The sequence below is a fragment of the Enterobacter cloacae complex sp. 370H10 genome (assembly GCF_050031535.1).
GTDB classification, from domain to species: domain Bacteria; phylum Pseudomonadota; class Gammaproteobacteria; order Enterobacterales; family Enterobacteriaceae; genus Enterobacter; species Enterobacter intestinihominis.
Window position 1 is genome coordinate 4,152,677 of the sequence record NZ_JBLGWG010000001.1, and the last position, 54,737, is coordinate 4,207,413.

General features: G+C 51.9%; 58 protein-coding genes and 9 pseudogenes (2 of these 67 running past the window's edge). 31 read left to right on the forward strand and 36 right to left on the reverse strand.

Annotation, left to right across the window (positions count from 1 at the left end; genetic code table 11):
* From ACQG2Q_RS20400 to ACQG2Q_RS20435, 8 genes are all read right to left on the reverse strand, one after another.
* On the reverse strand, nt 1-191 hold the 5' portion of the coding sequence (locus ACQG2Q_RS20400; protein WP_021243030.1) for a hypothetical protein. 181 nt of this gene lie to the left of the window's left edge; 191 of the gene's 372 nt are visible here — the first part of the coding sequence; the start codon lies at nt 189-191; its stop codon lies beyond the left edge, outside the window.
* The gene (locus ACQG2Q_RS20405) at nt 188-688 is read right to left on the reverse strand and encodes a hypothetical protein (RefSeq protein WP_003100856.1); all 501 of its coding nucleotides are present in this window, start codon (nt 686-688) and stop codon (nt 188-190) included. The genes ACQG2Q_RS20400 and ACQG2Q_RS20405 overlap by 4 nt, the downstream gene beginning before the upstream one ends.
* Nucleotides 685-1,011 carry a hypothetical protein gene (locus ACQG2Q_RS20410; protein ID WP_003100858.1) on the reverse strand — a complete coding sequence of 109 codons (327 nt, stop codon included), beginning with the start codon at nt 1,009-1,011 and terminating at the stop codon, nt 685-687. The genes ACQG2Q_RS20405 and ACQG2Q_RS20410 overlap by 4 nt, the downstream gene beginning before the upstream one ends.
* Before the next feature lie 254 nt (nt 1,012-1,265).
* Nucleotides 1,266-1,622, reverse strand: coding sequence for a cupin domain-containing protein (locus ACQG2Q_RS20415; protein WP_000215515.1), 357 nt, complete (start codon nt 1,620-1,622; stop codon nt 1,266-1,268).
* Nucleotides 1,612-2,013 carry a HepT-like ribonuclease domain-containing protein gene (locus ACQG2Q_RS20420; RefSeq protein WP_001293886.1) on the reverse strand — a complete coding sequence of 134 codons (402 nt, stop codon included), beginning with the start codon at nt 2,011-2,013 and terminating at the stop codon, nt 1,612-1,614. The genes ACQG2Q_RS20415 and ACQG2Q_RS20420 overlap by 11 nt, the downstream gene beginning before the upstream one ends.
* Nucleotides 2,010-2,300: a nucleotidyltransferase family protein gene (locus ACQG2Q_RS20425; protein ID WP_001247892.1), complete on the reverse strand. Its 291-nt coding sequence runs from the start codon at nt 2,298-2,300 to the stop codon at nt 2,010-2,012. The genes ACQG2Q_RS20420 and ACQG2Q_RS20425 overlap by 4 nt, the downstream gene beginning before the upstream one ends.
* 444 nt (nt 2,301-2,744) lie before the next feature.
* On the reverse strand, nt 2,745-3,749 hold the full coding sequence (locus tag ACQG2Q_RS20430; protein WP_000427614.1) for an IS110-like element IS5075 family transposase: 1,005 nt from the start codon (nt 3,747-3,749) through the stop codon (nt 2,745-2,747).
* A gap of 78 nt (nt 3,750-3,827) precedes the next feature.
* Nucleotides 3,828-4,262 carry a mercury resistance transcriptional regulator MerR gene (locus ACQG2Q_RS20435; protein WP_010981353.1) on the reverse strand — a complete coding sequence of 145 codons (435 nt, stop codon included), beginning with the start codon at nt 4,260-4,262 and terminating at the stop codon, nt 3,828-3,830.
* A gap of 67 nt (nt 4,263-4,329) precedes the next feature.
* Between ACQG2Q_RS20435 and ACQG2Q_RS20440 the strand changes: the two are divergent.
* From ACQG2Q_RS20440 to ACQG2Q_RS20460, 5 genes and pseudogenes are all read left to right on the forward strand, one after another.
* Nucleotides 4,330-4,545 (forward strand): annotated as a pseudogene (locus tag ACQG2Q_RS20440) (mercury(II) reductase); the annotation flags it as partial.
* 14 nt (nt 4,546-4,559) lie between these two features.
* Nucleotides 4,560-5,198 carry an organomercurial lyase MerB gene (gene merB / locus ACQG2Q_RS20445; RefSeq protein WP_000761850.1) on the forward strand — a complete coding sequence of 213 codons (639 nt, stop codon included), beginning with the start codon at nt 4,560-4,562 and terminating at the stop codon, nt 5,196-5,198.
* Nucleotides 5,199-5,309: 111 nt separating this feature from the next.
* Nucleotides 5,310-5,675, forward strand: a complete 366-nt coding sequence (gene merD / locus ACQG2Q_RS20450; protein WP_031942307.1) for a mercury resistance co-regulator MerD — start codon at nt 5,310-5,312, stop codon at nt 5,673-5,675.
* On the forward strand, nt 5,672-5,908 hold the full coding sequence (gene merE / locus ACQG2Q_RS20455; RefSeq protein ID WP_005413392.1) for a broad-spectrum mercury transporter MerE: 237 nt from the start codon (nt 5,672-5,674) through the stop codon (nt 5,906-5,908). Before merD ends, merE begins: the two co-directional genes overlap by 4 nt.
* Nucleotides 5,909-6,040: 132 nt before the next feature.
* Nucleotides 6,041-6,244 carry a DUF3330 domain-containing protein gene (locus tag ACQG2Q_RS20460; RefSeq protein WP_005413391.1) on the forward strand — a complete coding sequence of 68 codons (204 nt, stop codon included), beginning with the start codon at nt 6,041-6,043 and terminating at the stop codon, nt 6,242-6,244.
* A gap of 38 nt (nt 6,245-6,282) precedes the next feature.
* Here the strand turns inward: ACQG2Q_RS20460 and ACQG2Q_RS20465 are convergent, their stop codons facing one another.
* From ACQG2Q_RS20465 to ACQG2Q_RS20480, 4 genes are read right to left on the reverse strand one after another with little or no spacing between them, the layout of a single operon-like run.
* The gene (locus ACQG2Q_RS20465; RefSeq protein WP_010981357.1) at nt 6,283-6,897 is read right to left on the reverse strand and encodes a recombinase family protein; all 615 of its coding nucleotides are present in this window, start codon (nt 6,895-6,897) and stop codon (nt 6,283-6,285) included.
* Between the two features lie 60 nt (nt 6,898-6,957).
* On the reverse strand, nt 6,958-8,175 hold the full coding sequence (locus tag ACQG2Q_RS20470) for a TniQ family protein (RefSeq protein ID WP_011405615.1): 1,218 nt from the start codon (nt 8,173-8,175) through the stop codon (nt 6,958-6,960).
* Nucleotides 8,172-9,080 carry a TniB family NTP-binding protein gene (locus ACQG2Q_RS20475; RefSeq protein WP_000393453.1) on the reverse strand — a complete coding sequence of 303 codons (909 nt, stop codon included), beginning with the start codon at nt 9,078-9,080 and terminating at the stop codon, nt 8,172-8,174. Before ACQG2Q_RS20475 ends, ACQG2Q_RS20470 begins: the two co-directional genes overlap by 4 nt.
* A gap of 2 nt (nt 9,081-9,082) precedes the next feature.
* Nucleotides 9,083-10,765, reverse strand: coding sequence for a Mu transposase C-terminal domain-containing protein (locus ACQG2Q_RS20480; protein ID WP_010791757.1), 1,683 nt, complete (start codon nt 10,763-10,765; stop codon nt 9,083-9,085).
* A gap of 149 nt (nt 10,766-10,914) precedes the next feature.
* Between ACQG2Q_RS20480 and ACQG2Q_RS20485 the strand changes: the two genes are divergently transcribed.
* Nucleotides 10,915-11,919, forward strand: coding sequence for an IS110-like element IS4321 family transposase (locus ACQG2Q_RS20485; RefSeq protein ID WP_000427623.1), 1,005 nt, complete (start codon nt 10,915-10,917; stop codon nt 11,917-11,919).
* 181 nt (nt 11,920-12,100) lie between these two features.
* Here ACQG2Q_RS20485 and ACQG2Q_RS20490 read toward each other — a convergent pair whose 3' ends face one another.
* Together ACQG2Q_RS20490 and ACQG2Q_RS20495 are read right to left on the reverse strand one after the other, a co-directional pair.
* Nucleotides 12,101-13,861 (reverse strand): ATP-dependent helicase, encoded by a 1,761-nt coding sequence (locus ACQG2Q_RS20490; protein WP_031942310.1) that lies wholly within the window; start codon nt 13,859-13,861, stop codon nt 12,101-12,103.
* Nucleotides 13,858-14,844, reverse strand: a complete 987-nt coding sequence (locus ACQG2Q_RS20495) for a hypothetical protein (protein WP_000211823.1) — start codon at nt 14,842-14,844, stop codon at nt 13,858-13,860. The genes ACQG2Q_RS20490 and ACQG2Q_RS20495 overlap by 4 nt, the downstream gene beginning before the upstream one ends.
* A gap of 920 nt (nt 14,845-15,764) precedes the next feature.
* On the opposite strand from ACQG2Q_RS20495, the gene ACQG2Q_RS20500 reads away from it, so the two are divergent.
* From ACQG2Q_RS20500 to ACQG2Q_RS20555, 12 genes are all read left to right on the forward strand, one after another.
* Nucleotides 15,765-16,157, forward strand: a complete 393-nt coding sequence (locus tag ACQG2Q_RS20500) for a hypothetical protein (protein ID WP_000341066.1) — start codon at nt 15,765-15,767, stop codon at nt 16,155-16,157.
* A 658-nt stretch (nt 16,158-16,815) separates the two neighbouring features.
* Complete coding sequence (locus ACQG2Q_RS20505; RefSeq protein WP_426759262.1) at nt 16,816-17,472, forward strand: trypsin-like serine protease; 657 nt, start codon at nt 16,816-16,818, stop codon at nt 17,470-17,472.
* Nucleotides 17,473-17,674: 202 nt separating this feature from the next.
* On the forward strand, nt 17,675-18,172 hold the full coding sequence (locus ACQG2Q_RS20510) for a membrane protein (RefSeq protein WP_000340139.1): 498 nt from the start codon (nt 17,675-17,677) through the stop codon (nt 18,170-18,172).
* A gap of 4 nt (nt 18,173-18,176) precedes the next feature.
* Nucleotides 18,177-19,565, forward strand: a complete 1,389-nt coding sequence (locus tag ACQG2Q_RS20515) for a hypothetical protein (RefSeq protein ID WP_000083579.1) — start codon at nt 18,177-18,179, stop codon at nt 19,563-19,565.
* Between the two features lie 400 nt (nt 19,566-19,965).
* Nucleotides 19,966-20,259 (forward strand): helix-turn-helix transcriptional regulator, encoded by a 294-nt coding sequence (locus tag ACQG2Q_RS20520; RefSeq protein ID WP_012477377.1) that lies wholly within the window; start codon nt 19,966-19,968, stop codon nt 20,257-20,259.
* Nucleotides 20,260-20,263: 4 nt separating this feature from the next.
* On the forward strand, nt 20,264-21,589 hold the full coding sequence (locus ACQG2Q_RS20525) for a type II toxin-antitoxin system HipA family toxin (RefSeq protein WP_000088044.1): 1,326 nt from the start codon (nt 20,264-20,266) through the stop codon (nt 21,587-21,589).
* 60 nt (nt 21,590-21,649) lie between these two features.
* The gene (locus ACQG2Q_RS20530; RefSeq protein ID WP_000134171.1) at nt 21,650-21,856 is read left to right on the forward strand and encodes a hypothetical protein; all 207 of its coding nucleotides are present in this window, start codon (nt 21,650-21,652) and stop codon (nt 21,854-21,856) included.
* A 100-nt stretch (nt 21,857-21,956) separates the two neighbouring features.
* The gene (locus ACQG2Q_RS20535) at nt 21,957-22,367 is read left to right on the forward strand and encodes a hypothetical protein (protein ID WP_000985909.1); all 411 of its coding nucleotides are present in this window, start codon (nt 21,957-21,959) and stop codon (nt 22,365-22,367) included.
* Nucleotides 22,368-22,379: 12 nt separating this feature from the next.
* Nucleotides 22,380-23,195 carry an HNH endonuclease signature motif containing protein gene (locus ACQG2Q_RS20540; protein ID WP_001641519.1) on the forward strand — a complete coding sequence of 272 codons (816 nt, stop codon included), beginning with the start codon at nt 22,380-22,382 and terminating at the stop codon, nt 23,193-23,195.
* Nucleotides 23,196-23,447: 252 nt separating this feature from the next.
* Complete coding sequence (locus ACQG2Q_RS20545) at nt 23,448-23,873, forward strand: hypothetical protein (protein WP_000278471.1); 426 nt, start codon at nt 23,448-23,450, stop codon at nt 23,871-23,873.
* 548 nt (nt 23,874-24,421) lie between these two features.
* Nucleotides 24,422-24,730, forward strand: a complete 309-nt coding sequence (locus ACQG2Q_RS20550) for a hypothetical protein (RefSeq protein WP_001224686.1) — start codon at nt 24,422-24,424, stop codon at nt 24,728-24,730.
* Between the two features lie 15 nt (nt 24,731-24,745).
* Nucleotides 24,746-25,603 carry an HNH endonuclease signature motif containing protein gene (locus tag ACQG2Q_RS20555; RefSeq protein WP_000784387.1) on the forward strand — a complete coding sequence of 286 codons (858 nt, stop codon included), beginning with the start codon at nt 24,746-24,748 and terminating at the stop codon, nt 25,601-25,603.
* Between the two features lie 606 nt (nt 25,604-26,209).
* Here ACQG2Q_RS20555 and ACQG2Q_RS20560 read toward each other — a convergent pair.
* The 8 genes from ACQG2Q_RS20560 to ACQG2Q_RS20595 form a co-directional block, all read right to left on the reverse strand.
* Entirely contained in the window at nt 26,210-26,614 is a 405-nt protein-coding gene (locus tag ACQG2Q_RS20560; protein ID WP_001287391.1) for an H-NS family nucleoid-associated regulatory protein, read from the reverse strand.
* A 177-nt stretch (nt 26,615-26,791) separates the two neighbouring features.
* A complete protein-coding gene (locus tag ACQG2Q_RS20565) occupies nt 26,792-27,085 on the reverse strand; it encodes a hypothetical protein (RefSeq protein ID WP_001100635.1) in 294 nt (97 codons plus the stop codon).
* Nucleotides 27,086-27,110: 25 nt separating this feature from the next.
* On the reverse strand, nt 27,111-27,416 hold the full coding sequence (locus tag ACQG2Q_RS20570; RefSeq protein ID WP_223152485.1) for a hypothetical protein: 306 nt from the start codon (nt 27,414-27,416) through the stop codon (nt 27,111-27,113).
* Nucleotides 27,388-27,843: a hypothetical protein gene (locus ACQG2Q_RS20575; protein ID WP_000916941.1), complete on the reverse strand. Its 456-nt coding sequence runs from the start codon at nt 27,841-27,843 to the stop codon at nt 27,388-27,390. Before ACQG2Q_RS20575 ends, ACQG2Q_RS20570 begins: the two co-directional genes overlap by 29 nt.
* A 75-nt stretch (nt 27,844-27,918) precedes the next feature.
* Nucleotides 27,919-28,137 (reverse strand): hypothetical protein, encoded by a 219-nt coding sequence (locus tag ACQG2Q_RS20580; protein WP_306307795.1) that lies wholly within the window; start codon nt 28,135-28,137, stop codon nt 27,919-27,921.
* The gene (locus ACQG2Q_RS20585) at nt 28,119-29,099 is read right to left on the reverse strand and encodes an IS5-like element ISKpn26 family transposase (protein ID WP_000019450.1); all 981 of its coding nucleotides are present in this window, start codon (nt 29,097-29,099) and stop codon (nt 28,119-28,121) included. Before ACQG2Q_RS20585 ends, ACQG2Q_RS20580 begins: the two co-directional genes overlap by 19 nt.
* Nucleotides 29,100-29,144: 45 nt before the next feature.
* Nucleotides 29,145-29,768: a hypothetical protein gene (locus tag ACQG2Q_RS20590; RefSeq protein ID WP_000490639.1), complete on the reverse strand. Its 624-nt coding sequence runs from the start codon at nt 29,766-29,768 to the stop codon at nt 29,145-29,147.
* Between the two features lie 57 nt (nt 29,769-29,825).
* Nucleotides 29,826-30,206, reverse strand: coding sequence for a hypothetical protein (locus tag ACQG2Q_RS20595; RefSeq protein ID WP_001371925.1), 381 nt, complete (start codon nt 30,204-30,206; stop codon nt 29,826-29,828).
* 754 nt (nt 30,207-30,960) lie between these two features.
* Here ACQG2Q_RS20595 and ACQG2Q_RS20600 point away from each other — a divergent pair.
* A pseudogene (locus ACQG2Q_RS20600) lies at nt 30,961-31,131 on the forward strand (TnsA endonuclease N-terminal domain-containing protein); the annotation flags it as partial.
* 36 nt (nt 31,132-31,167) lie between these two features.
* On the opposite strand, the pseudogene ACQG2Q_RS20605 reads toward ACQG2Q_RS20600, so the two are convergent.
* Together ACQG2Q_RS20605 and ACQG2Q_RS20610 are read right to left on the reverse strand one after the other, a co-directional pair.
* Nucleotides 31,168-34,061, reverse strand: a pseudogene (locus ACQG2Q_RS20605) (Tn3 family transposase); the annotation flags it as partial.
* A gap of 54 nt (nt 34,062-34,115) precedes the next feature.
* The gene (locus ACQG2Q_RS20610) at nt 34,116-34,820 is read right to left on the reverse strand and encodes an IS6-like element IS26 family transposase (protein ID WP_001067855.1); all 705 of its coding nucleotides are present in this window, start codon (nt 34,818-34,820) and stop codon (nt 34,116-34,118) included.
* Between the two features lie 254 nt (nt 34,821-35,074).
* On the opposite strand from ACQG2Q_RS20610, the pseudogene ACQG2Q_RS20615 reads away from it, so the two are divergent.
* Nucleotides 35,075-35,278 (forward strand): annotated as a pseudogene (locus ACQG2Q_RS20615) (DDE-type integrase/transposase/recombinase); the annotation flags it as partial.
* 363 nt (nt 35,279-35,641) lie between these two features.
* Here the strand turns inward: ACQG2Q_RS20615 and tetR are convergent.
* A complete protein-coding gene (gene tetR, locus ACQG2Q_RS20620) occupies nt 35,642-36,283 on the reverse strand; it encodes a tetracycline resistance transcriptional repressor TetR (protein ID WP_013851373.1) in 642 nt (213 codons plus the stop codon).
* A gap of 127 nt (nt 36,284-36,410) precedes the next feature.
* Between tetR and tet(A) the strand changes: the two genes are divergently transcribed.
* The 5 genes from tet(A) (at nt 36,411) to ACQG2Q_RS20645 (ending at nt 40,106) form a co-directional block, all read left to right on the forward strand.
* Nucleotides 36,411-37,610 carry a tetracycline efflux MFS transporter Tet(A) gene (tet(A), locus tag ACQG2Q_RS20625; RefSeq protein WP_031942321.1) on the forward strand — a complete coding sequence of 400 codons (1,200 nt, stop codon included), beginning with the start codon at nt 36,411-36,413 and terminating at the stop codon, nt 37,608-37,610.
* Nucleotides 37,611-38,124: 514 nt separating this feature from the next.
* Nucleotides 38,125-38,628, forward strand: a complete 504-nt coding sequence (locus ACQG2Q_RS20630; RefSeq protein WP_013851371.1) for a shikimate dehydrogenase family protein — start codon at nt 38,125-38,127, stop codon at nt 38,626-38,628.
* A gap of 36 nt (nt 38,629-38,664) precedes the next feature.
* Nucleotides 38,665-39,369 carry an IS6-like element IS26 family transposase gene (locus tag ACQG2Q_RS20635; protein ID WP_001067855.1) on the forward strand — a complete coding sequence of 235 codons (705 nt, stop codon included), beginning with the start codon at nt 38,665-38,667 and terminating at the stop codon, nt 39,367-39,369.
* Between the two features lie 88 nt (nt 39,370-39,457).
* Entirely contained in the window at nt 39,458-39,895 is a 438-nt protein-coding gene (locus ACQG2Q_RS20640; RefSeq protein ID WP_020325134.1) for a restriction endonuclease, read from the forward strand.
* A 4-nt stretch (nt 39,896-39,899) separates the two neighbouring features.
* Nucleotides 39,900-40,106 carry a hypothetical protein gene (locus tag ACQG2Q_RS20645; RefSeq protein ID WP_001749967.1) on the forward strand — a complete coding sequence of 69 codons (207 nt, stop codon included), beginning with the start codon at nt 39,900-39,902 and terminating at the stop codon, nt 40,104-40,106.
* Between the two features lie 10 nt (nt 40,107-40,116).
* On the opposite strand, the pseudogene ACQG2Q_RS20650 reads toward ACQG2Q_RS20645, so the two are convergent.
* Nucleotides 40,117-40,389 (reverse strand): annotated as a pseudogene (locus ACQG2Q_RS20650) (IS1 family transposase); the annotation flags it as partial.
* A gap of 98 nt (nt 40,390-40,487) precedes the next feature.
* Between ACQG2Q_RS20650 and ACQG2Q_RS20655 the strand changes: the two are divergent.
* On the forward strand, nt 40,488-41,921 hold the full coding sequence (locus tag ACQG2Q_RS20655; protein ID WP_001288432.1) for a DNA cytosine methyltransferase: 1,434 nt from the start codon (nt 40,488-40,490) through the stop codon (nt 41,919-41,921).
* A 33-nt stretch (nt 41,922-41,954) separates the two neighbouring features.
* On the opposite strand, the gene ACQG2Q_RS20660 is transcribed toward ACQG2Q_RS20655, so the two are convergent.
* The 4 genes from ACQG2Q_RS20660 to dfrA14 form a co-directional block, all read right to left on the reverse strand.
* Nucleotides 41,955-43,163 (reverse strand): type II site-specific deoxyribonuclease, encoded by a 1,209-nt coding sequence (locus ACQG2Q_RS20660; RefSeq protein WP_001749969.1) that lies wholly within the window; start codon nt 43,161-43,163, stop codon nt 41,955-41,957.
* 266 nt (nt 43,164-43,429) lie between these two features.
* Nucleotides 43,430-44,194 (reverse strand): IS6-like element IS6100 family transposase, encoded by a 765-nt coding sequence (locus ACQG2Q_RS20665; protein WP_001389365.1) that lies wholly within the window; start codon nt 44,192-44,194, stop codon nt 43,430-43,432.
* 142 nt (nt 44,195-44,336) lie between these two features.
* Nucleotides 44,337-44,603, reverse strand: coding sequence for a plasmid mobilization relaxosome protein MobC (gene mobC, locus ACQG2Q_RS20670; protein ID WP_001144737.1), 267 nt, complete (start codon nt 44,601-44,603; stop codon nt 44,337-44,339).
* A 220-nt stretch (nt 44,604-44,823) separates the two neighbouring features.
* Entirely contained in the window at nt 44,824-45,297 is a 474-nt protein-coding gene (gene dfrA14 / locus ACQG2Q_RS20675) for a trimethoprim-resistant dihydrofolate reductase DfrA14 (protein ID WP_004201280.1), read from the reverse strand.
* A 155-nt stretch (nt 45,298-45,452) separates the two neighbouring features.
* On the opposite strand from dfrA14, the gene intI1 reads away from it, so the two are divergent.
* From intI1 to ACQG2Q_RS20690, 3 genes and pseudogenes are all read left to right on the forward strand, one after another.
* Complete coding sequence (gene intI1 / locus ACQG2Q_RS20680; protein ID WP_000845048.1) at nt 45,453-46,466, forward strand: class 1 integron integrase IntI1; 1,014 nt, start codon at nt 45,453-45,455, stop codon at nt 46,464-46,466.
* A gap of 545 nt (nt 46,467-47,011) precedes the next feature.
* Nucleotides 47,012-47,716: an IS6-like element IS26 family transposase gene (locus ACQG2Q_RS20685; RefSeq protein ID WP_001067855.1), complete on the forward strand. Its 705-nt coding sequence runs from the start codon at nt 47,012-47,014 to the stop codon at nt 47,714-47,716.
* A gap of 49 nt (nt 47,717-47,765) precedes the next feature.
* Nucleotides 47,766-48,443 (forward strand): annotated as a pseudogene (locus tag ACQG2Q_RS20690) (SDR family oxidoreductase); the annotation flags it as partial.
* Nucleotides 48,444-48,534: 91 nt separating this feature from the next.
* On the opposite strand, the gene ACQG2Q_RS20695 reads toward ACQG2Q_RS20690, so the two are convergent.
* The 4 genes and pseudogenes from ACQG2Q_RS20695 to ACQG2Q_RS20710 form a co-directional block, all read right to left on the reverse strand.
* On the reverse strand, nt 48,535-49,179 hold the full coding sequence (locus ACQG2Q_RS20695) for a quinolone resistance pentapeptide repeat protein QnrB1 (RefSeq protein WP_014386481.1): 645 nt from the start codon (nt 49,177-49,179) through the stop codon (nt 48,535-48,537).
* A gap of 95 nt (nt 49,180-49,274) precedes the next feature.
* Nucleotides 49,275-49,676: pseudogene (locus tag ACQG2Q_RS20700) on the reverse strand (helix-turn-helix domain-containing protein); the annotation flags it as partial.
* A gap of 75 nt (nt 49,677-49,751) precedes the next feature.
* On the reverse strand, nt 49,752-52,769 hold the full coding sequence (locus tag ACQG2Q_RS20705; RefSeq protein ID WP_004199413.1) for a Tn3-like element IS3000 family transposase: 3,018 nt from the start codon (nt 52,767-52,769) through the stop codon (nt 49,752-49,754).
* A 25-nt stretch (nt 52,770-52,794) separates the two neighbouring features.
* Nucleotides 52,795-53,148, reverse strand: coding sequence for a hypothetical protein (locus tag ACQG2Q_RS20710; RefSeq protein WP_022631167.1), 354 nt, complete (start codon nt 53,146-53,148; stop codon nt 52,795-52,797).
* Nucleotides 53,149-53,396: 248 nt separating this feature from the next.
* Between ACQG2Q_RS20710 and ACQG2Q_RS20715 the strand changes: the two are divergent.
* Together ACQG2Q_RS20715 and ACQG2Q_RS20720 are read left to right on the forward strand one after the other, a co-directional pair.
* Nucleotides 53,397-53,612, forward strand: a pseudogene (locus tag ACQG2Q_RS20715) (NAD(P)-dependent dehydrogenase); the annotation flags it as partial.
* 35 nt (nt 53,613-53,647) lie between these two features.
* The gene (locus tag ACQG2Q_RS20720; RefSeq protein WP_001067855.1) at nt 53,648-54,352 is read left to right on the forward strand and encodes an IS6-like element IS26 family transposase; all 705 of its coding nucleotides are present in this window, start codon (nt 53,648-53,650) and stop codon (nt 54,350-54,352) included.
* Here ACQG2Q_RS20720 and ACQG2Q_RS20725 read toward each other — a convergent pair.
* Both ACQG2Q_RS20725 and ACQG2Q_RS20730 read right to left on the reverse strand, forming a co-directional pair.
* On the reverse strand, nt 54,298-54,729 hold the full coding sequence (locus ACQG2Q_RS20725) for a class II aldolase/adducin family protein (RefSeq protein ID WP_011977770.1): 432 nt from the start codon (nt 54,727-54,729) through the stop codon (nt 54,298-54,300). The genes ACQG2Q_RS20720 and ACQG2Q_RS20725 overlap by 55 nt on opposite strands.
* Nucleotides 54,722-54,737: pseudogene (locus ACQG2Q_RS20730) on the reverse strand (nucleotide-binding domain containing protein) (its annotated part continues 209 nt past the right edge of the window); the annotation flags it as partial. The gene ACQG2Q_RS20725 and the pseudogene ACQG2Q_RS20730, both read right to left, overlap by 8 nt.

A 54,737-nucleotide genomic window follows, 5' to 3' on the forward strand; every position in this document is an offset into this window, starting at 1 on the left:
AGCAGGTGCAGCAGGCTGAACAGCCGCATGTCGTTGGTGGCGACGATGCGCTCCCGAATCTGCTCCTGAATAGCTTCGCTAGCCCGATGCGCTTGTGGTGTGGCAGTCCCCTCGTAGTCAGCGGGGAATTCCGCTTCCTCGGCAATCCTTGCCCAGGCGCTGGCCAGCGCCTCGATGGTTGACGTGCTCATTTCCGCCGCTCCTGTGCTCTTTGGCGAATCAACCGGCCAAGGGGCCTCGACGCGAAAACCAGCAGCATCACGCCTATCGGATACCAGGTCGAGAAGACCACCAAGGCATCGAAGGCTGGCCGTCCGGTGTTGGTAGGCAGTACGGCGGTCACAGCCATCAACCCGCCGACCGTCCAGATGATGCGCCACACGTAGGGCATCACGCGGGGCACGTAGCCGTCATCGAAAGCGGTCTGGTAGTAGCGGCGCAGGCCGCGCTCGGCAAGCGCCTGGCGCTGCCGCTCCGACAGCGCATCCGTCCGGCCATACCAGCGCCGGAATGGTGGACAGCGCAGCAGCAAAGGGGTGAAGAGGATCATCACCGCCACGATCGCGACACCCCACGCCATGACGGCGCCGGCATCGGGCCGCTTGGCGTTCTCGATCACGGGCGCGAAGACGCCCGGAGCACCGATCATCCAGAACAGCGCAATGTGCTGATGGAAGGAGAGCTTCATTTGCTCATCCACTTGCGCAGCAGGCGCTTTTTCAGGGAGGCGCGTTCTTGCGGGTTGCGTCCCTTGTGATTGGCGATGCGATCCGCCGTGGCGGCCTGGCGCTTGACGGGCCAGTAGGAGCGGCCATCCTTGCCCATCGACCAGACGCTGCTGGCCTGGTTTTCCAGCAGGGGCAGATGGGCGCTCAGGGCTTCGGGCGACGCGCTGGTCAGCGCCGTGCGCTCACGGGTGCGCCAGCGCTGATGCCAGAGCTTCTTGTCCTCGCGCTCGCTGCCGCAGGTCGTGTGCCCGACGATGGGTGTTTTGCGGCGGCTGCGGCTCATAACGTAGTGGTCTCCAAGAACATTCAGGACTGATCCCAGGCGTCGATGGTCAAGACCTGATCGGCAGGACAGGCGGCTACGCGGTCGGGAACTGGATGGTGTTCAGTCTCATGCCGACCCCATTCGATTGATCGCGTCGCTTGCGGCACGCTGCGACGCAAGGAGGTTTGCGACCTGGTTTAGCAGCCGTGTCCGCTGCATGTCTGTTACCTATCTCCCCGACCGCTCATTGGACCAACTCCAGAGATTGGGCTCTATCGCTCAGCCAATACGAAACCGGCATTGGCTGATGCCACAACCGAGACTAACACAAATGGCTCGGTACCTGTATTTCGCGCCCCGTGCACTTGGCCCGGTCTTGCCACGGCTATCTCACCTTCCCTGAGGGCACGAACAATCCCATTGCCCTGAAAGTAATCAGCCATTCCCGACAAAACAGTCCACGTGTCTTGGCCGTGAGGATGAATGTGAGCCGCAATTTCCTGCCCGGGATGGACATGCCAAACCACGATAATTGAGTCTCGGGTTTCAAGCACAACGGAACGAATAGGCTCGCCTTCGGACGGCTGAACATACTCGGCTACAGAAAATATTCTCGATTCAACAGTCATCGGAGATCCCTCTTTCACAGTTGTCGTTACGGTCTTCATCGTCGGCATCCTGACGCACGGCGGGCAATTGCTGGAGCAACGCCGGCAGCCATTCCTGTACCGTCTCCCACACCACATCGAGGTTGATGTCGAAATAGCCGTGAGCCATGCGATTACGCATATTGCGCATGCTGCGCCACGGCACGTCGGCATGCGCCTGGGTGAACTCGACGTAGCCATCCATCACCTTTGTGGCCGCCTCGCCGATGACGATCAGGCTCATGATGACGGCCTGCTGGGTGCGCTTGTCGGCCAAGAAGTCGTCCTTGGCCATCCCTTCCACGAAGCTGCGCGCATCGGTTGCGGCCTGCTGAATGTGGTCGAGGTAATCGGGCAGGCGGTTCTCGCTCATATCGGTTGCGCCTCCGCGAGCACCTTGGCCCGGAACTTCGGCGGCAGGTCGCCGGGAGTCAGCAGATCGACGTCAACGCCGAGCAGCGATTTCAGTTCTTCTTCCAAATCGCCCAAGTCCAACAACGTGGCACCGGGCAGCGCATCGACCAACAGGTCGAGGTCGCTGCCATCCCGGTCGGTGCCATGCAGCACCGAGCCGAAGACGCGCGGGTTCGCGGCGCGAAAGCGGCCTACCGCTTCACGCACTGCGCTTCGCTTCATGTCAAGCACAACAGACGGTCGCATGCGCATCCTTTCTTATCGAAACTCGTTGAGATGATATGCAATCAAGAATAGAATTTCAAGAACTATTTTCGAGAATCGCAATGCCTTGATTCCCGTGCCGCGCCTGTCATTTTCAGAAGGTGACTGCACGGAATATCAAGAGTCGGCTGCACAGTCTTTTCTGATCTGTGGTCGTCTCAGAAAACGGAATCTATGGTCACTCCCGTTTTTGCAACACCGATTTTGACGATAAGTTGGCTTGCTTGAATCTATCCGGCGTCTGAATGGGATTTTATTCCCGCGCCTCGATGAGTTCCGCGCCTGATGAACCTCCAGAAAATATACGGCTTCAGCGAGCCTTTCCGTTTTACAGGTTCCTCAACAGGCCGGTGGGCCGTTTGTATCATCAATATCAGTATTCGCAAAACCAGATGAATGATTGTTTAAACTGGTGTATTTCTGCCTTTATGCTTCGTAAGTTTGCTGTCGCGCCGTCAGTGCCCAGGCTATTCTGGCCAGCTTGTTTGCCAGAGCACAGGTGACGACAAAGTTGCTTTTCCGACACAACAACTCCCTGACCCAGTCGGCCAACTTGCCAGACTGGTGTTCCAGTTTTTGTATGAATACCCTGGCACACTGAACCAACAAAGTTCGGATCTTTTTGTTGCCCCGCTTGCTAATCCCTAACAATGTCGTCCGACCTCCCGTGCTGTACTGTCGGGGTACCAGCCCTGTTGCCGCCGCAAAGTCACGGCTGCTGGCGTACTGCTTCCCGTCGCCAATCTCAGTTGAAATAGTACTGGCAGTCAGCGTTCCAACGCAGGGAATACTCAGCAAGCGCTGTCCAACCTCATCTTCGTCCAACTTTCGTTTCAACTGAGATTCCAGATCTTTAATCTGCTCAACAAGATAGTGATAATGCTGTTGTAATTTCAGCAGTAACTGGCTGAGATAAAGAGGCAAACTACTGTCCTCAAGAAGGGTACTCAGTCGACTAATAACGGCAGCACCTCGCGGAACGCTGATACCAAATTCCAGCAGAAAAGCATGCATCTGATTAGTTGTTTTCACCTTATCCTGAACCAGGGATTCACGGACACGATGCAGAGCTCGCATTGCCTGCTGAGATTCGGTTCTGGGCTGCACGAAACGCATAGATGGACGTGATGCTGCTTCACAGATAGCTTCAGCATCAACGAAGTCATTTTTGTTGCTTTTAACGAATGGGCGGACAAATTGCGGTGATATCAGCTTTGGAAAATGCCCTAACTCTGCCAGCTTGCGTGCCATAAAGTGAGAACCGCCACAGGCTTCCATCGCGATGGTTGTTGCCGGGCATGTCGCCAGAAATTCGATTAGCTTTGGTCGGGTGAATTTTTTACGGTAAACGGCCTTCCCACGATGATCCTGACAATGAATATGGAAAGAGTTCTTACCCAGATCGATACCAATAAGCGCAATGTTTTCCATGATGGTTCTCCGAATGAAAGCCTGTCCTCAGCATAGTACTGGGAAGGAGGGAGTGACCATCTCATTAAATAAAGCACGCTAAGCTGTGGAAGCCCCTGCCAAGCTCGTTCCACCTTGCAACGACGCAATCAGCGGACACGAAACATTCCCCTGCCGCGAATGGCAGGCGCACACCAGGTCAGACAGCACAGCCTCCATGCGCGCCAAATCGGCCATCTTCTCGCGCACGTCTTGGAGCTTGTGCTCGGCCAGGCTGCTGGCCTCCTCGCAGTGGGTGCCATCGTCGAGCCGCAGCAACTCGGCGATTTCATCCAGGCTGAAGCCCAACCGCTGGGCCGATTTCACGAATCGCACCCGTGTCACGTCCGCCGCGCCATAGCGGCGAATGCTGCCATAGGGCTTGTCCGGCTCGGGCAACAAGCCCTTGCGCTGATAGAACCGGATGGTCTCCACGTTGACGCCGGCTGCCTTGGCAAAAACGCCAATGGTCAGGTTCTCCAAATTATTTTCCATACCGCTTGACTCCGTACATGAGTACGGAAGTAAGGTTACGCTATCCAATTCAAATTCGAAAGGACAAGCCGAGGAAGGTAGCGGACGACTCATTGGGGTACAGGCAGTGGCCCCGGAAGCGGGCGAGCTGATCCAGACGGCGGTGCTCGCGATCCGTAACCGCATGACCGTACAGGAACTGGCTGACCAGTTGTTCCCCTACCTGACGATGGTCGAGGGGCTGAAGCTCGCGGCGCAGACCTTCACCAAGGATGTCAAACAATTGTCCTGCTGCGCAGGATGAAAGGAGATGGAACCATGAAGCTCGCCCCATATATTTTAGAACGTCTCACTTCGGTCAATCGTACCAATGGTACTGCGGATCTCTTGGTCCCGCTACTGCGGGAACTCGCCAAGGGGCGTCCGGTTTCACGAACGACACTTGCCGGGATTCTCGACTGGCCCGCTGAGCGAGTGGCCGCCGTACTCGAACAGGCCACCAGTACCGAATATGACAAAGATGGGAACATCATCGGCTACGGCCTCACCTTGCGCGAGACTTCGTATGTCTTTGAAATTGACGACCGCCGTCTGTATGCCTGGTGCGCGCTGGACACCTTGATATTTCCGGCGCTGATCGGCCGTACAGCTCGCGTCTCATCGCATTGCGCTGCAACCGGAGCACCCGTTTCACTCACGGTTTCACCCAGCGAGATACAGGCTGTCGAACCTGCCGGCATGGCGGTGTCCTTGGTATTGCCGCAGGAAGCAGCCGACGTTCGTCAGTCCTTCTGTTGCCATGTACATTTCTTTGCATCTGTCCCGACGGCGGAAGACTGGGCCTCCAAGCATCAAGGATTGGAAGGATTGGCGATCGTCAGTGTCCACGAGGCTTTCGGCTTGGGCCAGGAGTTTAATCGACATCTGTTGCAGACCATGTCATCTAGGACACCGTGATCGGATATCGACCCAATGTTCTACGGCACCGGCATCGGATTCGCAGCGCGCGGATTGAACTCGGCGAAACGGTATATGCATTGCCGTGAACCGACCAAAAGGAGGTGTTCGATGAACGCCTACACGGTGTCCCGGCTGGCCCTTGATGCCGGGGTGAGCGTGCATATCGTGCGCGACTACCTGCTGCGCGGATTGCTGCGGCCAGTCGCCTGCACCACGGGTGGCTACGGCCTGTTCGATGACGCCGCCTTGCAGCGACTGTGCTTCGTGTGGGCCGCCTTCGAGGCGGGCATCGGCCTCGGCGCATTGGCGCGGCTGTGCCGGGCGCTGGATGCGGCGAACTGCGATGAAACTGCCGCGCAGCTTGCTGTGCTGCGTCAGTTCGTCGAACGCCGGCGCGAAGCGTTGGCCAATCTGGAAGTGCAGTTGGCCGCCATGCCGACCGCGCCGGCACAGCATGCGGAGAGTTTGCCATGAACAGCCCCGAGCGCATGCCGGCCGAGACGCACAAACCGTTCACCGGCTACCTGTGGGGCACGCTGGCCGTGCTGACTTGCCCCTGCCACCTGTCCATCCTCGCTGCCGTGCTGGCCGGCACAACCGCCGGTGCATTCCTTGTCGAGTATTGGGTCATCACGGCGCTCGGTTTGACCGGCCTGTTTCTTCTGTCACTGGCGCGGGCGTTGCGGGCATTCAGGGAAAGATCATGAGCGCTTCCCGGCCGGATGGATGGACTACGGCGGAGGGCCCAAGCGTTCGAGCGCGGGCAAGGCTTTCTGTTCGCAAAGCCGATGCCGGCGGCGGCATTCGCCGTCTTCGTCAGTCAATGGAGGGGTGCCACCATGAATGCAAATGATCCGACCGCCACCAGTTGCTGCGTGTGCTGCAAGGAAATTCCGCTCGATGCCGCCTTCACACCGGAAGGCGCGGAGTACGTCGAGCACTTCTGCGGGCTGGAGTGTTATCAACGTTTCCAGGCGCGGGCCAGCACTGCGACCGAAACGAGCGGCGAACCGAACGCTTGCGGTTCGCCGCCGTCAAATTGAGACAAACCACGCTTTCGCTACGTCGCCTCATGTCGGCATCAAATTCGGCTGAGTAGCTTCTCGCCATCTGGACGTAGCTCGCCCTTGGGTGAAATATGCCGATACAGGGTCTGCCGCGTGATGCCAAGTTCCTGGCACAGGTCGCCGACCTTGGTCTCTGACTGCCCCATTGCCGCCATCGCCAGCCGCAGCTTGGCGGCGGTCATCTTGAACGGCCGGCCGCCTTTCCGGCCGCGTGCCCGTGCTGAGGCCAGGCCCGCCACGGTGCGCTCGGCGATCAACTCGCGCTCGAACTCGGCCAGCGCGGCGAAGATACCGAAGACCAGCTTGCCGGCGGCGGTCGTGGTGTCAATGGCCGCGCCGTGCCCGGTCAGCACCTTGAGGCCGATGCCGCGTCCGGTCAGGTCATGGACGGTATTGATCAGATGGCGCAGGTCGCGCCCGAGCCGATCCAGTTTCCAAACGACCAACGTGTCGCCTGGCCGTAGTGCCTTCAGACAGCTCGCCAGACCGGGACGATCCTCGCGTTTTCCGGACGCTTGGTCTTCATAGAGATGCGCCGGATCAACACCGGCCGCGACCAGCGCATCGCGCTGCAAGTCCGTCGCCTGGGAGCCATCCGCCTTCGATACTCGCATGTAGCCAATCAGCATCTTGTACCTGTCACATATACGTTCGATTATGTGACAGTTTGCATCGGGAAGCTCTGCACGTCAAAATTTGTCACTTAACCCGTCATTCTGTCTAAGGCATGCAAAGGGTAGGCTAGGCTCATAATGTGACAGAAATTCCGGGGGGATGCCTTCCTTCGCGAAGGTGGCGCGCAACTGTTCCAAGGAAGCGGGGTCGCGCCGACCATAGGAAGCCAACGCGAACAGCGAGCGTGCCGTCTCGGGGTTGTGTCGTGCTTCAATGATGGCCTCATCAATGGCCTGGATTGCACGCTGCCAGTGATCGACGGGTTCGGGCTTCGGCGCTTTCGCCGGCAGGCCACTGGTGAACCCGGTTTGGGGCTCGGACCAGAATAGCTTTGCGTGCTCGCCTGGCGGGCTTATATCCCTCACCTCAATCAAGCTGATTGCCGTTGCCGCCGCCTCCAGCATCTGCAACCGTACTGCCGGGTTCAGGGTTTCATACGGTCGCCACAGACTTTGCCCAGCACGCAGCGGATGCCCGCAGCATTCCCAGATTTGGCGGAGATACCCCGCGTAGGTGCCGCACGTCGAAAGCGGGGTGTTCAGCTCATCGAGCAGCGTGCGTAGCAGCCTAAACCACAATCCGGCGTGGATGCGTCGGCGCGGCAACTCCACGTGGCCGGTCGTCAGTGCCTGCCAGGTACGCTGGTCCATCGCCGCAATCGCGTCGCTGGCAGTGCGCGGTTCGGCGTCGGCGTTCTCCCAGCCGAGAAACCGCCCTGGCACGCCCCAATAGGATTCCAGCCAGCAGCCATGCAGTGGGCAGCTCAGCATCAGGGGCAGCTTCCACGCGAGCAGTACGGCTTGGTTCTCCGGATCGTTCAGACAGAGCGGGCAGGCGCGATGTATCGGCTGGCTGGGCAGCCAGGCACGCCAGCTCGTGATGGATCGCGTCCTACGGCGGAGTTTCGGCAGCAGCACCGAGAGCTGGAACGCATAGGTTTCCAATGCATCTGGAATCTGATCATCAAGGCTGTCCAGTAGCCAAGGCACCCAGCCGGCGAAACTCATGCAACGCAGCCGGTCCGGCTCGATGCCGCTCCGCTGGGAGAGCATCGCCAGCAGCGCCAGTGGTGGCGCGGTGTCCAGGTCATCAACCTGGCCGTGACCAAGATCGTGCTCCAGCAGCTCGGACACCTCCATGTGATAGCAAAGGGCCACGCGGTTGAGCCACGAAGACAAGGCTTCGCCTTCCCTGGGAGCCGGATGCAGTGGCCAGTGTGGCGCTGGCTTCACATCAGTTCCCGCTCGAATTGCCGCCGCCGCTCGCTGGGACCGGTGTAATCGGCCATGCTGAGCGTGCGATGGTTGATCGCTTCCTCACCGCTCTCCACGGCAGCGACGGCCGCCGCCATCAACAGGTGCGCCAGCTCGCCGATGGTGCCCTCGCTGCGCGTGAGCAGGTAGCGGGCCATATCCAGCGTGGCAATCGACGAGGGTCGCCGCAGCGGGAGCGAAGCCGCGAAGCTGGCCAGCAGTGAGCAGCAATCGTCGTTGGCCTCCCACACCGGCAGCATCATCGGCTCGAAGCGGTTTTCCAACTGGTCGTCCGAGCGGATCGCCAAGTAGGCATCGCGTGTGCCGACCCCGACCAGCGGGATGCGCAGCTCGTTGCCGAGGAAACGCAGCAGGTTGAGGAATTCCCGGCGGTTGACGCTGTTGCCGGCCAGGACGTTGTGCAATTCGTCGATCACCAGCATGCGCACGCCGACCTTGCGTAGCAGTGCCAGCGCCAATTGCTCCATTTCCGGCAGCCGTGGGCGCGGGCGCAATGGCGCGCCCATCGCGGCAAGTAGCGCGACGTAGAAGCGGATTACCGACGGTTCGGATGGCATCTGCACGACCAGTACCGGAATGTGCTCCTGGTCGGCGTCGGAGCTGGCCGGGTGGGTGCGGCGGAATTTCTCGACGATCATCGACTTGCCGTTGTTGGTTGGACCGACCAACAGCAGGTTGGGCATGCGTTGTTTGTTCGGCCACGCATACAGGGCTTCCAGCCGATTCAGCGCCTCGACTGCTCGCGGATAGCCGATCCAGCGGTCAGCGCGAAGGCGATGGATGCGTTCGTCCGCCGGAAGACGGGCCAAGCCCTGGGCCACCGGCATCAGGTGGGACAAGTCGATGATGGGATATTCTTCCACGGCTACCACTCCTCAATCTGGTCGAACGGTTTGGCAGGTGGCTGGTTGTCTGCCTGCGGGTCAGCCATGTCCGCGTCCGGTGGTGGCGTGGTTTTGAAAAGAACTGCCGTTGCCTTGAGATGCTGGCGTCGATCCGCGTCGCGCCGCGCCTTGCGCGTAGCTTTCTGCGCGGTGGACACGATTTCGCGCATCTGGCCGATCATGCGAAACAGCGCCGACTCATCCACCTGTTCGCGCCCTTGCTGCCGCAATTTCGCCAGCGCCTGTCGTTGTTCCCAGAGGGTGACAGCCGGGTGCGACAAGGTGCGGTATGGAATTTCCAGATAGTGCTGCCCCTCCGGCTCCAGCACCCAAATGCGGCTGATGTCGCGCGGGTCGCGCCGGATCAGGAACGCAGGCAAGCGGTCGCGCCGAGCTATCCACGGCTTGAGCGCATCGGCGTAGTAATGGATGTGGTCGATGACGAAGCCGGTGCGGGTCAGCGTGCGGCGGATGATGGGCAGAAAATCGACCAGAAAAGCCGTGGTGCGAGTGATGACGGTTGGCACGCCGGTCCGCGCGATAGCTTCGGCCCAGCGCGCTGCCGGCGGCTGGAGCAGGCCGTTGTGCACGGAGCCGTGGTAGGTGCCGACCGCCAATGTGAGCCAGCGCTCCAGCTCACGCAGCGTCAGGGCGGCCTTGTTTTCGGAATCGTAGTCGCCGCGCTGGTCAGGGTTGGAGAAGGTCGTCCCTGGCAATTCGTCGTGGATCATCTGCATCGCCGTGCCGATGATCCGTTCCACGATGCCGCCGTAGTGCGGCTGCCCGAGCGGGCGATAGTCAAGCCGGATGCCATGCTGCTCGCAGCCTCGGCGTAGCGCTTCGCTCTTGAACTCGGCCGCGTTGTCCAGGTAGAGCAGCCTGGGCTTGCCGCTCATCGGCCACTCCATTTCTATGTTCAGACCCTCCAGCCAGGGACGCTTGTCGCAGGCGACATGCACAAGGCACAGGCCGACCGAAACAGATGACGGCGCTTCCAGCGTGACGACCATGCCGAGCACGCAGCGGGTAAACACGTCGATGGCGATGGTCAGATACGGACGGCCAATCGGTTGCCGGTCGCGCTCGTCCACCACGATCAGGTCGATGACCGTGTGATCAATCTGCACTTGTTCCAGTGGCGCGGTCACGGCGGGAGGCTCACCACCGACACCTTGCAGGCTGCGGGACGCATCCTGACCTTCCCGGCGGCGAGTGGCCTTGAGCGGATCGAGGCCGGCGATCCGCAGAGCCACGGTGTTGCGCGCCGGCGCCCGCAGCTTTTGCGCTTTGCAAGCCTGCGCGACCTCGCGGTGGAACGCTGCCAGGCTACGCTTCTGCTTGGTCAGGAAGCGCTTTTGCAGCAACTCGCGGATGATGCGCTCAACTGATTCCGGCAAGCGTCCCTTGCCTTTTCCGCCGCCGGATCGGCTGCGAGCCAGGTCCGTCACAAGCCCAGCACCTTGCCGGGCACGGCGGATTAGGACATACACCTGCCGCCTGGACAGGCCAAGCGCGTGAGCAGCGGCATCGGCGGCTTCATGCCCGACCACATCAAGCGCTGCCAGCGGCCCGATGATTTCCGCCCGTTGCCGGGCCTGCGCCCAAGCCGCATCGGGCAGGGTGGCCACGCCTTGCTCGGCAATCAATGATGTGTCTGACGCCATGCTCACACCTCGCTTTGGTGCACACGAGTATTGAGCATAGTCGAGATTGGTGCAGATGACTTCTGATATTGCGTTGTCAGGAGTCGCCTGCACATCTGGCGTTACGCCCCGTCAATTGGTGCAGTCGTCTTCTGAAAATGACAACTATCATGGAAAACATTGCGCTCATTGGTATCGATCTGGGTAAAAACTCTTTCCATATTCATTGCCAGGATCGTCGCGGGAAGGCTGTTTACCGTAAAAAATTTACCCGGCCAAAGTTGATCGAATTTTTGGCGACATGCCCCGCTACAACCATCGCAATGGAAGCCTGTGGCGGTTCTCACTTTATGGCACGCAAGTTGGAAGAGTTGGGGCATTCCCCAAAGCTGATATCACCACAATTTGTCCGCCCGTTCGTTAAAAGCAATAAAAACGACTTTGTCGACGCCGAAGCTATTTGTGAAGCTGCATCGCGTCCGTCTATGCGTTTTGTGCAGCCCAGAACGGAATCTCAGCAGGCAATGCGGGCTCTGCATCGTGTCCGTGAATCCCTGGTTCAGGATAAGGTAAAAACAACCAATCAAATGCATGCTTTTCTGCTGGAATTTGGCATTAGCGTTCCCCGAGGAGCTGCCGTTATTAGCCGACTGAGTACCATTCTTGAGGATAATAGTTTGCCTCTTTACCTCAGCCAGTTATTGCTGAAATTACAACAGCATTATCACTATCTTGTTGAGCAGATTAAAGATTTGGAATCCCAGTTGAAACGAAAGTTGGACGAAGATGAGGTTGGACAGCGCTTGCTGAGCATTCCCTGCGTCGGAACACTGACAGCGAGTACTATTTCAACTGAGATTGGCGACGGGAAGCAGTACGCCAGCAGCCGTGACTTTGCGGCGGCAACAGGGCTTGTACCTCGGCAGTACAGCACGGGAGGTAGGACGACATTGCTGGGAATTAGTAAGCGAGGTAATAAAAAGATCCGAACTTTGTTGGTTCAATGTGCCAGGGTATTCATACAAAAACTGGAACACCAGTCTGGCAAATTGGCCGATTGGGTCAGGGATTTACTGTGCCGGAAAAGCAACTTTGTCGTCACTTGTGCTCTGGCAAACAAGCTGGCCAGAATAGCCTGGGCCCTAACGGCACGACAGCAAACTTATGTAGCATAACGGCAGAAATACACCGGTTTAAAGAATTACTGATCTGGTTTTGCGAATACTGATATTGATGATACTAACGGCCCACCGGCCTGTTGAGGAACCTGTAAAACGGAAAGGCTCATTGAAGCCGTATATTTTCTGGAGGTTCATCAGGCGCGGAACTCATCAAGGCGCGGGAATAAAATCCCATTCAGACGCCGGATAGATTCAAGCAAGCCAACTTGTCGTCAAAATCGGTGTTGCAAAAACGGGAGTGACCATAGATTCCGTTTTCTGAGACGACCCCGATCAGTATTACGTTATCCCACTCCAGCCCCTTGGAACCATGCAGTGTGGAAAGGATGAAGGGATCGCAGTCAGTAGCAGCCTCGCCTGGATTCAAGATAAGGTTTAAAAACGTGCGGGAATCGATCTTACTGGAGTCAAGTAGCTCCCCGATCCTCACGACCCCTCGTTGCTGGTCGTTCGATCCAGTGCGAGTTACACCCTCAGAGCCAACACTATCAATGAAACCCTCCATACTCAGGCGTCGTAACACATCGATAGCAGGCGTTTCCTCTCCGTCTTTCTGGCAGATAGTGGCGAGCCTGCCCAGCCGATCTTTTTGGTATTGTGCGCCCTCGAATAACTGACCTAGAGCAGACCATAGGTCGGCGTGCGGAGCCATCAATCCACTGAGCGCCGCTTTGAATTGCCCTTTCTGCCATCTAAAACCAGCCTCCTTCAGAAAGCCGTAAACAATCGCTTGTTTGTTGGGATGGTTTTCCAGTAGCCGCAGATCGCCGTACACAGACAGCAAGACGCCAACTACCAGTATCCCGATTTCGGTGCGGGTGTGTAATGCGCTTGAACCATTGAGGTAGCGATAAGGTAGCCCACACAGGCGTAAAGCAATTTCCGCCTCAGCAAGGTTCGCCTTAGTGCGGGACAATATGGCTTGTGTTCCACTGCTCACCGAGAGGTTTGATAGCACCTTGGATAGGCAGTTATCAAAGTGCAATCTGACCTCTGTTTTGGGGGTGCTAGGATGACTGACACAAAGCTTGGTCAGCTTTGTAGAGTTGCGCCGAATTACCGAGTTAGCCATCAAGGAAAGCTCATGGCCAAATCTGAACGTGCATGACAGTTGAAACACCTTCGTATTCGGGTAGTGCCTTTCAAACAGTCCGCCGATAAAGTCTGGTCGAGCACCACGCCACTCATAAATACACTGGTTAACATCACCAACAGCCATAACCGACGTATCCGACTTAGATAGCAAGCGGGTCATGTCATGCTGTATCAGGTTAACGTCCTGATATTCATCAACAATGATGTGCTTGAAGTGGGCACCAAGGCTGCTGTCATTACGCAACAGTGCGACAGCCTCAATCAAACAGTCATCAAAGGTTCGCAGACTGTTTTCCTCCAGCAGCTCACAATAGCGGCCATAGGCGTGAATAAACTCCCGTTTGATGTTGCTGAACGTTGGATCATTGGCAGCATCAACAGGAGTTACGGCCGCCGCCCGGCAGCGAGCAATAAACAGCTCGAAGTTTTCAATTTCATTGGGGTCAATATAATTCGCCTCATGGTCAAAGCCATAGCGGTAGGCTTGCTTTACCAGTTGCTCATAGCGGTAGTCGCTTGGAGTAATGAGGTCTTTCTTCTTGATTATCTGTTGGCGTTCTCCGTAACCAACAATCTTTAAGGCCAAGCTGTGGAACGTGCGGATTTCTGGAATCACGCTCGACATCAGTGCCGTCTTCAAGTTCTCCGTGAAGCTCACCTGCGCCGACTTGTTGTACATCAGGATCAGAATGGAGCGAGGATCAGTTCCCGTCTTGACCAGCCGCTCAACGCGCTTTACAAGTGTGGTTGTTTTCCCGCTACCAGGTACGGCTTTTACCAACGCATGTCCGGTGTCATGGCTGACAATACTTTTCTGCTCCCAAGTCAGTCTTTTGGTCATGCCTTAACCTTGTAATTGGCGCACTGACGGGCCTCGGTGTAGGGAACGATCTTTGCCTTACTGTGACATTGCAGATAGCCATCCTCCCATCGGCCTGCTTGCTCGCACATAATGCAGTTGGGAAATAGTGAATGAGGATCGGCGTGACGGATAAAAGCTCGTAAGTTATCAGCCAGCTCAGCGGCCCCTAACGATCTAGGCCATGTGTTCACGTCAGAATTGATTGTTAAATCCACTTCAGCGAGCGGCATCGTTTGTTCGTTGAGTCGGCCGGAACCACTTAAACTCCAGACAGACATATCCACGTTACCTACTGAGCAGACGCCGCTACAGGTGTCCACAGATTGAAACGGGGGAAGCCAGTTGAATACTCTCAGGATCTTCTCCTTGATCGAGTAGGCCCCGGTAAGCAACATCTGAATATCAGAGGCAGATTGGACCTTAAACTCAAGAATCGGGATACCGGCTTCGATCTTGTCTTGAGAGCAGGGGTGTGTGACACAAATCTCTACGTAGCAACGCCTTTCGCCAGTCGTATCATACAACATCACGTCTGGTCGCAGCCCTGTGACCTTATCGTGTTTTTCCAGCTCTGCCTGATCGAAAAATTGAGTCAAGTTGTAGCGTGCAGGCACGGATTTTACGCACTGACGTGCTTCGTCTCTAACCAAGGCTAAACGAGAACCATTACAGGCAACCCGGCGCTCCAGCTCAAGGCTAATAGGCATTTCACGGCTGAGAGCTTGTTGGTAGCGATAGAAGAATGCTTCTTTGCCGCACTTGTGAAGATAGGTTTCAAGGGCACAGCATTCTTCCGAATGGCGAAAGTGCTTAGCGTTGAACTCGCCCATTACCGGGGTCAGGGGGCTCTTACAACCTGGGCAGGTGTAAGTATGTGAGCGCAGGGCAGCGCCAATGTGCGTGAGGGTGCCCTCGCCGTCTAGCGCGTAAGCGTATTGTATTGAGCTGGATTGAGTTGTCATGACTGCGTATCCTCCCAAAAAAATCCAGCTAAGAACAGACCTTACGGCAGGCAAATGGTAAGTAGTGCTTCTTGAAGCAGTCGAGTGTACAGCGGCTCAGTGAAAAAGCTAATCGCCCGCTCAACAACCTAGTGATACTGGTGCAGATTCGACAATGAGTTAATGCCCGGAGAGCATCTGCAAGACTTCTAGCTGGAAGGCATTCCAACCAGCCCTCGCTTCTGAAAAGCCGTCAGGAAACGGTAAAATCCAACCAAGTGAGCAACTTCACTTGATCAAAGATCTAAGGCTAGAATGATGGAATTCCAACCTTAGTTTGCAAATAGCCTAAACATATAACTTCCTCTGAGGATTTAAAAGAATTCTCAGATGTCTTGAAAGCTACTTTTTAAACTTTCTCATTCTGAGAAGCATATTTAATTTTGCTGCGTCTGCTCGTGCTGCTGCTACAGAAAGGGCTTTATGCAGTGAAACTACCACGACAAACAAACAGAACATCGACCAGAATCCATCCATTTCGTTTACCTAATCGTTGAGGTTTTTATTCGGGATATCTGGCTAAATAGGACTACACAGATACCCAGTTAAACCCCCCGCTTACATAACACTCCGGTTCCTCACCAGACGTTTTATTCTATCGCGGTCTGTGGTTATCAGAAGCTGCATAAACCGGTTATTTAGTCCGTTACGCGAAAATTATTGAGGATCCGGGCTGTTAAACTGTTCTTCCTCTTTCGCTTCCGGAGAAAAGGGGAGGTGTCACCCTGCGGCCGGGTAGTGAAAGGGATTTGACGTAATTCAGGCGAAGGGCGAACAAGACCGCAAAGGACGCCCGGGCGACCGGATACCTGCCGGGTTGTGCGAAGTAAAAACCGGAAGCAGTGATAACACAAACAGGCCCCTACAGCGTAAGGATTGTGATGGACGATAAAGAGCAATTTACGAATCTTGTGGCAAAGCATGCCTCCGGACTCACCGAAGAGCAGCTGGCCGGTTACGATGCCTGTTCCCTGGATGGTGAATGCGTCACGCCTTCATACGAGGTTTTCCGGGGGTATCGTACCCGCCATACCCTGGATGAATTTCTGGAGATGGCCATATCGCTGAATGCCATCCACCCGGATGAATATTTAACGGATATGCTGCTTAAGCCTCATGAGGTGATCGGCGCTCTGGCCGATGAAGGCGACCAGCTGAACAACGCCACCCCGGTTTATTTCTTCCCGGATACCGGCGTCTATGCAGCGGCCGTCAGTGAAACCCGGGTGCTCGATGCCTGGCTTTGCTGGCCATGCTACCCGGCGAACTGGTAACGCGGCCGTTGGAATTGCACCGGCAGGATACGAATTTAACCGACCCCGTGGCGGGAAGGTTATCACAATTGCATGTCCTCATCCCTCAAGCCCCCTGCCAGGCCCTAACGTGCTGTCAGGCTTCGCCTGATTCCCGATCTGCGCCGGTACTTCAGCCGATAACTTTTTGTTTTCTTTTTATTTTCTCCCCATTTCCTCAAAGTTCGCGGGCGGCGTGGACAGGGCACCATTGCCGCATGTGGGGTCTTAATAAGGGCAGGGTGGTCAGGTTTGCTCGATGCCGGGGGTAGGCCCTACCCTTTATGGGATGAGGACATGCAATTCACTAAATTAATCGACAGCACCGGTGGTGACTTATCTGTAACGGGTCAGTTTTGATACGGGGAATGTTTCAGGGTTAAGATCTGGAATCATAAAAATATACGCTCCCGTTCAGGACATACGACTTGAAATGGATAATGCCATTAAAGGAATTCCAGCCTTTCGTCGATAACAGTTTCTGACCATCGCCATAACCATGTCATGGAGGAGACTAACCGTGTTTCAGAGGTGAGCTGGTGCCTGGCAAAACATACAAACTCAAATATCAGGAAGCGAGTTTAGTTGTTTATAACATGCAGCCGTGTAACTGATTAGGTACCGGCAAAAGGAGGAAATAATGTTTGAAAACTACGTTTGTAAAATCTATGTAAGCAATGATCCTCATTTTAGTAGCCATCTCGAAGCAACTGCGTTTGGTTTCGATAATGGTCAGCAGCAAAAGATTCTCACCGCAGCCCATGTTGTTACCAATGCTCTTGGAAAAATTTATCCCGTCAGCAATACACTTAAACTTTACGTCAAATTTCTTAACCATCAAGGACTGGTGAACGAAGAGCCTGTTCTAGTCGATTTCATTCTCAATGAGGCTAATGACAGGGCAGACTTTAAAGACGGCATTCCGTTTGTTGACAGTGCAGAAATCGTATTACCAGCTGGAATACAACAGCCTGTAAGTAGTTACTTTAAGGTCCTGGCTCCCGCAGCTGGCATGGGTACATTGGGTGTCGGATATCCAATGAATGAGACAACAATTTCGACATTCCCTGGTGAAGTTTCAGGCATTTGGCCTTTAAATTGCTCAAATCATTCTCCCCAACATCTCACAACTCGCTTTGTAATAGCACATTTCAACACCGATGGTTGCTCTGGTGGACCCTATGTCGTCTCCGAGAATGACGAGCATTTTGTCATTGGAAGTCTGGTTGGAATAATGTCTGGAACCTGCCCAGATTCAAATCTACACATGTCTGTTCAGTCCGCTACTGATTTTTAGCAAAGTCAGTTCCAAAATGACGCTGGCACGATAGTTATTTTGGGTCTGCCCGATATGGCGTCTGCCCTTACTAACAGCAACAGCATTGAAACTGACAAACATGAACTCGAAAGTGCCACAATAGTAAGTCATGATTTCTTCATCACTTTTATGGTGCTCTTTTTCACCTATCACACAGCAAGTTATGAATACGAGGCCTGTAATGGACGCTACCGAAACTGAAGAGCTCGAAAAAATTCGCAAGAAGGCAATGGATGAAGTTACAAGTGCTCTTCAGGCGCTTGAAAATAAGTTCCCGGGTATTACTGAGGGCGCAGCAGCTTTGGCGGGGTCAGGCGTAGGCGCAGCGGCTTCCTTCGGTGCTCTCTATACGCTTGGTACAACGGGAGTGTCAGCAGCAGGCATAACCTCCGGGCTCGCTACAGCAGGGTCTATCGTCGGTGGCGGTATGGTTGCAGGCATTGCGGTATTGGCCGCACCTGTAGCTGTGTTAGGGATTGGCGGGTACGCGATAGTGAAACACAAAAAAAATGCGAAACTGACAGCCGCCCTTAGTCAGGCCATCCAAAAGCTCTACGAAGTTCAGGAAAGGTTGATGTCGAATGCGGAATATTTTAAGGCAGAAATTGCTGGCATCAAGGCAACAATCGACATGCTTACTAAGAAAGCTCCAAAAGGTAGCCTGGTCGCGGTGAGGTAAACACATGAGTCAGTCTCCTTATGATGATGAGTTCAGGGCCATCCGTTATATTCAGCTCCGTGGTCAGGATATCGCGAACGCTCACGAGACAATTAACAGTGATATAGAGAGCCTTAAGGCACAGTTGACCGGGCTAATCAGCGGCACTGAACTTGATGAAGCGGAGCATCTGGCGCTTAAAGAACATCATCTGCGAGAAATGACCCCTTCAGATACTGCCATGCATTCTACTGGTCTCAAGACTATATATAGCGAGGCTAACCAGCGTGTATGCGGTGATATTGGACTGGCCACAATACTCTCCACGGATGACTTGGCTGTTGTAGATGCCCGGATCCAGAATCATATTAAAGAATTTAATGATCGCTACGCACTCGACGCCTGGGATTATGCTATTGCCTGCGGATGCGGGCTCATAGCATCCATGCTGGATTTACTTTGCGTCAGAGCCCCGCCAAAACCTACGGTGAGCTTTACGGCAGAAGTGGATGGTATTTTCAATAAACAGGTGCAGAAAGCCTTCAATGCCATTTTGCCGGAGGACCTGAGTACAAAACTCTCAGATTTGTTCCCTATAGGGGCACCAGACAGTTCGATCAGCAGCGATTTAGTGGGTGCGGCCGGTGGCGTTTTGTCTCCCACAAATCACCGCTTAAGAGCTTTGTCACACGATCCCGTACTGGGCATTATTTTCGGTATAAAGGATATGCTGAACGGGACCTGTACGGTGGTTCAGAATGGACAGATCGTGGTTTATCCTTCCAGTAAAGGCGTTACAGACGAAACCAATATTTTCAGGCTCATCGCCAGAATGTTTGGACACCTGGCATCGGATGTTAATGCCCCCTCAGCAAAAGGAAACCGTGGCATGGGGTTACCGGCTCCTTTTATGGGGCTACTTCGTATGCTTGAGGGGATCCCTGTGGGGAGTTCTAACTTCGGCAAACAAATAGAGTACATGTATGTCAACGGGTATGACTTTCGTCAGTTTATCGTGACAAGTATTCCGATGAGCATAATGGAAGTTTTGATGCGGGTTTTCTATGTGGCGAAACAGGTATCGCTGGGAAAAGGAGCTTTTGGGGAGACCTTACTGGATACCATGCCGTTGCGGCTAAATCCACGCTTCCGGATGATGCTTGCCCTGGGTTATGGAACTTCCAGTGCTGTTAACGCAGGTAAAATGTATATCACCGGCAATATTCTCAATGCGAATTACGCCTCCTGGATGGGGTTGGCCTGGAATGGTTTTCACTCACTCAAGTGGTCCCTTTATCAGCGACACTTAAAGCTTTGGGCCGGTATTGAAAAGGCAGAACTGGAACGGCTTCAGAACAATATAGACAGCATCGAGGCATTGACCATCAGAGCAGGAAACTTGCCAGTCAAGTAACATTCACCGGAGCACCTCCGGAACCCCATAGCCCACCAGCTGCTAAAAATGTCTGCCTTTGCTTTTAATACTCTCTCTGCCTCCTCCCCGAGGCAGAGAGTAGCTCGTAGTTATTTATACAGCTCACAACAGGGCCATAAGATACTCCGCTTCTCGTTTACCGATGATCCTGATCTGTCAGCTCTCTTACCGGATGCTGTACGAGCGTAACGGCTTATTATTGATAGTTCTCTCATATCAAACCTCATAAAGATTTATGCTGCCACTTAGTAACAGCCTAAAGGTTGTACTCTCTATTTAACAGCTTTTAGGCTGTTAATTTGATATTACAGCTTTTAGGGTGTATGTTTAGAAAACAGCGTACAAGGTGTATCAGAGGAACTACTGAGGCCAGCTTATGATCAATAATGATTACCCGTTAAACACGCTCAACCAGTTGCGTCCCTTGCTCATTGGTTTTCGCAAGGCGAATGGCCTGACGCAAAAAGACCTGTCCGAAAGGTTAGGGGTCACTCAACAGACATACTCACGTCTGGAAGCCAACCCTGCCAGTGCGAGCATTGAACGGCTATTCAAGGTGTTTTCTATCCTGGGCGTAAAAATCAGCTTCTCCTCGACAACCGCCTCTTCAGAGGGGAAGCAGACGGAAGAAATGCTTAAATCAAACTCACCTGCACGACAGGAGAAATGGTAACGATATGAGCCGGAAACAGCAGCGTCTGGCAATCTGGATGAACGGAATCAAAGTCGGATACTGGGAAAAAAGTAAAGGGGTAGACAGCTTACAATACCTTCCTGACTGGAGTGCAGACGAACAGGGAAGGCCGCTGTCATTGTCCCTTCCTTTTACTCCCGGGAACCAGGTCTGGCGTGGAAATGTGGTACGTGACTATTTTGATAATTTACTCCCGGACAGCGAAGGCATACGCAGACGTCTGGCAATGCGTTACAAGGCCGATAGCCTGGAGCCTTTTGATCTTCTGACGGAGCTGGGAAAAGACTGCGTGGGCGCGATACAGCTGCTTCATGACGGAGATGAACCCACAGATTTATATTCCGTGAAGTATCACCCGCTTACTGAATCAGAAATTGCGGCAACTTTGCGTAATACCACGGAGACATTGCTACCGGGCAGGCCAGAAGATAACGACGACTTACGTTTATCTATTGCCGGTGCTCAGGAGAAAACAGCCCTACTGTGGCATGAAGATCGGTGGTGTATGCCGGAGGGTAATACACCAACGACGCATATATTCAAGCTACCGCTCGGACTTGTGGGGAACATGAAAGCCGACATGCGCTCGTCGGTTGAAAATGAATGGCTCTGCTCGGTACTTCTCGAACAGTACGGGCTCCCCGTGGCAAGAACGCAGATTGCTCACTTTGAAGATCAGAAAGCGCTGGTGGTAGAACGTTTTGACCGAAAATGGTCAGGAAACGGACAATGGATCATTCGTTTACCCCAGGAGGATATGTGTCAGGCCCTGGGCATTTCGCCATTACGAAAATATCAGGCGGACGGCGGGCCAGGTATATCGGAAATTATGGAAGTTCTGAGTAATTCAGACCGTGCTGAGCGTGACAAAGCGCAGTTTTTTATGACGCAGATAGTTTTCTGGATGATGGCCGCAACAGATGGCCACGCTAAAAATTTCAGTATTTCTATTGGGCCACAGGGACGTTATCACCTTACACCACTCTATGATGTGTTGTCGGCATGGCCGGTGATCGGTCATGGGAACAATCAGATATCCTGGCAGAAGTGCAAACTGGCGATGGCCGTACGTGGCAGTAGCAACTATTACCAGATATATCGAATACAACGACGCCACTGGATCAGGCATGGTGAGATAACCGGCCTGAGTAAACAGCAGACAGAGGCGATGATAGAGGAAATCATCGCCAGAACCCCGGGTGTCATTGAACGTGTTAGCGGGCTTCTTCCGGACCAGTTCCCCCAGCAGCTTGCGGAAAGTATTTTTGATGGAATGAGGCAGCAATGCAGGCGCCTGGCTGAGAAATGACAGCCGCAATTTATAGTGTGCATGTTTTCAGAATAGCTGATGTAAGCGTGAGGATTCAGTATGACTGAAGAACAAAAAAGAATAGAGCGGGCTATTGAGTTGGCTTGTCGTTACGGCGGAACCGATGAAATGCATCATCTGCAATGGGTCGTGGATCAGATGGTAAGAGAACTTGCTGGAGAACGTTATGCACAGATTGTAGCAGATGCCACCAGCGGAGAAGATGGGCCTGATACTTACAAATGGAGTGTTGGGATCGCGCCTTAGCATCTGTCAGTCTGGGGATGAAAACGTACTTAACATCCAGCGAATTCCCAGACTTCACATTAAGACTAGAGTAACGGCCGCAATCACGTGAGAGAAAAAAATGGCAATTTTAGCAATCATTGCAGTTATCGCCCTGGGTGGGTACGCCTGCGGGTTTATTAAAGCCCGTGAGCTGAGCGCTTTGCGTAAAGAAATGAAACTATACGTGGATCGCATGGAAGCGGCGGAGCTGGACTTACACGCAATCAGAAGTGTAGCGGAGCACCGGTTGCACGGTGCAGGTAAACAGTTTGCCGACCTTTACAGCCGTATCGACGGTGCAACTGTGACGCTGACACCCGAAGATCAGCTGTTACTGGCAACGATGCCATTTAATATTCAGGATGTAGAAGACATCGTAAACGAGCGCGGTCCAAAGACAATTAGCGGCCGTCCATTCTGGGAAGTTGAGCCAGGCCCGCATGACTATGAATATGGCCCGCAATATCCGTATTTCCCAGACCAGCGCTAGGAAGAGATCAAGATGAGAGAGCCAAGACCCCGCCATACCTTGCAGGTCATTCGAGTGCCTTCTCTGGAGGTTCAGGATCTGGGGCTGACCAGCTTTGATAGCTGGCTTGACGAGAACGGTTATGACAAAACGAATGCCAGAAATAACCGTACCATCTGGGCGAGAGAAGGCGGATGGCATCTGAAACGTTGCAGAAATCTGGAAACTGGCACGGACGATTTCTGGTTTATCGCTTTCGATGGTAAAGGCGGAAAGATATACCCGCTGAAAACCCAAAGAGACTACCGGGCTGCATATCGTAAGCTGGAAGCAGAAGGTTATGCACCTGCGGTCATCGAGCAAATGACCACAGGCGCAGCATATAACCTGGCCTATCCACGTTCCACCCTAAAACAAGCTGAGACGGCCACCAGCGAACCAAAGCGGAAACCTGACGTAGATATCCAGGGTGAGCACTGCGAGCGCGTAGTGACGCAACGTAGTGGCGTGGCACAGGGTAAATTTAAAGCTCTGCTCATCGAGAATTTCGCGGGCCGTTGTGCGGTAACCGGTTGGGTTAATGGCGGTGTCCTGGATGCGGCACACATTGAACATGGAACCCGGTACAATCCGTCTAATGGCATCCTGATGACTCCAACAATGCATGCTCTGTTTGATGCCGATCTTATGGGCATAGATCCGGCCACCCTGACCGTTCATTTTAAGCCAGGCATTGAGCTGGGCGAGCTGTTTGAAGGCCGTAAAATCACACCGCTGGTGTACGATCTGGACTTAGAGCGGCTGGCCGTACGCTGGGCAGGATACCAGGGCCTGGCTCATGAACAATGATGGGTTACAGCCGGGATGTGTGAAAACCCGTCAGTGAAACCTGCATGCGCCATACCTTTAAATTTAAACTCAAGAGCCAGGCTCAAGATAAAACCGAAATGAAAAGGTAAAATCCGGTGCACCAGATCTCTTAGGTTTAATACCTGAGCCGGTATACTGGCAGGCGCAGGCATGTGGGTATTATCCAGTCCATACATCTCCACACAGTGTTAACCGCAACATTTAAAGTTCAATAAGGACGGTTTCAATTTTATGTATAAAACAGCATTAGTGATGATTATCGGGATCCTCGGATGCAGTAAAGCATTTGCAGCCACTGAATTACAGCTCCAGCAAAAACGCGTTATGCAGTTCTGTGCCAACGCCAGTCTTCCATTGTTAGTTGCGGGTACAACGTACGCGAATACGTCTGACAACGGGCGACCAGAAAAAGAAAGATTGGCAATCCTGAAAAATTCAGTTGCAAGCTCGACAGCTTATAAAATGGCATCTCCCGGAGTTCAGATTGCCATGATGAGCGTGGTGGAAGATATTGCCGATCCGAAAGAATTAGCTCTACATCAAAAAGAAGTTAGACGTCTTGGGGCTAGTTATCTTTCCGACAGCGGTGTTTCATGGGCTTCAAAAACTGTTTCACCATTTACAGCCTGGTGTAACTTTAACCGTTTAGAAAGTTAAGGCTGGCAAGGCGGTTCCTGTTCAGGAAAGTTACTTTCCGTGCGGGGACCGTAAGATACAGATAAAGCTTAAGGCCTTTGAATTTCTGGAAAGCATTTGAAAATTTCATTGCGCTTGTCTGATATGAAACAGCCCCTGCATTTCTGCAAAGGCTGAAAGAGTGTGTACGGACTTTGGAAGGAGTGATGATATACGCCTGAGCCATCCCATCACCGCAGACAGGGTAATTAACCCTGACTAAAGCTTTCACCTATTCCGTCGCTCGCAAGCGGCTTTCGCACACTAACGAAGGTATGGCCTTTCGTCGGTGTTAAATTTTTCAAACTTTGCTTACTTTGTCAAGGAAGGTGACCGCAGTAGTAGGCACAACTACTTTAATCTGTATGAATAATAAGGTAGAACCGGCCAGTGAATGAATGCTTTCCCTGAAATCAGGCGGACAACCTTCAGGAATATTGATAGCAAGACTGAATCTCTCGCTGCGGCGATAAACATTTCGCCATAACCCTGAACGAGAGTGGTTCATCCATCATATACAGGAGCGTTACATGCGCAAATTTAAGTACATAATCTGTCACCAGTGCGAAGGCCACGGGACCATGGAAAACCCGGCCTTTGAAAATGGATTCACCCAATCAGAAATGGCTGAGTGGGAGCCAGAAATGCGTGAAAAGTATTTTGCCGGAGCATTTGATGTTCGCTGTGACGTTTGTGCCGGTGACGGTAAGCTCAGCGTACCAAACGTAGCGGCTATGTCTTTTTCAGAACGACGGGTTCTGGCAGCACGGCGGCGTGATGAGCGTCTTCAGGCTGCTGATGAACGGCTGTCCCGCCAGGAACGAGCAATGGGGTACTGAGGTGTTACAGCAAAGATGAAAATGACGAAGCCAAAACCGGTAAGCCGGATGAAAAGACCGTTTATTAGTGAGCTTGCAGAGCTGGGTTTATCGGGTGAAATTCTTTCAATTCGAACTGACGGCATGCAGGGGACGCTCATACCCGATCTTACCGCAGGGGTGAGTGAAGCAGGCCGTGTGAAAACCGGCAACTGGGTAATCTCTGACAAGAGAACCTTCGACCATGTCGTTCTGTGTGTTGAAAGACAAGATGAGAACCATGATGTGTACGTAGGTAAATTCATCCAGTTACATGTAGCCGCTAATAAGAGCCTTAAGATCGTCGAAATGGGCGATGTGAAACTGGTGGCCATAACCAGCTCGATTCCTACCACTTTTAATGGTGGGATAAAGAGATACAAAGGGGTTACGTATGTGTCACTTTCCCAAACAGCTCAAACCACTATCGACTTCCCGAAGCGTATCTACAAAGAGGGCCAGGAATGTACTTCTGTCACCAGTCCTGACCAAGGTCCTTTCGCCCGGGATGTTAGGTTGAATTGCTACGGGCGATGTGTTGTCACCGGCGTAAGGTCCCCCTGGCGTACTGAGGCCGCGCACTTAACGCCACGTCATGAAGAAGGCATTCCCGACGTAACGAACGGAATTTTACTTCGCCGTGATATCCATACACTGTTCGACAATGACCATTGCGCCATAAACCCTGACACTATGAAAATTTACTTCAGCCGGGAGGCCCGGGAGTTGGATGATGATCTCCTGAAATGGCATGGGAATGAGATAGAGACGACACGCATGCAGGTTCCGGTTAACATCGAAAACCTTCGGATACGATGGCAAAAATTTAAGGCTAAGGATCGTCAGCGTAAATAAAGCCATAAGCTGAACCACGGCGAGGATTAGTCTTGTTCACTAAATGACAGCGAGAGATTAAATGCAAACCCAAAAAGATATTACAGTTGGCCAGATCTGGGAAGAAGTGGATCCAAGACTGATCCGGAAAGTGCGAGTTGTTGAGGTGGCCTCGTTAGAAGGGCCCAAAGGCATCCTAATCGAAAACGTGGAGTCTGGTCGTAAGAACTGGGCGTCGTCATCCCGCTTTAATGGAAAGCGTGGAGGGTATCGTCTTATTTCCTGAAGGTTTTGCCAATATGGGAAACTGAAGAGGTTGAAACCATCCCGGTGAGGGAGCATATCTGGTAAAGAAGAGTCTTTAAAAAGGTTTTACGCGACCTGGGATAATAAACGGGAAAACGATACCCAAAAAAAGAATACAGCGATGATAACGATAAGGAATGGTAAGGGCTTCAATATTTTGAGAAATGACCTGGCTTCCTTTGCATCTGCATTTCTAATCAAACTGTCCACATAGGGATCACAGCTCTTAGGTTCTGAATTTTTCATATGTTCTGTACCTGAAATTGATTCCGTATGAGAAAAGGCCACCGAAGTGGCCTCTATCAAAACTGGTGGCAAAAGTTAGATCAGGAAATCATCAAGACTTTTACCGGCTGCAATTTGTTCTGCCAGAGCTTTGGGGGTACGGCCCTGTCCAGTCCACGTTTTTGTTTCGCCATTTTCATCAGTAAATGAGTATTTGGCCGGGCGTGGTTCACGGCTTTTCTTGGTAGCCGTAGATTTGGCCTGGAATGAGCCAAGCAGCTCTTCCGGGTTGATACCATCTTCTTCCATTAACTTACGCAGGGCGTCAAGTTTCTCCTGACGAGCTTGCAGTTCGGCAGCTTTGGATGATTCTTCCTGACGACGCTCATCAACAATGACATTAAGCTTTTCGAGGATTTCCTCAAGTACTTCTAAAGGCAGCTCGCGGCCCTGGGCGCGAAGAGTACGAATATTGTTTAACGATTTGAGTGCTTCAGACATACGACCTCACTTTCTAATTCTTTGATAAGGATTTACTTAATCATAATACACTCTATAAGGAAAAAGATGCCAGCTTTATGTCTTCAGGTACAAAGATATCTTGCTAAGAATACTCCTTATCTTCCTTGTGCAGACTGTTTCGTGCTTTCGATGTTGTTCATGAGTCTTAAAATCTGCTCACTGTTTAGGGTACTCATGCTGTAAATCATCAAGAAGGAAGCGCAGAACAACATAAGCAATCGGAAAAGGAAACCATGCCAGTGACAGGCCATATATGGCGGAGATAAACATAGGGTAATTTAACTCACTTACAAAATTCGCTTCATTGTATTGTTGAATCGAAATGGCAGAAGCAAAAATTATAATTAAAGTAAGAAAAATCCACTCTAGCCATCTCTTTTTATAACAAGCATAAGCGAAAGCTGTAGGGTAAAAAATAAAGCAAAAAATTCCAGCTGCAATTACGTTCATAAAAGTAACTTTCCTGATAGCGCAGTTATTTTTCGAATGCAGCATCATGAACAACTGCCATAACATTGATGATTGGCTTTCTTTTTCTGAAGAACCTTCCGCGCGGCAAAGTTTCTCCCGCTTTGAGACGATAAAGCCAGAAAACATAAGCCGGAGGAACATTGCTGTCAAAAATATCTGAACAAGTTTGAACTGTGATGCCTACTGTATTGTCTTTCCTCATCTCTTTAAAAGTGCCTTGCAATGCAGCGGATAACGTCATTTTTAAGAAACCTTTTTCTGTTTGAACGGATAGACTTGACTTAGCTGGCTTGACTGTAATGTTTGCCACTAAAGATCCCTCGTTCTGAGGATGCAGGCACTACAAAGTTACCGTCAGGTCTAATCATACGAGTTTGGATGAAATTTTTGCCGGATTTGGTTTTTTCAACCTGGTGCTCGATCTTCCATTCTTCTTTGACGGGACCGGATGACAAATGAACTAGAACCGGTACTTTTTTACGTGTTCTATCCAGAACAATACAATTTGATTTATCCGTATCAACGCTTCCCTGAAGAGTATTCAAAGAGCAATTATCATATCCCTCAACCGGAACTGCATTACCTTGGATATCAATTTTGAATCCTCCAGCTATTACAATTTCGGGTGCATTATCATTTAAAGTCTCGTCATAGGCAGCATCAACTACATCGCAAGCAGTAAGAGTAAGTGACGATGCCACAGCAAGACACAATAAAGAAAATCTGTTTTTGAGCATATTTGAGACCTTTTATAAAAATAAAATAACAGGAGAATTGTATCATTAACAGTCTAGTTCTAACGACTACCACTTTTAAGTATGTATTGAGCCAGTTTTATATTCAGGCACACCATATTGCACTCTAGGGAAGGTGCGAATAAGCAGGTCATTTCTTCCCAAGCTGACTCGCTGATTAAAATTTCGCGGATCTGGGCCGATTTTTTTCCCGCAAACACATCGAATCAGCCTATTTAGGCTATTTTTTCCACCATTTCTGGCGTTATTTCCGGTTTTTACTGAGATCTCTCCCACTGACGTATCATTTGGTCCACCCGAAACAGGTTGGCCAGGGTGAATAACATCGCCAGTTGGTTATCGTTTTTCAGCAGCCCCTTGTATCTGGCTTTCACGAAGCCGAACTGCCGCTTGATGATGCGAAACGGGTGCTCCACCCTGGCACGGATGCTGGCTTTCATGTATTCGATGTTGATGGCCGTTTTGTTCTTGCGCGGATGCTGCTTCAAGGTTTTTACCCTGCCGGGACGCTCGGCGATCAGCCAGTCCACATCCACCTCGGCCAGCTCCTCGCGCTGTGGCGCTCCTTGGTAGCCGGCATCGGCTGAGACAAATTGCTCCTCTCCATGAAGCAGATTACCCAGCTGATTGAGGTCATGCTCGTTGGCCGCGGTGGTGACCAGGCTGTGGGTCAGGCCACTCTTGGCATCGACACCAATGTGGGCCTTCATGCCAAAGTGCCACTGATTGCCTTTCTTGGTCTGATGCATCTCCGGATCGCGTTGCTGCTCTTTGTTCTTGGTAGAGCTGGGTGCCTCAATGATGGTGGCATCCACCAAAGTGCCTTGGGTCATCATGACGCCTGCTTCGGCCAGCCAGCGATTGATGGTCTTGAACAATTGACGGGCCAGTTGATGCTGCTCGAGCAGGTGGCGGAAATTCATGATGGTGGTGCGATCCGGCAGGGCGCTATCCAGGGATAATCGGGCAAACAGGCGCATGGAGGCGATTTCGTACAGGGCATCTTCCATGGCACCGTCGCTCAGGTTGTACCAATGCTGCATGCAGTGAATACGCAGCATGGTCTCCAGCGGATAGGGCCGTCGGCCATTGCCCGCCTTGGGATAAAACGGCTCGATGACAGCGGTCATATTCTGCCATGGCAGAATCTGCTCCATGCGGGAGAGGAAAATCTCTTTTCGGGTCTGACGGCGCTTAGTGCTGAATTCACTATCGGCGAAGGTGAGTTGATGGCTCATGATGTCCCTCTGGGATGCGCTCCGGATGAATATGATGATCTCATATCAGGAACTTGTTCGCACCTTCCCTAGCTCTTTCATCATCCTAGAAGAACTCTTAATTAAGTATTCTTCAAGTGGGCCAGCATATGCCCCTGATGTCACGATCGTTAGTTGCGTAAGAGGATGAGTCAAACTCTCAATGCCCTTCAGGATGTCATTCTGGACAGCAGCAATATAAACAGGCGAAGCCGCAATCAAATATTCATCATTCGGACTGGACTGCATTAACTGGCTTATAGTTGCGCAACGGTTATGCTTTCCTAGTGATTTTGTGATGGCTTTCCACCAGAGATCATGCCTGAATGGTACTTGATGAAATGTCGCCTCGTAAGAGGGCACCCGATCTCGACTATTTAAAAACCCCATCCCGGCAGAGATTATCCACAACTCCAGATTTCTGGTTGAGTTTAAAATTTCCTTTGCCGTAGACCAGTGATTACCTGAATACAAGGACAATGCCGGTACCGCCTGATTACTTCTGGCGTCGTCTACAATGTTACTCCAGGCATATGCTGCGTCGTCCGGGGTTTGTTTTGGATCTATGTCCAATGTCGGCCAGACGTGGCCCTGATGATTCTTGCCCTTTGTACAGGAAGTGATTAAGTGTACTGAGCGTTCAGAGAACATTATCTTCCTTACATACCCATAGAACAGCTTTCTAAGAACGGTGGGCTCGCCTGAAAATTACAAATCAGCCCCTTTCACGGCATCATTTTGATTCTTCGCGTCTGCCCCCAGTAAGATGACCGGTTTTCTGCATGACAGTGTTATTCCTAACAAACGCAACACAAAACCACGCCAGCCAGAGCAAATTTTTTCATTTGCTGCGTAAAGCCTATTGTTTTCTCTTTTAAGCTTCGCCCACTCGTTACAGAGGGTAACATCATCAAGCGCTGTTATATGCTTCGCCTCACCTTCGACGATAACGGTATGGATACCGTATGCTGTAAATCTCATACTATTTTCCAGAACCCAGTTGCGGTATTCGTTGAGTCCACCTTCGGAACCGGTAGCTCTGCGCCACATTTCAATTTGCTTGTGTGATGGGTCAAGTGTACTTGTCATTGAAGCCTCGTCTCAGCGATAACGCTTGAAATAGCCCGCTTTGGTCAAAATGAAATTAGCCATCTGACTGGCGATTTGATTGTATCTTACTCATAGTGCCCAACCTATAGGTTAAAAAGGGGCATTTTCGCTTTATAGCGTGTTCAACATCATCAATCATCCCAAGAAAGGCTGGCTTATTAAGCCGGTCCATCATTTTCTGTATATCTCTCATCAATTTTTATATCCGGCCTGAAGTGCACCGTTCAAGCACACCGATCAGGCAGTTAGTCACTAGTTAACTCTTTACTAGAGACTAAATTCCATTGATTTACGTGACAACGTCACGTCATTAAGGTTTGCAAATGCCTAATTTTCATACTATGGGATTTAATTAGGAGTAAATCCCACAGGTTTACATAAAGCTGACATTTAAAAGTGTTAAAAATCAATCAGATAGAAAGAAAAGGCTCTCCGGAAGAACTCTTCTCATTATTTCGCCGCCCGGGGTTATTGCTGACAGATCTGAAAGTGCTAATATGTTAGTCATTAGTAATTAGTAAAGCCTTTACTAAACGCGTTTCTACGTAAATTCTATTGGTTTTAGAGGGTCCTACTGTCCGAAGACAATAAAGTTGTACACAAAGCACTAAAGTTGTAACCATTCTCAAAAAACGACGCTAATGTTGTATGCTTACTGAATGTGTGGTTATAGGGTTGGAGACTATAAAATGCACATATAGGTACGTATCAATGTCGTTTTTTGGGTACGATCATGGGTAGGGGTAGGCGTCTCAAATCCTATTTGGATTATGAAAATGCGCTAGGTGACGGCATAGGAGTGGGCTATGGCCAAAGTTATCAGCCCTGGCTTAGAGCTCAGGACGTTAAATCCCGTGGAAACCGTTCGATAGTCTTTGGCCTTAAGACGTTTCGAAACCATCATCATGGGGTTTGAGGGCCAATGATGTAAAAAACCACGCTAAGGAGATAATTCATTGTTTAAATTGAGATTTAACGGCCTCAATTCCCCCTTCATAATATCCTCCGGTAGTGTGAACGTATAATGTCCCAGCATGTTGATATGACCGTGCATCAGAGGCGAAAGCCGCGCGATATGTTCATCCTCTGGCCCTTCCCCGATGCTGCGCAGGTGCGACAAGGCTTCCTGCATATAAAGCGTATTCCACAGCACCACTGCGTTTGTCACCAGACCCAGCGCACCCAACTGATCTTCCTGCCCCTCGCGGTAACGTTTTCTGATCTCGCCACGCTGACCGTAGCAGATGGCTCTTGCAACGGCATGGCGGCCTTCACCCCGGTTCAACTGTGTTAGGATCCGGCGACGATAGTCCTCATCATCAATATAGTTGAGAAGATACAGTGTCTTGTTAACTCTTCCGACCTCCATTATTGCCTGAGCAAGCCCTGACGGTCGGGTACTTCTCAATAGCGATCGAATGAGTTCTGACGCATGAATAGTGCCCAGCTTCAGCGAACCGGCAACCCGCATCATCTCATCCCAGTGGCTTTCGATTTTAGAAAGGTCAACACAACCCCGCGCCAGTTTGTCCAACGCCCCGTAATTCGCTGCTTTGTCGGCCCGCCAGAACACAGCCTCACCCGCATCCGCCAGACGAGGTGAAAATTGGTATCCCAGTAGCCAGAACAGGCCAAAGATAATGTCACTGGTACCTGCTGTGTCCGTCATGATTTCAACCGGGTTTAGTCCCGTTTGTTGCTCAAGTAGCCCTTCCAGCACAAAGATGGAATCCCGCAGTGTTCCAGGAATCACTATGCCATGAAAACCCGAATATTGGTCAGAGACAAAGTTGTACCAGGTGATGCCGCGCCCTGAACCAAAGTATTTTCTGTTGGGGCCAGAATTCACCGTTTTCACTGGCGTGACAAAACGCATACCATCAGCGGAGGCTACCTCCCCGCCCCCCAGTATCCTGCCAACGCTAACGAGGACTGAAAATCAACCAGCCGCGCATTGGCGCTAACCAGCGTTTCTGCTCGGATGTAGTTCTGTTTCACCCAGCTCAGACGATGGCGAGTCAGTGCAGGGATATTGTGCTTGATCAGCGGCTCATGTCCGATATTGCAGGCCTCAGCCAGCATCACCGCACACAGGCTTATATGCAGATCCTGCGCACGGGCACCTGACTCGCTGACATGGCTGAATTCACGGGTGAAGCCAGTTCTGGCGTCAATCTCGAGCAACAGTTCTGTCAGGTCAACGGGTGGAAGCAATTGTCTGACTCGGCTGCTCAGTTGTATCAGCGCCGGTGGTTCATCCAATTTATCCAGGCTGCTGATGGTCAGCGAAGGATGTTTACCTTCATTGCAGATGTCCACGGCGGTATTGCGATCAAAACGTGATGCCACCGTTTTCCAGGTTTCATCTAACTGAGCGGCCAATTGCTCCGATGCTTTACTGCCATTAGTGGGGTGACCCAATGCCCGGCAGACTGGAACCCGCTGCGCCTGCCATTCCTCCCCCTGAAGAAGTTTTTGGCGCGGATCACCCCAACGATCGCTGTTTTCCAACCAGATGTCACGACGGCGTAGCGCATCCTGAAGTCGCTCCAGCAGACACAACGAGTAACCTGCTCGCTGTATCCGACCGTCAGCATCGTACACCAGGCGTTTCCAAGGGCCTGAAATGATATGTTCAGGTGCATCGTCCAGGATCCGTTTTTTCGAGCCGTTTAGCTCTGCCAGGTAATGGATGGCAGCCAAGGTATGTTCACCGTCTGGGGCCGCACGGAAGTGCAGATCGCGCAGTAGTGCGGGCAAAAAACGCCTTACCCGTCCGTATTGCTCCACCATTTCATCCTGAAAGTTTGTATCCTGGGGGCGGGCCAGTTCATTCACTTTTTCCACGGACTCTGCCAGTCTGGCGACAGACACACTGCTGAATATGGTCTTTCGCAGCAAATCATCGGCGGTATCTTCATCAAGTAAAAGTGCGCATGCCCGCGCCAGCAGCAACGCCGCGCGGTCAAGATCCTTGAGCGTCCTAAGTCGCTTTTTCTGCCCGGTTTTCTTCGCCTCCCGGGTAATATTGAGGATCAGCATATCCAGCACGTCAACGGCCTCGTCCAGCGCCGAGATTTCTTGCGCTTTCACGAATGCGGTAAGGATCGCCAGCCGCCGTTCTTCTGGCATTCTGCTGATATATTTCACCGATGCCATTCCGGCATAGCGTGCCAGATTGCGGAGCTGTATGGCGGGCAGCCCAGTGAAATTCAGACAGGAAAACTCCAGGCTGCGCAGGCGAGTGTAACGTTCAAGTGCTTCAGTGAACGCGGGGCCGCTGATAGTGACAGGGCCTCTTTTTAGGTGCTCCATCACTGAGAGTCGCTGTCCTTCGGGGATTTCAAGTAACCCAGCCAGTTGTGCGGTCTGCCAACGGTTTGGCAGCGCGGCCAATTTTCGCCACAAGCGGCGGGTCGCACGCTCACGGATTTCACCAATGACTCTCGTCAGGGTGGATGCGGCTGGCAACAACACTTTATTTTGAAGCAACCACGCGGTGGCAAAATCGAACATCAGTCCGGGGCGTTCATTACTGAGCCATGCACGGGTATACAGCAATCGCTTCAGTCTGAACGACCACGGGAAATCACCGAAATCATGATAGCTATAGTGCTGCCTGATAAGCCCGTGGTGCTCCCAACGTGTGTTTTCCCTTTGAGCATAGCGGGAAATGATCTCTGGATAGCGGATGTTAAGTTGCCTTGCGACATAAAACTGGACACCGGGCGGTATTTGCATGAGATCGGACAAGAAGGTTCCCAGAAAGCGGGCAGTTGTGAGTTGAAGGGCAATTCCCAACCGGTTATGCCTGCCCCTACGCAGGTTGATGAAAGGGCACTGTTGCAAAGTTAGCGATGAGGCAGCCTTTTGTCTTATTCAAAGGCCTTACATTTCAAAAACTCTGCTTACCAGGCGCATTTCGCCCAGGGGATCACCATAATAAAATGCTGAGGCCTGGCCTTTGCGTAGTGCACGCATCACCTCAATACCTTTGATGGTGGCGTAAGCCGTCTTCATGGATTTAAATCCCAGCGTGGCGCCGATTATCCGTTTCAGTTTGCCATGATCGCATTCAATCACGTTGTTCCGGTACTTAATCTGTCGGTGTTCAACGTCAGACGGGCACCGGCCTTCGCGTTTGAGCAGAGCAAGCGCGCGACCATAGGCGGGCGCTTTATCCGTGTTGATGAATCGCGGGATCTGCCACTTCTTCACGTTGTTGAGGATTTTACCCAGAAACCGGTATGCAGCTTTGCTGTTACGACGGGAGGAGAGATAAAAATCGACAGTGCGGCCCCGGCTGTCGACGGCCCGGTACAGATACGCCCAGCGGCCATTGACCTTCACGTAGGTTTCATCCATGTGCCACGGGCAAAGATCGGAAGGGTTACGCCAGTACCAGCGCAGCCGTTTTTCCATTTCAGGCGCATAACGCTGAACCCAGCGGTAAATCGTGGAGTGATCGACATTCACTCCGCGTTCAGCCAGCATCTCCTGCAGCTCACGGTAACTGATGCCGTATTTGCAGTACCAGCGTACGGCCCACAGAATGATGTCACGCTGAAAATGCCGGCCTTTGAATGGGTTCATGTGCAGCTCCATCAGCAAAAGGGGATGATAAGTTTATCACCACCGACTATTTGCAACAGTGCCGGCCGAATGTCTGCAGCTCGGTGAATCGGACTTTACGCATGGAGATCTCCTCAGAGGACATAATTAGTATGTCGGAGGATCTCTAAAAGTGAATGGTTCGTTTTGCAGGGATACTTACATGGGGAAACAAGATGAAACTTGAATATATACAGATAAATTAGTGGTCTGGGCGTTCTCGTCAGAAGCAAACAGCCTGCTTGCAAAAACAAGCGCTGGCAATGGCTTGGCAGGGCCGAGGTTGCCCGGGAGGTATAATTTTCCATTCGGACCAGGGAACCCAATATTGCAGCCTGCCGTACCGGATTCTGGCCGCTCAATATGGAATGATGCTCAGCATGAGCCGCAGCGGGAACTGCTGGGATAATGCTTTGCAGAATGACTGTTCCGCAGTCTGAAATCGGAGTGGATACCACGGGGTGGTTATCGGGACAGGACTGAAGCTGCTGGCGATATTGTTCAGTATCAAGGGGTGAGTCCCGAGAGGCGAGACAAGTCAAGGGCGCAGGCTGCGATGCGCAGCACGACATAGCCGGTATTTCCCTGCGGTGCCCCACAAGTATCAATGAAAGCCTCCAACGCGAGCCATTCGCGAGAGCCTTGAGTCCACGCTAAATCTATCTTATCTGCGCAGGGCAGAATGTGAAGACGGCCGCCCTGGCTCTTGCCCGCCAGGCGCACGAGGCGGTGGAAAGGGGGAGGGGATGTTGTCTATATGGCTCTGCTGTAGTGAGCGGGTTGCGCTCCGACAGCGGTCCTGATCAATCGTCACCCTTTCTCGGCCCTTGAATGTTCCTCGCAACGAGCCTCCTTTTCGCCAATCCATCGACAATCACCGCGAGCCCCAGCTCGAACACTGCGTCCGGACCGGCTTCGTCGAAGGTGTCTATCACGGCCCGCAACAACGGAGCCTGTTCAATGGTGCCGCCGCGCTCACCGGCATCGCTGTCGCCGGCCTGCTCCTCAAGCACGGCCCCAACAGTGAAGTAGCTGATTGTCATCAGCGCATTGACGGCGTCCCAAGCCGAAAAACCCGCCTCGCAGAGGAAGCGAAGCTGCGCGTCGACCACTTCCATCTGCGGTGCGCCCGGTCTCGTGCCAGCATGGATACGCGCGCCATCGCGATAAGCGAGCAGCGCCTGCCTGAAGCTGCGGGCATTCCCGATCAGAAATGAGCGCCAGTCGTCGTCGACTCTCGGCACCGAATGCGTATGATTCTCCGCCAGCATGGCTTCGGCCAGTGCGTCGAGCAGCGCCCGTTTGTTCCTGAAGTGCCAGTATAACGCCGGCTGCTGAACCCCCAACCGTTTAGCCAGTTTGCGTGTCGTCAGAGCCTCTACGCCGACCTCATTCAACAGGTCCAGGGCGACACGGATAACTGTATTAGGCTGCAACTTTATCATGCTTGACACTTTATCACTGATAAACATAATATGTCCACCAACTTATCAGTGATAAAGGATCCGTGAGTTCTATCGGACCAGCGGAGGCTGGTCCGGAGGCCAGCGGAGGCTGGTCCGGAGGCCAGACGTGAAACCCAACAGACCCCTGATCGTAATACTGTGCACTGTCGCGCTCGACGCTGTCGGCATCGGCCTGATTATGCCGGTGCTGCCGGGCCTCCTGCGAGATCTGGTTCACTCGAACGACGTCACCGCCCACTATGGCATTTTGCTGGCGCTGTATGCGTTGATGCAATTTGCCTGCGCGCCTGTGCTGGGTGCGCTATCGGATCGTTTCGGCCGGCGGCCGGTCTTGCTCGTCTCGCTGTCCGGCGCCGCTATCGACTACGCCATCATGGCGACGGCGCCTTTCCTTTGGGTTCTCTATATCGGGCGCATCGTGGCCGGCATCACCGGGGCGACTGGTGCGGTAGCCGGCGCCTATATTGCCGATATCACAGATGGGGATGAGCGCGCGCGGTACTTCGGCTTCATGAGCGCCTGTTTCGGGTTCGGGATGGTCGCGGGACCTGTGCTCGGTGGGCTGATGAGCAGTTTCTCCCCCCATGCTCCGTTCTTCGCCGCAGCAGCCTTGAATGGCCTCAATTTCCTGATGGGCATTTTCCTTTTGCCGGAGTCGCACAAAGGCGAACGTCGACCATTACGCCGGGAGGCTCTCAACCCGCTCGCTTCGTTCCGGTGGGTCCGGGGCATGACCGTCATCGCCGCCCTGATGGCTGTCTTCTTCATCATGCAACTCGTCGGACAGGCGCCGGCCACGCTTTGGGTCATCTTCGGCGAGGATCGCTTTCATTGGGACACGAGCTTGATCGGCATTTCGCTTGCCGCATTTGGTATTCTACATTCACTCGCCCAGGCAATGATCACCGGCCCTGTAACCACCAGGCTCGGCGAAAGGCGGGCACTCATGCTCGGAATGATTGCCGACGGCGCAGGCTACATCCTGCTTGCCTTGGCGACAAGGGGATGGATGGCGTTCCCGATTATGGTCCTGCTTGCTTCGGGTGGCATCGGAATGCCGGCGCTGCAAGCAGTGTTGTCCAGGCAGGTAGATGAGGAACGTCAGGGGCAGCTTCAAGGATCTCTTGCGGCGCTCACCAGCCTGACCTCGATCGTCGGGCCCCTCCTCTTCACGGCGATCTATGCGGCCTCTATAACAACGTGGAACGGGTGGGCATGGATTGCAGGTGCCGCCCTCTACTTGCTCTGCCTGCCGGCGCTGCGTCGCGGGTTTTGGAGCGGCGTAGGGCAACGAGCCGATCGCTGATCGTGGGAACGATAGGCCTATGCCATGCGGGTCAAGGCGACTTCCGGCTACCCGTCTTTCAATCACAACAAGTACAGCAATATTAGGACTGCTTTTCGCTCACAGCGGACCTCTAACCCAGCCATCTTGTCCGCTTCGTTCTAAGAACAGACATCCCTCACTTCAGAATGTGTAGTCAACGGGGGACAGGACAATACGAATGTTCCACTAAAAAATACAGATGAGATAATTATTTACACCAAATTTTGGAGATTTATCGTTGTATCAGGTATTAAAAGTACAATTTAAATCTATTATATCTCGCAATAAGCCTGACATGTAGGTTTCTACAAATTCTCTAATTACGTTATTGACATATGAGCATTTGAAGGCGTAACCTTCAATCACTGTATGTAGATGTGTCTTCCCCTGTTGAGGTGGCTGATACAGCATTTCTACTTGCCATTAAACCAGTCTTTCATGTAATCCTATGTAAAATAGTCTGGTTAATTTATTTTACATACGGGTATCAGTGATGAATGAACTCAGTATTGTTAGTGGTAAATTGCAACTGTTGTCGATCATAGGTGACCCGATCGCTCAGGTCAGCGCTCCACTCATGATAAATGCCGCCATCCTTGAAAAACAAATCCCCGACACTTTGATGGTCCCTCTCCATATAAACTCTGTAGGTCTGCAAACCGCTGTCAATGGTCTGAAATGTATTCAGAATTTTCGTGGTGCCATTATAACGATGCCTCACAAACAACATGCGCTTTCATTAATTGATTCAGCCAGTGAATCTGCTATGGCAATCGGAGGATGCAACGTCATCAGGAGGAATGCTCAGGGCCAACTACATGGGGATATGCTCGATGGTGAAGGTTTCGTATCGAGCCTTTTGAAAAGAGGCTTCGATGTGACAGGTAAAAGAGTCTATCTAGCTGGAACAGGCGGTGCTGGCTCAGCTATTGCTTATGCTATGGCCGCCAAACAGGTTGGAGAATTAATTGGCACTGTTGCAAATAGTCGGTGGTGATAAACTTATCATCCCCTTTTGCTGATGGAGCTGTACATGAACCCATTCAAAGGCCGGCATTTTCAGCGTGACATCATTCTGTGGGCCGTACGCTGGTACTGCAAATACGGCATCAGTTACCGTGAGCTGCAGGAGATGCTGGCTGAACGCGGAGTGAATGTCGATCACTCCACGATTTACCGCTGGGTTCAGCGTTATGCGCCTGAAATGGAAAAACGGCTGCGCTGGTACTGGCGTAACCCTTCCGATCTTTGCCCGTGGCACATGGATGAAACCTACGTGAAGGTCAATGGCCGCTGGGCGTATCTGTACCGGGCCGTCGACAGCCGGGGCCGCACTGTCGATTTTTATCTCTCCTCCCGTCGTAACAGCAAAGCTGCATACCGGTTTCTGGGTAAAATCCTCAACAACGTGAAGAAGTGGCAGATCCCGCGATTCATCAACACGGATAAAGCGCCCGCCTATGGTCGCGCGCTTGCTCTGCTCAAACGCGAAGGCCGGTGCCCGTCTGACGTTGAACACCGACAGATTAAGTACCGGAACAACGTGATTGAATGCGATCATGGCAAACTGAAACGGATAATCGGCGCCACGCTGGGATTTAAATCCATGAAGACGGCTTACGCCACCATCAAAGGTATTGAGGTGATGCGTGCACTACGCAAAGGCCAGGCCTCAGCATTTTATTATGGTGATCCCCTGGGCGAAATGCGCCTGGTAAGCAGAGTTTTTGAAATGTAAGGCCTTTGAATAAGACAAAAGGCTGCCTCATCGCTAACTTTGCAACAGTGCCCAAAAAATTAACTACCTGAGGAAAATTGATCCTTTTGTGTTTGAAGAACTGTTGCTGGAAGGATTTGAAGCGCATGGCTTCAGAACCATCAGAAACAAACGCTATACCGGCGATGGAGGCATTGACGGCCAGGTAATAATAGGAAAATATCGCTATCTTATTCAGGCTAAACGCTATCGCGGCCATATTGCTTTACAGCACGTACAGGAGTTCGAGAAGTTGCTTAAACGTCATAACTGTCGCGGTCTGTTTTGCCATACCGGGAAAACCGGCGCAGGTTCAAAATCTGTCAGTATTGCCAGTGAACGGATGGAGATTATCAGCGGCCAGCGCCTGATAGATTTGCTCACGCCCGGCAGCTCCTTCACTATCGCAACCGCCCCGCAGACGATGATGAAGCGTACCGCAGCAACACTAGAAACGAGCACCATTGTTAAAGATGCCGGTAAAGAAAATCGATACCATGAGAGTTAATTAAATGAAGTCAGTAACTATAGAAGCAAAAACATTTGCTGAAATGTTAGGAATAACAGAAGGTGAGTTAATCTTTGCCATTAAGAAAACTGGCACATTCAAAAACAAGACCATCCCACAACCTCATGAGCCACATAAATCAAATAATAGATTTTTATATTCAGACGTAATGAGGTTTATAGAATCACTAAAAGACAAAGAGAACCGGTAATGACTCCAACTTACTGATAGTGTTTTATGTTCAGATAATGCCCGATGACCTTGTCATGCAGCTCCACCGATTTTGAGAACGACAGTGACTTCCGTCCCAGCCTTGCCAGATGTTGTCTCAGATTCAGGTTATGTCGCTCAATGCGCTGAGTGTAACGCTTGCTGATAACGTGCAGCTTTCCCTTCAGGCGGGGTTCATACAGCGGCCAGCCATCCGTCATCCATACCACGACCTCAAAGGCCGACAGCAGGCCCAGAAGACGCTCCAGCGTGGCCAACGTGCGTTACCTAACAATAAACCTGTTTAAATATCCAGATAAAAACATTCAATCTGGGTCAAATGAGTGATACAGTTTCACCCATAAGACCCAATGGAGGCAATATGTCTGAATTTGAATTACTGGCGCAGGATCTGCTTGAGAAAGCAGAAGCGGAAGAACAACTGCGACAGGAAAATGATAAAAAGCTGCTCGGGCAGGTGCTGGAAATCTATGACCAGAAGTACGTGGCTGAACTGCTTAGAAAAGTTGGTAAAAATGAGTGGAGTCGCGAGACTCTTAATCGCTGGATTAATGGTAAGTGCTCACCTAAGACGCTGACGTTAGCCGAAGAGGAACTTCTACGAAAAATGCTTCCGGAAGCGCCTGCACATCACCCTGACTATGCCTTCCGGTTTATTGACCTGTTTGCTGGGATTGGAGGTATACGGAAGGGCTTCGAAACCATCGGTGGCCAGTGCGTTTTTACCAGTGAATGGAATAAAGAGGCTGTGCGCACATATAAAGCTAACTGGTTTAACGATGCTCAGGAACACACTTTCAATCTCGATATTCGTGAAGTCACGCTCAGTGATAAACCTGAAGTACCTGAAAACGATGCCTATGCTTACATTAATGAGCATGTGCCGGATCATGATGTACTTCTAGCAGGTTTCCCCTGTCAACCGTTTAGCCTTGCGGGCGTAAGCAAGAAAAACTCGCTCGGGCGCGCGCATGGTTTCGAATGTGAGGCTCAGGGAACGCTTTTCTTCGATGTGGCGCGTATTATCCGCGCAAAAAAACCTGCCATCTTTGTTCTTGAAAACGTTAAAAACCTGAAGAGCCATGACAAGGGTAAAACCTTTAAAGTCATCATGGATACCCTCGACGAACTGGGCTATGAAGTTGCGGATGCAGCTGAGATGGGCAAAAACGATCCTAAAGTTATCGACGGAAAGCACTTTTTACCTCAGCACCGAGAACGTATCGTTTTGGTCGGTTTCCGCCGTGATCTGAACATTCACCAGGGCTTTACCCTGCGCGATATTAGTCGTTTTTATCCGGAACAGCGTCCGTCATTTGGCGAACTGCTGGAACCCGTGGTTGACAGCAAATATATACTGACGCCGAAACTCTGGGAGTATCTCTATAACTACGCCAAAAAGCACGCAGCTAAGGGTAACGGATTCGGTTTTGGCCTCGTTAATCCTGAAAATAAAGAAAGCATTGCCCGTACGCTTTCTGCTCGCTATCACAAAGACGGGTCTGAAATTCTGATAGACCGTGGCTGGGATATGGCCACAGGTGAAACAGACTTCGCGAACGAAGAAAATCAGGCGCATCGGCCCCGCAGGCTGACTCCGCGAGAGTGCGCGCGCCTTATGGGTTTTGAAAAAGTAGATGGCAGGCCTTTTCGCATTCCTGTGTCAGACACTCAGTCGTACAGGCAGTTCGGTAACTCCGTAGTGGTGCCCGTGTTTGAAGCCGTAGCCAAACTGCTTGAACCTTATATCCTGAAAGCGGTTAATGCCGATTCGTGCAAGGTTGAACGAATCTGATCGCTCCTCCCGGTATTTATGCCGGGAGATAATCTATGGAATATCTGCGTAAAGCCCTGTCAGCTCAGCAATAAACGCACCTAGCGTCATTAGCTCAGCTCTCACCGCCTCCGGGTATTTTTTGTGCAGAGATGATGGCACGACCAATCTGACACCCGACTCCCGCATCTCCCGATATTGAGCCAGAGAAACTCCCTCCTGGAGTGTAAACAGATGCACCTGATGAATTTTATCGGCCTCATTCAGTATCTGACGCCAGCGATCCTTACAGGTAGTCTTGACTGCCAGCATGCGCAGATTTTCTACGGGAAACTCAGTATCGTGGTAAGCCCCTGCGGAAGGGAAAAGGAAATCGGGTTTTTTATTACCTTCTGTGATGGCCTGCGTCGCAAAGTGTCGCAGGCCGTGCTCAATGAATAGATGCTCCAGGTGCAGTTCCAGCGACTTCCCGGCTCTGGATTTACGGCGATTGCTGACAGAATTGGCCAGCGCAATAAATTCATCCACAGAGCCAAATCCTTTCCGGATGATATCCAGAACATGCAGTTCCTCAACCAATAGAAATATGTCGTACTCCACGCGCCGGCGGTCAAGAAGTTGCTCATCCGGATCAAGGGAATTTTTCACATAATGGCTGGCTGCATACTGAATAATTTCACTTCCCGACGGAAAGCGCAGGTGCCAGTCTTCAGGTAGAATATATTTATGATTTACTGGCGCTTGCTGTAGAGATAGTCCGCCTAGAATCTGTCCTGCGGGGCCGGATATAAGCGCTCCGGGTATAACTTCACCAATAGCGGTCTCAATGACGTCCTCTTCATCAGTGCTGGCGCATACCCAAATATTTACTTCCTTACAGTCCCCCCCTTGCTCATCAAGCTTGAAAGCCAGGAGCGTCAGAGCCCCTGTATTTTCAGGATCCTGAAGTGGGCTGCCTCTACCCCAGCGGGTAATCCTTTTTTCATTCCGGGTTTTACCAAAATGACGGCTGTTATAATAAATTGCCCTGGCTTCGCTGTCAGGGCAATCATGCGATGACACATGTGCGGTGAGAAAAACCGAAGGGTTCAGTTCACGGGTATGGTTGATAGACGGAAAGAGTTTTTCAACGATACCTGAAGGGATATAAAGCCCTACCTGGTGACCACCTGTTGCGCCGGTATCGTTGGCGGAAAGGCGTTTGATGTAGACGAAGTAATTCTCACATGCGATCTCAAGTAGCCAGTTGTGGAAAACCGACATAAGCATCCCCTGTTACCCTGAAACTCTACTCACCATTTTTTCATGATTATATACAAACAGTGTCATTTTCAGAAGACGACTGCACCAGTTGATTGGGCGTAATGGCTGTTGTGCAGCCAGCTCCTGACAGTTCAATATCAGAAGTGATCTGCACCAATCTCGACTATGCTCAATACTCGTGTGCACCAAAGCGAGGTGAGCATGGCGACGGAGGCTCTGTTGCAAAGATTGGCGGCAGTCAGAGGTAGGCTGTCGCTCTGCGCCGATCAGGCGGCTGCTGCGAAATGGTGGTTGAGCATGCCCATGGCCTCCGTCAGCGCCGAGGGCCCAATGCCAAAAGCTCTCTCCACAAGGCGCACCTCGCCCCTGATGCCGGGCTGCAGGCACCAGGGGCGAGCCTGTCCTTTGCGCAGGGCTCGCATGACTTCGAATCCCTTGATCGTGGCATAGGCCGTGGGGATCGATTTGAAACCGCGCACCGGCTTGATCAGTATCTTGAGCTTTCCGTGATCGGCCTCGATCACGTTATTGAGATACTTCACCTGCCGGTGGGCCGTCTCCCGGTCCAGCTTTCCTTCGCGCTTCAATTCGGTGATCGCTGCACCATAGCTCGGCGCTTTGTCGGTATTGAGCGTGGCAGGCTTTTCCCAGTGCTTCAGGCCTCGCAGGGCCTTGCCCAGGAACCGCTTCGCTGCCTTGGCGCTGCGGGTCGGCGACAGGTAGAAATCGATCGTGTCGCCCCGCTTGTCGACTGCCCGGTACAGGTAGGTCCACTTGCCCCGCACCTTGACGTAGGTTTCATCCAGGCGCCAGCTCGGATCAAAGCCACGCCGCCAGAACCAGCGCAGCCGCTTCTCCATCTCCGGGGCGTAGCACTGGACCCAGCGATAGATCGTCGTATGGTCGACCGAAATGCCGCGTTCCGCCAGCATTTCCTCAAGGTCGCGATAGCTGATCGGATAGCGACAATACCAGCGCACCGCCCACAGGATCACATCACCCTGGAAATGGCGCCACTTGAAATCCGTCATCGTTCCGTCCGTCCAATCTCCGCCAAGCATGCTCAAGCTTCACGATTTTTGCAACAGAGCCCACACGAGTATTGAGCATAGTCGAGATTGGTGCAGATCACTTCTGATATTGAACTGTCAGGAGCTGGCTGCACAACAGCCATTACGCCCAATCAACTGGTGCAGTCGTCTTCTGAAAATGACAATCGTGCCACCGGCTCCAGGTCTTATCGAACAGCTCAGACACATGGTCCAAATGCTGGTCGATCCGTTCGGCCAGTTTTTCGATGGCCTCTTGCTTGAGCTTGTCACTTTCCCTGAACTCGATGTTCAAGGCCCTGGCCACCTGGTTGAGGTTCCGGCCGATAGCTCCAAGCTGCCGGCACGATTCCCGTACGGTGTTCACTTCTTCATCAGTGAGGACCGGCATCCGGTTCAACGACCGCAGTCATTTCTGTACCTAAACAGTCCTGCGAATATGTGAGTTTTGACCTAATGAGCCACAAAAACTCATTTTCGCCCACGATAATTTTTCTACTTCCTTTCTTTGGAATGCTCATTTCAATATTCACATAACGTCGCTATCAATCGCGGAAAAGGCGTAGTGCGCGAAGCGAACGAAGCTTTTTGCCGTCGATTGCATAGCTTTGTTAACCCTTTTTCCAAATTTGATAGCAATAGTTAATGTTTGAAGTAAAGTGTTGCTCAAAAACAACTTCGAAGGTATTTGGAATACTCGGGAAGAAAACATCCCCCTCTGGCTCGATGTCGATCGTCGATAAGTGGAGCGTAGAGGCCATGGGTAATGTTTCTCGGTAAATTTCTCCGCCACCAGACACTATAACGTGACCGGTGAATTCAGCTAGCCTGTCCATGGCCTCTTCGATTGACTGAAATACAACTACATTGTCATCATTTGATGTCCAACCTGAGCGGGTAACGACCGCGTATTTCCTATTGGGGAGTGCGCCCATAGATTCAAACGTCTTGCGACCCACCAGAAGCCACTGATTGTAGGTCAATGCTTTAAAAAGTAGCTGCTCCCCTTTCGCGGACCAGGGTATGTCTGGACCGCAACCAATCACGCCGTTTTTCGCTTTCGCAGCCATCAATGATACTTTCAAGGTTCTCATCCTGGGTTAACTTTGTTTTAGGGCGACTGCCCTGCTGCGTAACATCGTTGCTGCTCCATAACATCAAACATCGACCCACGGCGTAACGCGCTTGCTGCTTGGATGCCCGAGGCATAGACTGTACAAAAAAACAGTCATAACAAGCCATGAAAACCGCCACTGCGCCGTTACCACCGCTGCGTTCGGTCAAGGTTCTGGACCAGTTGCGTGAGCGCATACGCTACTTGCATTACAGTTTACGAACCGAACAGGCTTATGTCCACTGGGTTCGTGCCTTCATCCGTTTCCACGGTGTGCGTCACCCGGCAACCTTGGGCAGCAGCGAAGTCGAGGCATTTCTGTCCTGGCTGGCGAACGAGCGCAAGGTTTCGGTCTCCACGCATCGTCAGGCATTGGCGGCCTTGCTGTTCTTCTACGGCAAGGTGCTGTGCACGGATCTGCCCTGGCTTCAGGAGATCGGAAGACCTCGGCCGTCGCGGCGCTTGCCGGTGGTGCTGACCCCGGATGAAGTGGTTCGCATCCTCGGTTTTCTGGAAGGCGAGCATCGTTTGTTCGCCCAGCTTCTGTATGGAACGGGCATGCGGATCAGTGAGGGTTTGCAACTGCGGGTCAAGGATCTGGATTTCGATCACGGCACGATCATCGTGCGGGAGGGCAAGGGCTCCAAGGATCGGGCCTTGATGTTACCCGAGAGCTTGGCACCCAGCCTGCGCGAGCAGCTGTCGCGTGCACGGGCATGGTGGCTGAAGGACCAGGCCGAGGGCCGCAGCGGCGTTGCGCTTCCCGACGCCCTTGAGCGGAAGTATCCGCGCGCCGGGCATTCCTGGCCGTGGTTCTGGGTTTTTGCGCAGCACACGCATTCGACCGATCCACGGAGCGGTGTCGTGCGTCGCCATCACATGTATGACCAGACCTTTCAGCGCGCCTTCAAACGTGCCGTAGAACAAGCAGGCATCACGAAGCCCGCCACACCGCACACCCTCCGCCACTCGTTCGCGACGGCCTTGCTCCGCAGCGGTTACGACATTCGAACCGTGCAGGATCTGCTCGGCCATTCCGACGTCTCTACGACGATGATTTACACGCATGTGCTGAAAGTTGGCGGTGCCGGAGTGCGCTCACCGCTTGATGCGCTGCCGCCCCTCACTAGTGAGAGGTAGGGCAGCGCAAGTCAATCCTGGCGGATTCACTACCCCTGCGCGAAGGCCATCGGTGCCGCATCGAACGGCCGGTTGCGGAAAGTCCTCCCTGCGTCCGCTGATGGCCGGCAGCAGCCCGTCGTTGCCTGATGGATCCAACCCCTCCGCTGCTATAGTGCAGTCGGCTTCTGACGTTCAGTGCAGCCGTCTTCTGAAAACGACAAACAGCCAGAAAGGCTGTTACAGGCGATTTGATCTGCAACCTATTGGTTAAATTAATGTATCAAAAACGATGGTTTTTGTGACAGTCTTGAAAAGTCCTGACTTCTCCCGAAAAATGACTCCCCTCATGTAACAAAACTCGTTACTGTATCAACATAACAATAACCCCATAACTAATTAGCGAGAAAAGAATGAAAATCGGCTATGCACGTAAATCTACGCATCTTCAGGATGTGGCGCACCAGGTTGACGAACTAACAAAAGCTGGATGTGAGCAAATCGGCACTGTTGCAAATAGTCGGTGGTGATAAACTTATCATCCCCTTTTGCTGATGGAGCTGCACATGAACCCATTCAAAGGCCGGCATTTTCAGCGTGACATCATTCTGTGGGCCGTACGCTGGTACTGCAAATACGGCATCAGTTACCGTGAGCTGCAGGAGATGCTGGCTGAACGCGGAGTGAATGTCGATCACTCCACGATTTACCGCTGGGTTCAGCGTTATGCGCCTGAAATGGAAAAACGGCTGCGCTGGTACTGGCGTAACCCTTCCGATCTTTGCCCGTGGCACATGGATGAAACCTACGTGAAGGTCAATGGCCGCTGGGCGTATCTGTACCGGGCCGTCGACAGCCGGGGCCGCACTGTCGATTTTTATCTCTCCTCCCGTCGTAACAGCAAAGCTGCATACCGGTTTCTGGGTAAAATCCTCAACAACGTGAAGAAGTGGCAGATCCCGCGATTCATCAACACGGATAAAGCGCCCGCCTATGGTCGCGCGCTTGCTCTGCTCAAACGCGAAGGCCGGTGCCCGTCTGACGTTGAACACCGACAGATTAAGTACCGGAACAACGTGATTGAATGCGATCATGGCAAACTGAAACGGATAATCGGCGCCACGCTGGGATTTAAATCCATGAAGACGGCTTACGCCACCATCAAAGGTATTGAGGTGATGCGTGCACTACGCAAAGGCCAGGCCTCAGCATTTTATTATGGTGATCCCCTGGGCGAAATGCGCCTGGTAAGCAGAGTTTTTGAAATGTAAGGCCTTTGAATAAGACAAAAGGCTGCCTCATCGCTAACTTTGCAACAGTGCCCGTGAAGGCGCTGATGTTGCGATTAACTATTTACCTGAAGAAGAAGACGATGCGCGTGAAGTGGTCGATCTGATAAAAAAAGCAGGCAGAAATGTTTTGGCCATCCCCGGAGATATCCGTGATGAGGCTTTTTGCGGTCATCTGGTAACACAGGCGGTAAAAGGACTGGGAGGGTTGGATATCCTCGTCAATAATGCGGGTCGTCAGCAATTTTGTGAGTCAATTGAGGAACTCACCACAGAAGACTTCGACGCAACATTCAAAACCAATGTTTACGCTATGTTTTGGATCACCAAAGCGGCCATACCCCATCTTTCACCAGACAGCGTGATAATTAATACCTCCTCCGTACAGGCTTATGAGCCAAGTGAAATCTTGCTTGATTATGCTCAGACTAAAGCAGCTATCGTGGCATTTACTAAATCGCTGGCGAAACAGCTGGCCCCGAAAGGGATCCGTGTCAATGCCGTCGCGCCGGGTCCATACTGGACTGTACTGCAGTGCTGTGGTGGTCAACCGCAGGAAAAGGTGGAGAAATTTGGGGCAAATGCGCCGCTGGGACGCCCTGGTCAACCGGTGGAAATCGCGCCGCTTTATGTCACCCTGGCCGCTCGGGAGAACAGCTATACGTCTGGTCAGGTCTGGTGTTCTGATGGGGGGACCGGAACCCTCTAACGTTTACGATCTGTGCGTCGAAAGTGACTTTTAAGGCAAGGGCGGACACTATTGTATAAGGGCGGGAGCGGTACTTACCGCTCCGTGAATGCTAACCAATCACCGCGATGCCAAGTCGCTCCATGAGCAACGATGCCTGGTAGTTGTCCAACTTAACGCCTTGTAAATCAACGCCCCGAATATCTAAGTCACCCAACTCCGAATTGGTCAGATCGCAATGTGTGAAGTTTGCTGCTCGCCAGTCGAAAGTCGAAAACTCGCCGCCGGAGAGATCTGAACCACTGAACGTCGCGCCCAGTACCTGGGCACCTATCCAACGGTTTTCCCACAGCTCACACTTTTCCAACACGACTTTCGAAAAATTGGCGTAGCTTAGATTGGTATTCGTGATATATGCGCTACAAAACCAGGTGCGCGTGGTGATCATATTCATAAAGCTTGCGCCGCGGAAATCTGCGCCTTGTGCGCGGCAGTGGCGAATTTCAATGCCCAGCGCACTGGAATTGCGAAAATCCGCCATGGATAAATCACAGCTTTTAAAAATGGCATCTTTCAGCATCGCACGACTAAAATTGCACCCTTTCTGGCTTTCACGATCATAGAACTGACAGCCGATAAATTCAGTGCCGCTCAGGTCGGCACCTGAAAAATCACAGTTAAAAAATGTACTATTTTCAATTTTCTCACCGGTGAAACGGTTTCTGTCAATTTTTTCGCCAACGAGTGCCAGAGCCATATTTGTACCTGTTTTTTTTATACAGTAATGGCGTCATGGTAAACCCTGATGAGGTTATGCGTCAAATCCGCCAATATGACATCTGCAAATGTGCGTTAAATCTGGTGTTTTTTCAGCAAAGCGCGAAGCTGATGGTAAGTCAGACCCAGTAATTCAGCGGCTTTTTTCTGGTTAAATTTTGCCTGCTGTAAGCTGGTTTGTAGAAAGTCTTTCTCTTGCTGCTGCTGGAATTCACGCAGATCCAGCGGTAACCCTACAGACATCGGTTTAGTTTCCGGCGCCTGCGGCTGAGTAGTGTGGCGGCGGAAGGGGTCAATGATTATCTCATCCAGCGGGTAATCACTGGTTCCATGCCGGTAAACGGATCGCTCCACGACGTTTTTCAGTTCACGAATATTGCCCGGCCAACGGTAGTGGAGGAGAGTTTCTCTGGCCTCGGCACTAAAACCCGGAAACAGAGGTAATCCGATCTCGCGGCACATCTGAATGGCAAAATGGGGTTCTAGGGATTTTCCGTCCAAAAACGACAAAGTGCTCTGGAGGCCGCGCCGTCCGTGGCCTCCAGAGGGGTATTACTTTTCGCTGACGGGTAAATATCCCTCGATTGAGCGCATAAGCTCCTCCAGATCTGGCAATTTTTCGCTCAATTCGAAGTGGTAAGTCCCCTTGAGGTTAATGTTGTGCCAGGCCACAGGGGATGCCTGTTTGACGATATCTATTCTCTTGGTATCTCCTTGGTATTCGAAGCTGGTCAACAGCTGGCTGAGTATCCTGGAGTTGAAGTAAACGATGGCATTGGTGACCAGGCGAGCGCACTCATTCCATAGCTGGATTTCTTCGTCTGAACTGCCCCGGAACTGATCCCCATTGACGCTGCTCACGGCCCGACGCAGTTGGTGATAGGCCTCTCCCCGGTTCAGCGCGCGCTGAACATAGTTTCTTAAACTGGCATCATCGATGTAGCACAGTAGATAATTCGCTTTCACCAGGCGATTGTATTCCGTCAGGGCTTCCAGCAGCGGGTGATTGCGCTTGTACTCCGAGAGCTTTCTCACCAAGGTGGCTTGCGTTGTTTTCCGCTGCTTAAGTGATACTGCAATCCGTTGGATGGTATCCCAGTGCTGCGCAATACGATGGGTATTGATTGGCTTTTTTAAGCACAGCTGAATTCGGTGTTCTTTGTCTTCCTTGACATCAAACATGTCATTGATCACTTTGCCAACCTGGGCATAGCGTGGGGCAAACTGGTATCCGAACAGATCCAGTAACGCGAAGTTCACATGGTTCACCCCATGGGTATCGGTTGAGAGCACATCCGGAATGATGTCTGACGTATTGCTCATCAACAAATCAAAGATGTAGTGCGATTCATGTTCGTTGGCGCCGATCACTCTGGCGTTGATCGCAGCGTGATTGGCGATCAAGGTCATGGCAGAAACACCTTTTTGAGTGCCAAAGTACTTCGACGAATAACGGGTTTTGAAGGTCTCGCGCCGGGCTTCGAACTTTTGACCATCGGCACTGGCGTGGATCACATCTTCCTGGATGTTGTAGTACCGGAAGATGGGTAGCTTGGCTGTCGCGTTATTGATGTTGTCGTTAGCAGCATTCAATGTTTCCAGGCGAAGATAGTTCGCCTGGATAGTGCTGAGCTGATCATAGGTACGATCAGAGATCTGTGCCATGCCGTAAATGCCTTGATTGGTTGCATTGCCGACCAGAATTGCCAACAGGTCATATTCATGGGAACGGCTTCTGGATTGGGAACCCAGCACATGAGCGAAGCAGTCAATGAAACCGGTGTCACGATCAACCATGCGCAGTACATCCGCAATCCCCGTTGTGGGAATTTGCTGGAAGAAGGGATTGTTGACCAGATGATGTTTGCTGGCCGAAGGCAGGCGCCAGAAGCGTTTACCCTGCGGATTACGCAAGATGATATTCCGGTTGTCTTCCTGTTCAAGATATTCGCCGACTTCGTACAAACGGGTATCCAATTCCATGGCCATCTGTTTGATCAGCTTTTCAGGCTCCTCCGCTAATTTTGTAAAATGGCTCTGTTGAAGCAGCGTATATTTGTTTTTTCGCCAATGTTCCCCGTCGATCAGGTCGGCGTCGAGTGCCCGGTATTTAGTGATATCAGGCAGCGTCAGCTGGCCATTCAGGCGATCAGGAATCTGTTGATAGAGGAACCACTCATAACGATCGATCAGGATATTCCCTTCACCATCCAGCAGGAATTCACGTGATTTTTTGGAAAGGAGTCTGGTGTCGGCAGTTTGCAACTGAGCGTCCTGGCCGTTGAGTTCGTTTTGTGTTTTCGCCAAGGCGGCCGCTAAGTGCTGGGTGCCGTCGCAGCCTTCGAAGCGCAGACATAGGAACAACTCTCGCAGCAAACCTTTCCGCAGACTTTCTTTCTCGTCGCAGTACTGCCACATGGCTTCATCGACCGATCGTCGCTGCTCGTTCAGGAAGAGACATACAGATTCCAGATCCCTTTTGGTCAGCAGGCTCAGTGCTTGCTGTCTTACTGTTGCAAACGGTAGTTGCAGATCAATGCTGTCATCAATGAACAGGTGCAGTACTTCAGCTGCCTTGCTGACATTTTTAGCTGCTTTTTGCCAATCCTTAAACACCGCTTCCTGCGCATAATCCTTTGCCTTCTGTTTGGTCTGTCTGACATGATGCACAAAGCCATCGGCAATACGTTCCAGCGCTTGCTGCCATCGCGTTTGAAGATAGCACAATAAATACAGCCATTGGCTGCCTACGGTTTGACGTTTCAGTTTGGCACCGTAGTAGTCGACTTTCTCTGCCAGGTGTTGCAGATTTTTCTGCGACAGTGATAGCGTGCTCAACAGCAGATCCACTTCCGGCATCCAATGCTGGATATGGCGATAGACAATCAGTTCTTTCTCCAACTCGGTTCCGGTGAAGTTACGAGCCGATTGTCGCAACTGTCGGAACGGCAGTGGACCTGTGCCGTTCACGAGCTCCGCCAGTGCTTGCTTAAGACCGCGTGACATTGCACGCTCAAGGTGCGCGGCCATGTGTTCCTGTTCGTCTCCCACCACCTGACTGATGATCTTTTGCAGCGTGCTGTAGGCAGGGATTGCGATCTTCTGCCCCGAACAATATTCATTGGCCGCATCGAAGAGGTGCCTAGGCGCTGTCCAGGCTCTGGCTTGCTGGGATAAGTAATCTCTCAACGCCGCTCCATGGTCTTTGACATTCCAGCGCTGGTAGTTGCAGAGCTGGAAAACACGTTGGTAAATCCGTTCGTTCTCTTTTGGCGTGAGATTAAAGGGTCTACAGCCTGGGCCTGGTAGAACGGTTTGATAAACGTATTTGAGGTCCTGCTTGATCTGATGAAAGCCGGGATTCAGCACCACCGGCTTGGCTTTGAAATAGCCCAGCAGTACCACCAGCATGTAACGCTGGCCCCGATGACGGAGGCTTTTAGCGATCGCCAGTTCCTTATCGTTCAGCGAGAAAAAGAAGCGTTGGTCGGCGGAGGTGAAAGCGGGGGGTCCATATAACTCATCTTGTTCTGCCTCGGACAAGATTTGGACACGTTCTTCGAATGCCATGGATTTAGCCCAAAAAGACTAAATCTTACTCAAACAGAGCCCAAATAGGGATCTCGAAAAAAGTAATACCCCTCTGGAGGCCACAGACGGCGGGGCCTCCAGAGCACTTTGTCGTTTTTGGACGGAAAATCCCTAGAACCCCAAATTTGTCTCCGTCTTGATCCTCGATGAGATTACCTCGCAGAGAAATGGTCGCACCGTCATGCATCGTTTTGGCCTGTTCGACAGTCATGATTCTTGCATCTTCAGTCCCACGATAACCTTCATCCAGAGCGTGGGCTGGCGGTGGAGCTGTATCATTTTTCAACCCGCCGTTATCATCAGCAAGCGCTGGCGACAATAAAAAACAACATAATAATGGCGTTATGGATAATTTCATATGTTCTCCTTTTGCCAAGGTTGAAATGTTAAGTGTGGTTGCTATTTATTAACACTGCGAACTGGATAAGTCTCAAATAATATTGTTTAAATTAAATCTAACGTTGGTGGGGATATAAGCGCAACGGTAGAGGAAAGTAGGGGGGGTAATATTCCGAGAAAATTAAGTGTAGCTGGATAATATAGGTCATGCCATTCATTTTGGTCTACGCTTATTAGTCTTTGTGATAAATAATGAGAGGTAATTGAATGGCTGGCTTAAACAAGGAAAAAAAGACCATCAATAAAACCAATTCTGCGCGTTTTCCGGCGCCGCCTTTTCAACAGCAGCAGCAGCCCTTTCCCGGGCTGGCGGGGAAAATGCAACCGCGCCCCGATCATGGAGAAGACAGCTATCAGGGAAGCGGTCGCCTGAATGGGCGCAAGGTATTAATTACGGCACTGTTGCAAATAGTCGGTGGTGATAAACTTATCATCCCCTTTTGCTGATGGAGCTGCACATGAACCCATTCAAAGGCCGGCATTTTCAGCGTGACATCATTCTGTGGGCCGTACGCTGGTACTGCAAATACGGCATCAGTTACCGTGAGCTGCAGGAGATGCTGGCTGAACGCGGAGTGAATGTCGATCACTCCACGATTTACCGCTGGGTTCAGCGTTATGCGCCTGAAATGGAAAAACGGCTGCGCTGGTACTGGCGTAACCCTTCCGATCTTTGCCCGTGGCACATGGATGAAACCTACGTGAAGGTCAATGGCCGCTGGGCGTATCTGTACCGGGCCGTCGACAGCCGGGGCCGCACTGTCGATTTTTATCTCTCCTCCCGTCGTAACAGCAAAGCTGCATACCGGTTTCTGGGTAAAATCCTCAACAACGTGAAGAAGTGGCAGATCCCGCGATTCATCAACACGGATAAAGCGCCCGCCTATGGTCGCGCGCTTGCTCTGCTCAAACGCGAAGGCCGGTGCCCGTCTGACGTTGAACACCGACAGATTAAGTACCGGAACAACGTGATTGAATGCGATCATGGCAAACTGAAACGGATAATCGGCGCCACGCTGGGATTTAAATCCATGAAGACGGCTTACGCCACCATCAAAGGTATTGAGGTGATGCGTGCACTACGCAAAGGCCAGGCCTCAGCATTTTATTATGGTGATCCCCTGGGCGAAATGCGCCTGGTAAGCAGAGTTTTTGAAATGTAAGGCCTTTGAATAAGACAAAAGGCTGCCTCATCGCTAACTTTGCAACAGTGCCCGAGCCCCTGCAGGCAGGAGAGCGCGGTCAGATAGTGGCTGTGCAAGTGGACGATCGCCTTGCAGGCCGGGTTGTGCAAATAGACCGCCCGGTGAAAAGTGACCTCTTTCGACGGTTTGTCGCCGGAGATCCATTCCCCTTGCAGCGTCACCACCGACAACCGCTGAGCCTGCAGTTCGCCGAGGCAGGCGCCGGTCGGCGTCGCCAGCAGGTTGCCGTCCGGCAGCAGCAGCGACAGATTGCCAGCGGAGCCGGTGGCATAGCCGCGGCTAAACAACGAGGCGCCAATCTGCACCATTTCCTCTCGCAGTTGTTGCTCAGTCATGACGAAAC

Bases quoted from the DNA above. Each gene is read 5' to 3' on its own strand.
- ACQG2Q_RS20435 (WP_010981353.1), bottom strand. From the start codon at position 4,262: ATGGAAAATAATTTGGAGAACCTGACCATTGGCGTTTTTGCCAAGGCA.
- ACQG2Q_RS20525 (WP_000088044.1), top strand. From the start codon at position 20,264: ATGAGCCGGAAACAGCAGCGTCTGGCAATCTGGATGAACGGAATCAAA.
- ACQG2Q_RS20595 (WP_001371925.1), bottom strand. From the start codon at position 30,206: ATGACAAGTACACTTGACCCATCACACAAGCAAATTGAAATGTGGCGC.
- ACQG2Q_RS20655 (WP_001288432.1), top strand. From the start codon at position 40,488: ATGTCTGAATTTGAATTACTGGCGCAGGATCTGCTTGAGAAAGCAGAA.
- ACQG2Q_RS20515 (WP_000083579.1), top strand. From the start codon at position 18,177: ATGAGTCAGTCTCCTTATGATGATGAGTTCAGGGCCATCCGTTATATT.
- ACQG2Q_RS20490 (WP_031942310.1), bottom strand. From the start codon at position 13,861: ATGACCAAAAGACTGACTTGGGAGCAGAAAAGTATTGTCAGCCATGAC.
- merD (WP_031942307.1), top strand. From the start codon at position 5,310: ATGAACGCCTACACGGTGTCCCGGCTGGCCCTTGATGCCGGGGTGAGC.
- ACQG2Q_RS20695 (WP_014386481.1), bottom strand. From the start codon at position 49,179: ATGGCTCTGGCACTCGTTGGCGAAAAAATTGACAGAAACCGTTTCACC.
- tetR (WP_013851373.1), bottom strand. From the start codon at position 36,283: ATGATAAAGTTGCAGCCTAATACAGTTATCCGTGTCGCCCTGGACCTG.
- ACQG2Q_RS20465 (WP_010981357.1), bottom strand. From the start codon at position 6,897: ATGCTGATTGGCTACATGCGAGTATCGAAGGCGGATGGCTCCCAGGCG.
- ACQG2Q_RS20585 (WP_000019450.1), bottom strand. From the start codon at position 29,099: ATGAGCCATCAACTCACCTTCGCCGATAGTGAATTCAGCACTAAGCGC.
- ACQG2Q_RS20665 (WP_001389365.1), bottom strand. From the start codon at position 44,194: ATGACGGATTTCAAGTGGCGCCATTTCCAGGGTGATGTGATCCTGTGG.
- ACQG2Q_RS20560 (WP_001287391.1), bottom strand. From the start codon at position 26,614: ATGTCTGAAGCACTCAAATCGTTAAACAATATTCGTACTCTTCGCGCC.
- ACQG2Q_RS20550 (WP_001224686.1), top strand. From the start codon at position 24,422: ATGCGCAAATTTAAGTACATAATCTGTCACCAGTGCGAAGGCCACGGG.
- ACQG2Q_RS20705 (WP_004199413.1), bottom strand. From the start codon at position 52,769: ATGGCATTCGAAGAACGTGTCCAAATCTTGTCCGAGGCAGAACAAGAT.
- ACQG2Q_RS20505 (WP_426759262.1), top strand. From the start codon at position 16,816: ATGTTTGAAAACTACGTTTGTAAAATCTATGTAAGCAATGATCCTCAT.
- mobC (WP_001144737.1), bottom strand. From the start codon at position 44,603: ATGCCGGTCCTCACTGATGAAGAAGTGAACACCGTACGGGAATCGTGC.
- merB (WP_000761850.1), top strand. From the start codon at position 4,560: ATGAAGCTCGCCCCATATATTTTAGAACGTCTCACTTCGGTCAATCGT.
- ACQG2Q_RS20510 (WP_000340139.1), top strand. From the start codon at position 17,675: ATGGACGCTACCGAAACTGAAGAGCTCGAAAAAATTCGCAAGAAGGCA.
- ACQG2Q_RS20405 (WP_003100856.1), bottom strand. From the start codon at position 688: ATGAAGCTCTCCTTCCATCAGCACATTGCGCTGTTCTGGATGATCGGT.
- ACQG2Q_RS20635 (WP_001067855.1), top strand. From the start codon at position 38,665: ATGAACCCATTCAAAGGCCGGCATTTTCAGCGTGACATCATTCTGTGG.
- ACQG2Q_RS20500 (WP_000341066.1), top strand. From the start codon at position 15,765: ATGGACGATAAAGAGCAATTTACGAATCTTGTGGCAAAGCATGCCTCC.
- merE (WP_005413392.1), top strand. From the start codon at position 5,672: ATGAACAGCCCCGAGCGCATGCCGGCCGAGACGCACAAACCGTTCACC.
- ACQG2Q_RS20415 (WP_000215515.1), bottom strand. From the start codon at position 1,622: ATGACTGTTGAATCGAGAATATTTTCTGTAGCCGAGTATGTTCAGCCG.
- ACQG2Q_RS20460 (WP_005413391.1), top strand. From the start codon at position 6,041: ATGAATGCAAATGATCCGACCGCCACCAGTTGCTGCGTGTGCTGCAAG.
- ACQG2Q_RS20535 (WP_000985909.1), top strand. From the start codon at position 21,957: ATGGCAATTTTAGCAATCATTGCAGTTATCGCCCTGGGTGGGTACGCC.
- ACQG2Q_RS20565 (WP_001100635.1), bottom strand. From the start codon at position 27,085: ATGAACGTAATTGCAGCTGGAATTTTTTGCTTTATTTTTTACCCTACA.
- ACQG2Q_RS20685 (WP_001067855.1), top strand. From the start codon at position 47,012: ATGAACCCATTCAAAGGCCGGCATTTTCAGCGTGACATCATTCTGTGG.
- ACQG2Q_RS20430 (WP_000427614.1), bottom strand. From the start codon at position 3,749: ATGGAAAACATTGCGCTTATTGGTATCGATCTGGGTAAGAACTCTTTC.
- ACQG2Q_RS20590 (WP_000490639.1), bottom strand. From the start codon at position 29,768: ATGTTCTCTGAACGCTCAGTACACTTAATCACTTCCTGTACAAAGGGC.
- ACQG2Q_RS20575 (WP_000916941.1), bottom strand. From the start codon at position 27,843: ATGCTCAAAAACAGATTTTCTTTATTGTGTCTTGCTGTGGCATCGTCA.
- ACQG2Q_RS20420 (WP_001293886.1), bottom strand. From the start codon at position 2,013: ATGAGCGAGAACCGCCTGCCCGATTACCTCGACCACATTCAGCAGGCC.
- ACQG2Q_RS20555 (WP_000784387.1), top strand. From the start codon at position 24,746: ATGAAAATGACGAAGCCAAAACCGGTAAGCCGGATGAAAAGACCGTTT.
- ACQG2Q_RS20410 (WP_003100858.1), bottom strand. From the start codon at position 1,011: ATGAGCCGCAGCCGCCGCAAAACACCCATCGTCGGGCACACGACCTGC.
- ACQG2Q_RS20480 (WP_010791757.1), bottom strand. From the start codon at position 10,765: ATGGCGTCAGACACATCATTGATTGCCGAGCAAGGCGTGGCCACCCTG.
- ACQG2Q_RS20725 (WP_011977770.1), bottom strand. From the start codon at position 54,729: ATGACTGAGCAACAACTGCGAGAGGAAATGGTGCAGATTGGCGCCTCG.
- ACQG2Q_RS20660 (WP_001749969.1), bottom strand. From the start codon at position 43,163: ATGTCGGTTTTCCACAACTGGCTACTTGAGATCGCATGTGAGAATTAC.
- ACQG2Q_RS20610 (WP_001067855.1), bottom strand. From the start codon at position 34,820: ATGAACCCATTCAAAGGCCGGCATTTTCAGCGTGACATCATTCTGTGG.
- ACQG2Q_RS20720 (WP_001067855.1), top strand. From the start codon at position 53,648: ATGAACCCATTCAAAGGCCGGCATTTTCAGCGTGACATCATTCTGTGG.
- intI1 (WP_000845048.1), top strand. From the start codon at position 45,453: ATGAAAACCGCCACTGCGCCGTTACCACCGCTGCGTTCGGTCAAGGTT.
- ACQG2Q_RS20710 (WP_022631167.1), bottom strand. From the start codon at position 53,148: ATGAAATTATCCATAACGCCATTATTATGTTGTTTTTTATTGTCGCCA.
- ACQG2Q_RS20495 (WP_000211823.1), bottom strand. From the start codon at position 14,844: ATGACAACTCAATCCAGCTCAATACAATACGCTTACGCGCTAGACGGC.
- ACQG2Q_RS20630 (WP_013851371.1), top strand. From the start codon at position 38,125: ATGAATGAACTCAGTATTGTTAGTGGTAAATTGCAACTGTTGTCGATC.
- ACQG2Q_RS20530 (WP_000134171.1), top strand. From the start codon at position 21,650: ATGACTGAAGAACAAAAAAGAATAGAGCGGGCTATTGAGTTGGCTTGT.
- ACQG2Q_RS20645 (WP_001749967.1), top strand. From the start codon at position 39,900: ATGAAGTCAGTAACTATAGAAGCAAAAACATTTGCTGAAATGTTAGGA.
- ACQG2Q_RS20485 (WP_000427623.1), top strand. From the start codon at position 10,915: ATGGAAAACATTGCGCTCATTGGTATCGATCTGGGTAAAAACTCTTTC.
- ACQG2Q_RS20425 (WP_001247892.1), bottom strand. From the start codon at position 2,300: ATGCGACCGTCTGTTGTGCTTGACATGAAGCGAAGCGCAGTGCGTGAA.
- ACQG2Q_RS20540 (WP_001641519.1), top strand. From the start codon at position 22,380: ATGAGAGAGCCAAGACCCCGCCATACCTTGCAGGTCATTCGAGTGCCT.
- ACQG2Q_RS20545 (WP_000278471.1), top strand. From the start codon at position 23,448: ATGTATAAAACAGCATTAGTGATGATTATCGGGATCCTCGGATGCAGT.